This is a genomic window from Pseudomonas putida, assembly GCF_001941965.1.
GTDB classification, from domain to species: domain Bacteria; phylum Pseudomonadota; class Gammaproteobacteria; order Pseudomonadales; family Pseudomonadaceae; genus Aquipseudomonas; species Aquipseudomonas putida_L.
This window is the reverse complement of the sequence record NZ_MKZO01000021.1, coordinates 56816-101768: the sequence shown is the minus strand read 5'-3', so window position 1 is coordinate 101768 and position 44953 is coordinate 56816. Positions and strand designations below refer to the sequence as shown.

The 44953-nt window shown below is 63.0% G+C and carries 49 protein-coding genes and 1 tRNA gene (1 of these 50 only partly in view); 16 read left to right on the top strand and 34 right to left on the bottom strand.

Annotation, left to right across the window (positions count from 1 at the left end; genetic code table 11):
- Positions 1–497 precede the first annotated feature (497 nt).
- Both PSEMO_RS13045 and PSEMO_RS13040 read right to left on the bottom strand, forming a co-directional pair.
- Positions 498–1298, bottom strand: coding sequence for a CSS-motif domain-containing protein (locus PSEMO_RS13045; RefSeq protein WP_075803484.1), 801 nt, complete (start codon positions 1296–1298; stop codon positions 498–500).
- A 124-nt stretch (positions 1299–1422) separates the two neighbouring features.
- Positions 1423–2136: a type 1 glutamine amidotransferase domain-containing protein gene (locus PSEMO_RS13040; protein WP_075803483.1), complete on the bottom strand. Its 714-nt coding sequence runs from the start codon at positions 2134–2136 to the stop codon at positions 1423–1425.
- 140 nt (positions 2137–2276) lie between these two features.
- Here PSEMO_RS13040 and PSEMO_RS13035 point away from each other — a divergent pair, with 140 nt between their 5' ends.
- Both PSEMO_RS13035 and PSEMO_RS13030 read left to right on the top strand, forming a co-directional pair.
- A complete protein-coding gene (locus PSEMO_RS13035) occupies positions 2277–2744 on the top strand; it encodes a nucleoside deaminase (RefSeq protein ID WP_075803482.1) in 468 nt (155 codons plus the stop codon).
- Between the two features lie 22 nt (positions 2745–2766).
- Positions 2767–4827, top strand: coding sequence for a hybrid sensor histidine kinase/response regulator (locus PSEMO_RS13030; protein ID WP_081430249.1), 2061 nt, complete (start codon positions 2767–2769; stop codon positions 4825–4827).
- Here PSEMO_RS13030 and PSEMO_RS13025 read toward each other — a convergent pair.
- From PSEMO_RS13025 to PSEMO_RS12990, 8 genes are all read right to left on the bottom strand, one after another.
- A complete protein-coding gene (locus PSEMO_RS13025; RefSeq protein ID WP_075803481.1) occupies positions 4791–5744 on the bottom strand; it encodes a lysylphosphatidylglycerol synthase domain-containing protein in 954 nt (317 codons plus the stop codon). The two genes, PSEMO_RS13030 and PSEMO_RS13025, sit on opposite strands and share 37 nt — an antisense overlap.
- Positions 5741–6955: a cardiolipin synthase ClsB gene (clsB, locus tag PSEMO_RS13020; RefSeq protein ID WP_075803480.1), complete on the bottom strand. Its 1215-nt coding sequence runs from the start codon at positions 6953–6955 to the stop codon at positions 5741–5743. Before clsB ends, PSEMO_RS13025 begins: the two co-directional genes overlap by 4 nt.
- Positions 6952–7734, bottom strand: a complete 783-nt coding sequence (locus PSEMO_RS13015; RefSeq protein ID WP_075803479.1) for an endonuclease/exonuclease/phosphatase family protein — start codon at positions 7732–7734, stop codon at positions 6952–6954. Before PSEMO_RS13015 ends, clsB begins: the two co-directional genes overlap by 4 nt.
- Positions 7731–9362: an ATP-binding protein gene (locus PSEMO_RS13010; protein WP_372239118.1), complete on the bottom strand. Its 1632-nt coding sequence runs from the start codon at positions 9360–9362 to the stop codon at positions 7731–7733. Before PSEMO_RS13010 ends, PSEMO_RS13015 begins: the two co-directional genes overlap by 4 nt.
- Before the next feature lie 116 nt (positions 9363–9478).
- Complete coding sequence (locus PSEMO_RS13005) at positions 9479–10534, bottom strand: tetratricopeptide repeat protein (RefSeq protein WP_075803478.1); 1056 nt, start codon at positions 10532–10534, stop codon at positions 9479–9481.
- A gap of 162 nt (positions 10535–10696) precedes the next feature.
- Positions 10697–11110, bottom strand: coding sequence for a glycine zipper domain-containing protein (locus PSEMO_RS13000; protein ID WP_075803477.1), 414 nt, complete (start codon positions 11108–11110; stop codon positions 10697–10699).
- A gap of 46 nt (positions 11111–11156) precedes the next feature.
- On the bottom strand, positions 11157–11360 hold the full coding sequence (locus PSEMO_RS12995) for a hypothetical protein (protein WP_372239117.1): 204 nt from the start codon (positions 11358–11360) through the stop codon (positions 11157–11159).
- Between the two features lie 136 nt (positions 11361–11496).
- Positions 11497–11582, bottom strand: a tRNA-Leu gene (locus PSEMO_RS12990).
- A gap of 208 nt (positions 11583–11790) precedes the next feature.
- Between PSEMO_RS12990 and PSEMO_RS12985 the strand changes: the two genes are divergently transcribed.
- Positions 11791–12789 carry a bile acid:sodium symporter family protein gene (locus tag PSEMO_RS12985; protein WP_075803476.1) on the top strand — a complete coding sequence of 333 codons (999 nt, stop codon included), beginning with the start codon at positions 11791–11793 and terminating at the stop codon, positions 12787–12789.
- Between the two features lie 18 nt (positions 12790–12807).
- Here PSEMO_RS12985 and PSEMO_RS12980 read toward each other — a convergent pair whose 3' ends face one another.
- Both PSEMO_RS12980 and PSEMO_RS12975 read right to left on the bottom strand, forming a co-directional pair.
- Entirely contained in the window at positions 12808–13512 is a 705-nt protein-coding gene (locus PSEMO_RS12980) for a YoaK family protein (protein WP_075803475.1), read from the bottom strand.
- 7 nt (positions 13513–13519) lie between these two features.
- Complete coding sequence (locus PSEMO_RS12975; RefSeq protein WP_075803489.1) at positions 13520–13717, bottom strand: hypothetical protein; 198 nt, start codon at positions 13715–13717, stop codon at positions 13520–13522.
- A 272-nt stretch (positions 13718–13989) separates the two neighbouring features.
- Here PSEMO_RS12975 and PSEMO_RS12970 point away from each other — a divergent pair, with 272 nt between their 5' ends.
- Genes PSEMO_RS12970 through PSEMO_RS12960 form a run of 3 tightly spaced genes read left to right on the top strand, consistent with a single transcriptional unit; the run spans position 13990 to position 16997 of the window.
- Positions 13990–15162: a two-component system sensor histidine kinase NtrB gene (locus PSEMO_RS12970; RefSeq protein ID WP_075803474.1), complete on the top strand. Its 1173-nt coding sequence runs from the start codon at positions 13990–13992 to the stop codon at positions 15160–15162.
- A complete protein-coding gene (locus tag PSEMO_RS12965) occupies positions 15141–16583 on the top strand; it encodes an ATPase domain-containing protein (protein WP_075803473.1) in 1443 nt (480 codons plus the stop codon). Before PSEMO_RS12970 ends, PSEMO_RS12965 begins: the two co-directional genes overlap by 22 nt.
- A gap of 18 nt (positions 16584–16601) precedes the next feature.
- Positions 16602–16997, top strand: a complete 396-nt coding sequence (locus tag PSEMO_RS12960) for a response regulator (protein WP_075803472.1) — start codon at positions 16602–16604, stop codon at positions 16995–16997.
- 73 nt (positions 16998–17070) lie between these two features.
- Here the strand turns inward: PSEMO_RS12960 and csrA are convergent, their stop codons facing one another.
- From csrA to PSEMO_RS12930, 7 genes are all read right to left on the bottom strand, one after another.
- Complete coding sequence (gene csrA / locus PSEMO_RS12955) at positions 17071–17268, bottom strand: carbon storage regulator CsrA (protein ID WP_064304133.1); 198 nt, start codon at positions 17266–17268, stop codon at positions 17071–17073.
- Positions 17269–17717: 449 nt separating this feature from the next.
- On the bottom strand, positions 17718–18815 hold the full coding sequence (gene modC, locus PSEMO_RS12950; protein ID WP_075803471.1) for a molybdenum ABC transporter ATP-binding protein: 1098 nt from the start codon (positions 18813–18815) through the stop codon (positions 17718–17720).
- Positions 18812–19498, bottom strand: a complete 687-nt coding sequence (modB, locus tag PSEMO_RS12945) for a molybdate ABC transporter permease subunit (protein ID WP_075803470.1) — start codon at positions 19496–19498, stop codon at positions 18812–18814. Before modB ends, modC begins: the two co-directional genes overlap by 4 nt.
- Positions 19498–20256, bottom strand: coding sequence for a molybdate ABC transporter substrate-binding protein (modA, locus tag PSEMO_RS12940; RefSeq protein ID WP_075803469.1), 759 nt, complete (start codon positions 20254–20256; stop codon positions 19498–19500). Before modA ends, modB begins: the two co-directional genes overlap by 1 nt.
- An 82-nt stretch (positions 20257–20338) precedes the next feature.
- A complete protein-coding gene (locus tag PSEMO_RS12935) occupies positions 20339–21412 on the bottom strand; it encodes an NAD(P)H-dependent flavin oxidoreductase (RefSeq protein WP_075803468.1) in 1074 nt (357 codons plus the stop codon).
- A 33-nt stretch (positions 21413–21445) separates the two neighbouring features.
- Positions 21446–21616 carry a hypothetical protein gene (locus PSEMO_RS33490; protein WP_086937224.1) on the bottom strand — a complete coding sequence of 57 codons (171 nt, stop codon included), beginning with the start codon at positions 21614–21616 and terminating at the stop codon, positions 21446–21448.
- A 7-nt stretch (positions 21617–21623) separates the two neighbouring features.
- The gene (locus PSEMO_RS12930; RefSeq protein ID WP_042124691.1) at positions 21624–21926 is read right to left on the bottom strand and encodes a DUF1883 domain-containing protein; all 303 of its coding nucleotides are present in this window, start codon (positions 21924–21926) and stop codon (positions 21624–21626) included.
- Positions 21927–22092: 166 nt separating this feature from the next.
- Here PSEMO_RS12930 and PSEMO_RS12925 point away from each other — a divergent pair, with 166 nt between their 5' ends.
- From PSEMO_RS12925 to galU, 4 genes are all read left to right on the top strand, one after another.
- Positions 22093–22446 carry a hypothetical protein gene (locus PSEMO_RS12925; protein ID WP_075803467.1) on the top strand — a complete coding sequence of 118 codons (354 nt, stop codon included), beginning with the start codon at positions 22093–22095 and terminating at the stop codon, positions 22444–22446.
- A 296-nt stretch (positions 22447–22742) separates the two neighbouring features.
- A complete protein-coding gene (locus tag PSEMO_RS12920; RefSeq protein ID WP_075803466.1) occupies positions 22743–23387 on the top strand; it encodes a c-type cytochrome in 645 nt (214 codons plus the stop codon).
- Positions 23384–24298 (top strand): c-type cytochrome, encoded by a 915-nt coding sequence (locus tag PSEMO_RS12915; protein WP_075803465.1) that lies wholly within the window; start codon positions 23384–23386, stop codon positions 24296–24298. The genes PSEMO_RS12920 and PSEMO_RS12915 overlap by 4 nt, the downstream gene beginning before the upstream one ends.
- A 232-nt stretch (positions 24299–24530) precedes the next feature.
- Positions 24531–25370, top strand: a complete 840-nt coding sequence (gene galU / locus PSEMO_RS12910) for a UTP--glucose-1-phosphate uridylyltransferase GalU (RefSeq protein ID WP_009407129.1) — start codon at positions 24531–24533, stop codon at positions 25368–25370.
- 58 nt (positions 25371–25428) lie between these two features.
- On the opposite strand, the gene PSEMO_RS33485 is transcribed toward galU, so the two are convergent.
- Complete coding sequence (locus PSEMO_RS33485) at positions 25429–25596, bottom strand: hypothetical protein (RefSeq protein WP_178391994.1); 168 nt, start codon at positions 25594–25596, stop codon at positions 25429–25431.
- Positions 25597–25762: 166 nt separating this feature from the next.
- On the opposite strand from PSEMO_RS33485, the gene gorA reads away from it, so the two are divergent.
- Entirely contained in the window at positions 25763–27118 is a 1356-nt protein-coding gene (gene gorA, locus PSEMO_RS12905; RefSeq protein WP_075803464.1) for a glutathione-disulfide reductase, read from the top strand.
- 3 nt (positions 27119–27121) lie between these two features.
- Here the strand turns inward: gorA and PSEMO_RS32900 are convergent, their stop codons facing one another.
- Positions 27122–27343, bottom strand: coding sequence for a hypothetical protein (locus PSEMO_RS32900; protein WP_178391993.1), 222 nt, complete (start codon positions 27341–27343; stop codon positions 27122–27124).
- Between PSEMO_RS32900 and ahpC the strand changes: the two genes are divergently transcribed.
- Positions 27333–27896, top strand: a complete 564-nt coding sequence (ahpC, locus tag PSEMO_RS12900; protein ID WP_075803463.1) for an alkyl hydroperoxide reductase subunit C — start codon at positions 27333–27335, stop codon at positions 27894–27896. The genes PSEMO_RS32900 and ahpC overlap by 11 nt on opposite strands.
- 124 nt (positions 27897–28020) lie before the next feature.
- Positions 28021–29583: an alkyl hydroperoxide reductase subunit F gene (ahpF, locus tag PSEMO_RS12895; protein ID WP_075803462.1), complete on the top strand. Its 1563-nt coding sequence runs from the start codon at positions 28021–28023 to the stop codon at positions 29581–29583.
- 138 nt (positions 29584–29721) lie between these two features.
- Here the strand turns inward: ahpF and PSEMO_RS12890 are convergent, their stop codons facing one another.
- From PSEMO_RS12890 to ribBA, 5 genes are all read right to left on the bottom strand, one after another.
- A complete protein-coding gene (locus tag PSEMO_RS12890) occupies positions 29722–30870 on the bottom strand; it encodes an ABC transporter ATP-binding protein (RefSeq protein ID WP_075803461.1) in 1149 nt (382 codons plus the stop codon).
- A 17-nt stretch (positions 30871–30887) separates the two neighbouring features.
- Complete coding sequence (locus tag PSEMO_RS12885; protein WP_075803460.1) at positions 30888–31697, bottom strand: ABC transporter permease; 810 nt, start codon at positions 31695–31697, stop codon at positions 30888–30890.
- A gap of 6 nt (positions 31698–31703) precedes the next feature.
- Positions 31704–32621 carry an ABC transporter permease gene (locus PSEMO_RS12880; RefSeq protein WP_075803459.1) on the bottom strand — a complete coding sequence of 306 codons (918 nt, stop codon included), beginning with the start codon at positions 32619–32621 and terminating at the stop codon, positions 31704–31706.
- Entirely contained in the window at positions 32618–33643 is a 1026-nt protein-coding gene (locus tag PSEMO_RS12875; protein WP_075803458.1) for an ABC transporter substrate-binding protein, read from the bottom strand. Before PSEMO_RS12875 ends, PSEMO_RS12880 begins: the two co-directional genes overlap by 4 nt.
- A gap of 347 nt (positions 33644–33990) precedes the next feature.
- Positions 33991–35112: a bifunctional 3,4-dihydroxy-2-butanone-4-phosphate synthase/GTP cyclohydrolase II gene (gene ribBA / locus PSEMO_RS12870; protein ID WP_075803457.1), complete on the bottom strand. Its 1122-nt coding sequence runs from the start codon at positions 35110–35112 to the stop codon at positions 33991–33993.
- Positions 35113–35193: 81 nt separating this feature from the next.
- On the opposite strand from ribBA, the gene PSEMO_RS12865 reads away from it, so the two are divergent.
- Positions 35194–35487 (top strand): DUF1330 domain-containing protein, encoded by a 294-nt coding sequence (locus PSEMO_RS12865; protein ID WP_009407104.1) that lies wholly within the window; start codon positions 35194–35196, stop codon positions 35485–35487.
- Positions 35488–35576: 89 nt separating this feature from the next.
- Here the strand turns inward: PSEMO_RS12865 and PSEMO_RS12860 are convergent, their stop codons facing one another.
- A complete protein-coding gene (locus PSEMO_RS12860; protein WP_075803456.1) occupies positions 35577–36296 on the bottom strand; it encodes a pirin family protein in 720 nt (239 codons plus the stop codon).
- Between the two features lie 207 nt (positions 36297–36503).
- Here PSEMO_RS12860 and PSEMO_RS12855 point away from each other — a divergent pair, with 207 nt between their 5' ends.
- Positions 36504–37454 carry a GlxA family transcriptional regulator gene (locus PSEMO_RS12855; protein WP_075803455.1) on the top strand — a complete coding sequence of 317 codons (951 nt, stop codon included), beginning with the start codon at positions 36504–36506 and terminating at the stop codon, positions 37452–37454.
- Between the two features lie 173 nt (positions 37455–37627).
- Here PSEMO_RS12855 and PSEMO_RS12850 read toward each other — a convergent pair whose 3' ends face one another.
- From PSEMO_RS12850 to PSEMO_RS12820, 6 genes are all read right to left on the bottom strand, one after another.
- Positions 37628–38863, bottom strand: a complete 1236-nt coding sequence (locus tag PSEMO_RS12850) for a saccharopine dehydrogenase family protein (RefSeq protein ID WP_075803454.1) — start codon at positions 38861–38863, stop codon at positions 37628–37630.
- A gap of 26 nt (positions 38864–38889) precedes the next feature.
- On the bottom strand, positions 38890–39987 hold the full coding sequence (locus tag PSEMO_RS12845; protein WP_075803453.1) for a carboxynorspermidine decarboxylase: 1098 nt from the start codon (positions 39985–39987) through the stop codon (positions 38890–38892).
- 296 nt (positions 39988–40283) lie between these two features.
- Positions 40284–41789, bottom strand: coding sequence for an amino acid permease (locus tag PSEMO_RS12840; protein WP_075803452.1), 1506 nt, complete (start codon positions 41787–41789; stop codon positions 40284–40286).
- A 664-nt stretch (positions 41790–42453) separates the two neighbouring features.
- On the bottom strand, positions 42454–42876 hold the full coding sequence (locus tag PSEMO_RS12830; protein ID WP_075803451.1) for a hypothetical protein: 423 nt from the start codon (positions 42874–42876) through the stop codon (positions 42454–42456).
- A complete protein-coding gene (locus PSEMO_RS12825; protein WP_256721120.1) occupies positions 42873–43361 on the bottom strand; it encodes a DUF6402 family protein in 489 nt (162 codons plus the stop codon). Before PSEMO_RS12825 ends, PSEMO_RS12830 begins: the two co-directional genes overlap by 4 nt.
- A gap of 41 nt (positions 43362–43402) precedes the next feature.
- Positions 43403–43585 (bottom strand): PAAR domain-containing protein, encoded by a 183-nt coding sequence (locus tag PSEMO_RS12820; RefSeq protein WP_075803449.1) that lies wholly within the window; start codon positions 43583–43585, stop codon positions 43403–43405.
- A 291-nt stretch (positions 43586–43876) separates the two neighbouring features.
- On the opposite strand from PSEMO_RS12820, the gene PSEMO_RS12815 reads away from it, so the two are divergent.
- The gene (locus PSEMO_RS12815; protein WP_075803448.1) at positions 43877–44131 is read left to right on the top strand and encodes a hypothetical protein; all 255 of its coding nucleotides are present in this window, start codon (positions 43877–43879) and stop codon (positions 44129–44131) included.
- A gap of 112 nt (positions 44132–44243) precedes the next feature.
- On the opposite strand, the gene PSEMO_RS12810 is transcribed toward PSEMO_RS12815, so the two are convergent.
- A protein-coding gene (locus PSEMO_RS12810) for an amidase (RefSeq protein ID WP_075803447.1) crosses the window boundary here: on the bottom strand, positions 44244–44953 show its 3' end. 991 nt of this gene lie beyond the right edge of the window; only the last 710 of its 1701 coding nucleotides appear in the window; the start codon falls outside the window, past its right edge — the gene reads right to left on this strand; it ends in the stop codon at positions 44244–44246.

Genomic DNA, 44953 nt, shown 5'->3' with positions numbered 1-44953 from the left:
GTTATCTTCGGCCCAATCATCCTTGGGAGGATCGATGAAAGAGATGCCATTGATGGCTATGTGACACTTCAAGTGTTACCTATGTGAGTGCACTTTTTTGTAACCCATGTGGGTGATCCGTACACCGGCCCGCATCCGGCCCTACGCTTCGCTCCGGGTCCCTTCCTTCCGCACTGATTCCGGGGGCCGCGCCATACGGGCTCCTGCCCTATGGCGCTTTCCGGCCCATCCATGGGCCTCCACCCCCTCCATCAGCGCTCCACTCAGCCTCCTGAAGGCCGGGACAATCAAGATCAAGATCAAGATCAAGATCAAGATCAAGATCAAGAGCCAGAGCCAGAGCCAGAGCCAGAGCCAGAGCCAGAGCCAGAGCAACAGCAACAGCAACAGCAAAAGCACTCAGTATGGGACTGAGAGATGTATAGATACCCATGCAGCCATAGGGCCCGTGAGAACACCATCAAGCAAAAAGCCAGCTCACGCTGGCTTTTTCATTGCTACATCGCCCGGCGCATTCCGCGCCGCCGACGATACATCGCCCAGTAACTCCCCGCCGCCGTCATGATCCCCACCAGTAGCAGCGAAGGCACGACCACGAGGCTGTTGTCCAGCAGTTGCCGAACGGCATGCCCCGGTGGATGAAGGATGTGGAGGGTGTAGCCGTACATCGGCGATACCTGGCTCATGTCGGGCTCGCTGGACAGGGCTTCCAGGCTGTCCTCGACCTCGCCCAGCGCGCCGATCAGCGTCGGCCCGAACTGCAACTTCACGCTCTCCGGCAGGCGGGTGCCACGCAGCACCCTTTGCAGGATCTCACCGTCCGCCACCGCCAGCACGCCGTAGGGATACTCCTGCAGACGGTAATAGAGAATCGCCGAATCCGGCGTGTTGTCGTTGCCCGCTTCCAGGCGCAGGCGGTGGTTGAAGTAGTCGCCGGGATCGACCAGCAAGCCGGACTCCCCACGCAAGGTGCTGCAATAGGCCCGGTTTTCCCGCACCAGGGTCAGCGAGCGCAGTTGCGGGTTGCCCACGACTTCGCTGTGCAGGGCAGGCAAGGCCTTGTCGCAGGCGTATTCGGCAAGATTGAGCACCTTGTTGCTGGCGCCGTGCAGCGAGTCGAGCAGGCTGTCGACACCCAGCCGGGCGTCACGCAGGGCCAGCACGGCGGACTCGTCGAGCTGCTTGTTGACCTGCCAGGCCATGACCAGCAGGCCGAAGGCGACCGGGGCCAGGCCAATCAGCAGCAAGGTCAGCAGGGTAAGCAGCGCGTGTCCGGGGTGGGAAGTACGAGGGGGCATGGTTCACCTGTAGGCAGAAGGCAAGGGTCCGGATGGGGCCGGACCGAAGCCGATCAGCATAAGTGAGCGCTATACCCGCTTCCTGTACGAGCAGCTGACAGCAGCTGTCGGATTCTTCGTTTCGTCACAGACCCGGGCTGTTCTGCGCACTGTCCAGTGCCCTGAGCACCAGGCGCCCGACCGCAGCACCGGAGGCCGGATTCTGCCCGGTGACCAGGCGACCTTCCTTCTGGTCGGCGATGGCGAAGGCGGCCCACGGGTCCTCGGCCTTGCGGTAGAGACCGCCGCGGGCGGCCAGTTCGGTTTCGGTCAGGAATGGAACCACCTTGTCCAGTTCTGCCAGCTGTTCTTCAATATTGGAGAAACCGGTCACTTCGCGGTCGCGCAGCAGCAACGAGTTGTCGCTGAGCTTGATGTTCAGCAGGCCCACCGCGCCATGGCAGATCGACGCCACCACACCGCCGTTTTCCCAGATTTGCCGGGCGATGTCCTGCAGTCCCTGATGGTCGGGGAAATCCCACAGCACACCATGCCCGCCGGCATAGTAGATCGCCCGGTAGTCGCGGGCGCGCACCTGGCCGGGGGCCAGGGTGGTGCCGAGGCGGTTCATGAACGCCTTGTCGTTGTACCACTGCCAGTCGATATCCTGGGCCAGGTTCAGGCTGTGGGGATCGATGGGCACATAGCCGCCCGCCGGGCTGAGGTAGTCGACCTGGTAGCCGGCCTGTTGCAGGACATCGACAAAATGCACGGCTTCACCCAGCCACAGGCCGGTCGCGCGTTTCAGGGTCGGATATTTGGCCGTATTGGTCAGCACCACGAGAACTTTCTGGCTCATTGCGGCGGTCCTCGGCAGAGGTCAGGGTCGGAGGGGAATTTCGAACCTGTACAGCATAGTCCTCCGGGAAAAGCCCGCCACGGGCTATGGCTATGTGCTAGCGTTCTGAAATGGTGTCCGCAATCGCACAGGAGAACGATATGGTCGATGCCCAGCAGCAGTCGCAGTTCATGCAGGCCGCCATCGACGAGGCCCGCCTGGGCCTGGAAGAGGGCGGCATTCCCATCGGTTCGGTGATCGTTCATGCGGGGCGAATCATCGGCCGCGGGCACAACCGCCGGGTCCAGCAGGGCAGTGTGGTCCTGCACGGGGAAATGGATGCGTTCGAGAATGCCGGACGCCAGGATGCGCGGATCTACGCCGAGGCCACGCTTTACACCACCCTGTCGCCCTGCGCCATGTGCAGCGGGGCGATCCTGTTGTACGGGATCCGCGAGGTGGTGGTCGGTGAAAACCGCACCTTCATGGGCGAAGAGACACTGCTGCGCGAACGCGGCGTGCAGGTCAGGGTGTTGCAGGACGAGCAGTGCATCGACCTGATGACCCGCTTTATCCGCGAGCGTCCGGCACTGTGGAACGAAGATATTGGACAGGAGTCCGACCGCTGACAGCGGTCAAGGAAGCACGGCGATGCACATCATTCATCTCGCACCTCGCCCGGTGCAAGCCCAGGGCATGAGCGAAGCGCTGCGCTGCTTCGACTGGAGCACGACGTCCCTCGGGCCTTTGCACCGCTGGCCCAATTCGCTGCGTATCGCCGTCGACCTGATGCTCGCCTCGCGCTTCCCCAGTTGCCTGGTCTGGGGCAGCGACATGGTCACCCTGTACAACGATGCCTTCGTGCCCATCCTTGGCACCAAGCCCAGTCCGCTGGGACGGCCTTTCCCCGAGGTGTGGAGTGACATCTGGGACGAGGTGGGCGGGCTGGTGTTCCGAGTCATGGACGGAGAGGCGGTGTTTCTCGAAAACTTCCCCCTGGTGACCAACCGCAATGGCGTGCTCGAACAGGTCTGGTTCACCTTTTCCGTCAGTCCGGTGCGCGATGAGAGCGGCAAGGTCGCCGGCTTTCTCGACACCGTGCTGGAAACCACCAGCAGCGTCGAGTCGGAGCGGCAATGGCGCGAGCTGGCCAGCTCCTTCGAACGCCAGGTGCAGGAGCGCACCGTCGACCACAACCACATGTGGGAGCTGTCCAGCGACCTGATGGTGGTGGTCCGGGATGACCTGCGCCTGCGTACCTTCAACCCGGCCAGCCGGCAGTTGCTCGGCTGGGATGACGATTTGCACGGCAAGTCGCTGCTGGAGGTGCTGCACCCGGACGACCACGACGAAGTCCGGCGCATCCTGCAGGGGGCCCAGCCTGCCGGCGAAGGGCGCCTGCGCCATGTCGAGGGCCATTACCGGCGCTTCAGCCTGAGTGCCATGCCTGGATCGGACTTCACCACCCTGCTGGGCCATGACATCAGCCAGGATCGCGAACGCGCGGAGGCCCTGCACCAGGCCGAGGAACTGCTGCGCCACGGCCAGAAGATGGAAGCGGTCGGCCAGTTGACCGCTGGTGTGGCCCACGATTTCAACAACCTGCTGGCCGGGATCGGCACCAACCTGGAAATGCTCGAACGACGCCTGGCCCAGGGACGTCTCGAGAACCTCGGGAAATACGTGCATGCCGCGCGCCAGGCGGCCGACCGCGCTTCCGAGCTGACCCAGCGCATGCTTGCGTTCTCGCGCCGCCAGCCGTTATCGCCGCGCCCTGCGGACCTCAATGACCTGCTGGCCGGGATCGAGCCCTTGATCCATCAGGCCATCGGTCCGGATGTCGAACTGCGGTGGCAGGTGGACCCGCGCCCGTGGTTGATCGAGGTGGATATCAGCCAGATGGAAAACGCCCTGATCAACCTCTGCGCCAACGCTCGCGACGCCATGCGCCAGCGTGGCTGGCTGAAGATCAGCACCTGCAACGAGCGGCATTACAGCGAATTGCCCGGAATCGACCTGCCGCCGGGCGATTACTGCTGTCTGCGGATCGAGGACAACGGCTGCGGCATGTCGAAGGCAGTCGTGGCGCGGGCCTTCGATCCGTTTTTCAGCACCCGGCCGGCGAGCGAGCGCAGCGGTTTGGGCCTGTCCATGGTCTACGGCTTCGTGCGCCAGTCCGGCGGCAGCATTCGCATCCTTTCCGAAGAGGGCAAGGGCACCTGCGTCGAACTGCTCCTGCCGCGTTTCATCGGCCCGGCGCTGCCGTTGCCGCAGCCGCTGGCGGAGCCGGAAGTTGCGCCGCTGATAGCGCCGACCGGCAGCCAGCGCATCCTGCTCATCGACGACGAGCCGGTGCTGCGCATGGTGATCCGCGAGTGCCTGCAGGAACAGGGCCTGGAGGTGCTGGAGGCGGGCGACGCCAGCAGTGGCCTGGCCTTGTACGAAAGCGCCGGGCCGATCGACCTGGTGGTGTCGGATATCGGTCTGCCGGGCGGTCTCAGTGGCATCGAGGTGGCCAAGGCTGTGCGTGCCCGCACGCCGGAGCAGAAGATTCTGTTCATCACCGGGTTCACCCAGGAGTCCATCAGTACCAGCGGCCTGCACGACCAGGGGCTGGAGCTGCTGATCAAGCCATTCGGCCTCGAGGCGCTGCTGCGCAAGGTCGGCAGCATGCTTCAGTCCACGGCAGACGCCGGGGCACGGGAGCGCTGACGGGCAGCCACGCGCTCCAGCACCAGGTAGGTCACGCAGGCGATCAGCAGCGGCAGCAGGAAGTACACCGCGCGATAGCCGATCAGCGCCGCCAGCAGCGTGCCCTGGCTGTATTGCCCCTGCAGCAGGGTGATGAACACGCTCTCCAGCACCCCCAGTCCGGCCGGGATATGGGTGATGACCCCGGCGATGCTGCTGACCATGAGGATTGCCAGGAGGGTCGGGTAGCCGGCCTTGTCCGGCAGCAGCGTATAGATCACCAGGCCCATCAGGCACCAGTTGCCGGCGCCCATCAGCGCTTGCAGGGCGGCCAGGCGCCACGACGGCAGGGTGAGCGAGTGGTCGCGGATCGTCCATTCGCGGCGCCGGGCGAAGCGGCAGGCCAGCAGATAACCGATGGCCACCGCCAGCATGCCGATGCCGATCACCCGCAGCCCGCTGCTGCCGATCTCCAGGCCCGCGGGGAGCTTGGGAAAACCGAGGACGAACAGGCTGCCGGCCACCAGCAGATAGCCCAGCCAGTTGGTCACCAGGCCGCAGCCGAGAATACGGGTGATGGTCGCGGTCTCCAGGCCCAGCCGCGAGTACAGGCGAAAGCGCAGGGCGACGCCGCCGACCCAGGCGCTGAGGTTGAGGTTGAACGCATAGCAGACGAAGGCCAGCGGCAACACCTGGCGCGCCGGCAACTGATGCCCGGTGTAGCGCCGGCCGAGCAGATCGTAGCTGCTGAACAGGGCGAAGCTGCACGCCACGACGCCCACGGCGGCGAGCAGTACCTGCGGCCGGTACGAGGTCAGGGCCTGCCAGACCTCGCCCCAGTCCTGGTTGCGCAGAAGCATGAACAGCAGCACCGGGACCAGGATGAAGAACAGCACGGTCAGCGCCTGGCGCGCGCGTTTCCACAGGGTCTTGTTCACGAGAGGCGCTCCTGCACGGTTTCCACTTCCCGATACAGCGGCTTGAGCCGCGGCTTGTGCGCCGGCAGCCCGGCGAACAGCGCGGGGAAATAGCGGGTGAAGTGGAAGGTCAGGAAGATCAGCGGCGCCCGCCACCAGTAACCGCGCAGCACCCGTTGCAGGGTCACGCGCTTGCAGCGTTTGTCGCGCAGTTCGTCGAGGTGTTCGTACAGGCGTTGGTTGAAGGCTTCGTCGCGGATCACCAGGTTGGCTTCAAGGTTCAGCGACAGGCTCAGCGGGTCGAGGTTGCTCGAACCGACGGTGCTCCACTGCCGGTCCACCAGGGCTACCTTGCCGTGCAGCGGGCGTTCGCAATATTCGTGGATCTTCACCCCGTCACGCAGCAGGTAGTTGTAGAGCAGGCGCGAGCACAGGCGCACCCAGGGCATGTCGGGCATGCCCTGGAGGATCAGGGTGACGTCCACGCCACGTCGCGCGGCATTGCGCAGGGCGCGCAGCAGGCGGTAGCCGGGGAAGAAATAGGCATTGGCGATGATGATGCGCTCGTGGGCACTGACGATGGCGCGCAGGTACTGTTGCTCGATATCGGTGGGGTGCTGATTGTTGTCGCGGATGAACAGGCGCATCCGCGCCTGCTCGCTGTCCGCCTCCAGCACCGGCGCCCGGCGCCACCAGGCGCGGTGGCGACGAGCGACCCGGGCATGGCTGTCAAGCAGGGTGAGGGTGGCCTTGCGCAGGTCATCGACGATCGGCCCGCGCACCTGCACCGCGTAATCCTGCTTGGCCAGCGGCCCGAAATCGCCAAGGTGGTCGGCGCAATAGTTGATCCCGCCGATAAAACCCAGCGTGCCATCGATTACCAGGATCTTGCGGTGCAAGCGACGGAACAGGTTGGTGCGCACGCCAAGGCGCATCGGGCTGGGGTCGAAGGCTTGCAGGTCGACCCCGGCATCGAACAGCGCCTGCAGGTACTCGCGGCTCAGCTCGGCGGTGCCGTAGCCGTCCACCAGCAACTGCACGCGCACGCCGCGGCGGGCGGCCTCGATCAGCACCTGCTGCAGCTCCAGGCCGACCTTGTCCTCGTAGATGATGAAGGTTTCCAGCAGTACTTCTTCCCGGGCCTGGCGAATGGCCTCGAACGCGGCAGGGTAATACTCCTCGCCGTTGATCAGCAGTTGCACGTGGTTTTCTGCGCGCCATTCGGTGTTCATAACAGGACCTCGACACAGAGTGGCAGGTGGTCGGACAGATGCGACCAGGGTTTGCGCGACATCACCCGCGGCTCACGGGCCCGGGCATTGCGCAGGTAGATGCGGTCCAGGCGCAGCAGCGGCCAGCGGGCCGGGAAGCTGCGCGCCGGGGCGCCGAACTCGTGGGTGAACACCTCGAACAGCCCGCGGCTGGCCAGCATCACATCGGCGCGCTGGCGCCAGTCGTTGAAGTCGCCGGCGATCACCACCGGCGCGGCCTCCGGCAGGGTGTCGAGCAGGCCGCAGAGCAGCTTCAGTTGCTGGGTGCGCTGGCGTTCGTCGAGGCCCAGGTGCACGCAGATGGTGTGCACCCGGCGTTCGCCGGGCAGCGCCAGCACCGAATGCAACAGGCCGCGCTGCTCGCTGCCATCGACGCTGACATCGAAGTTGTGGTGCTCGAGAATGGGAAACTTCGACAGCAGGGCATTGCCGTGCTCGCCCTCCGGATACACCGCGTTGCGTCCATAGGCGAACATCGGCCACAGGCTGTCGGCGAGAAATTCGTATTGCGGCAGCGGCGACCAGCCCGGGTAACGCCCGGCATGCCGGCTGTGGCTGCCCAATACCTCCTGGAGAAACACCACATCGGCATGATGGGCGCGCACCGCCTCGCGCAACTCCGGCAGCACATAGCGCCGGTTCAGTGGGCTGAAGCCCTTGTGCACGTTGACCGTCAAGACCCGCAAGGCGTTGACCGGGGCGACATCGCTGAGTTTCAGGGGGCGTTGCGCCTGGGTCATGGGCGGCCCTCGCTGGCCAGCATGTGCGCGACCTTGTCTTTCAGGGTGGCGAAGCTGAAGGGCTTGTTCAGCACTTGCATGCCCGGGGCCAGGCGCCCCAGGTGGGCGGAGGCGTTCTCCGCATAGCCGGTGATGAACAGCACCCGCAGGCCGCCGCGCAACTTGCGCGCGATCTCCGCCAACTGCAGGCCGCTCATGCCTGGCAGGCCGATGTTGCAGATCAGCAGGTCGTAGTGCCGCTCGCTGCGCAGCAGGCTCAGGGCCTGGTCGGCGTCGGCGACGTCCTGGCACGGGTAGCCCTGTTCCGTGAGGTGGTCGCGCACCAGATGGCGCACCGTGCTGTCCGACTCGACGATCAGGATTCGTTGCTCATGCCCGGCCTGGGCCTCGTTGCCGCAAGCCACCGGCGCGGCAGGATCTTGTGGATGATGACGCGGCAGCAGCAACTCCACCTCGGTGCCCTGGCCGAGCCGGCTGTGCAGGCTGACATGGCCGTGGGACTGGCGACTGAAGCCATAGACCATGGATAGCCCGAGACCGGTGCCCTGGCCAATGCCCTTGGTGGTGAAAAACGGATCGAAGGCCCGGTCCAGGGTGCTTTGCGCCATGCCGCAGCCGTTGTCGCTGACGCTGATGCGCACGAAGTCGGTGCCGCTCAGCGGATGGGCTTCCGGCAGCGGACGGGGCAGATGGCGGTTGCTCACCTCGATGCGCACCTCGCCACCCTCGGGCAGGGCGTCCCTGGCGTTGACCAGCAGGTTGTCGAGGGCTTCCTGCAACTGGCGGGCATCGGCCTTGGCCGGCCACAGTTTGTCGTCGATGCGGACCTGCAGGCGCACGCCCGGGCCCAGCACTTCGTTCAGGCGCTTGCGCTCCAGCAAGGCCGCCAGTTGCACCGGACGGTCGTCCAGCGACTGGCGGCTGGAAAAAGCCAGCAGCCGGTGGGTGATGCTGGCGGCGCGCTGCACTGCATTGAGGCCCATTTCCACCAGCCTGGGGATTTCTTCCGGGCGCTGCTGGGTGTGGCGCTGGCGGATCAATTCGAGGCTGCCGCCGATACCGGTGAGCAGGTTGTTGAAATCATGGGCCACGCCGCCGGCGAGCTGGCCGATCGCTTCCATCTTCTGATCCTGGTGCAGGCGTTGTTCTTCCTCGCGCAGATGGCGCACCCGCTCTTCGGTCTGGCGTTGCAGGCTGGCCAGTTCCAGGCCTTGCTGGCAACTGTAGTACTGGCGACGCCGGGCGCGCAGCGAGGAGTGGGCCAGGTCGAGCAGAGCCTGTTCGGCGAACGGGCAAGGCAGAATGAACAGATTGCCCAGGGCCAGGCACAGGTCGGGGCTGTGGCTGATCGACTGCGCACCGTCGCCGAGCAGCAGCACCGGCAGGTCGGACCACAGCGGCTGGCTGCCCAGGTACTGCTTGAGCTGCGAGGACTCGAAGCCATCCAGGCTGGTGTGGGCGATGATTGCCAGCCCGGCGCCCTGGTCAAGGGTTCCGGCCAGTTCTTCCAGACTGCGCATGACCAGGGCTTGCAGCCCGGCCTGATCGAGCAGGTTCAGGGCCTGCCCGCTGATCGGCGGTGGCGCCAGGATCAGCGCACGCTCGCTGTTGGCTGACGAATGATTCACGGTCGATCTCCTTGGAAGGCGCCCCATGCAGCGTTGCGCCTGCATGGGATGCATTCTCTCTGGACTCGCCGTGAAAGCGGGGGTTCAAACCGATTGCGCTGACCGCGCGAGGTGACTCAGAGACCCTGCTGGACCAGCGGATCGTCGGGGTTCTGCTGCTCCAGCTGGGCCAGCAGGATCTGCACGTTTTGCAGTTGGCCGCTTTCTTTCCAGTACTCGATCAGCAGGACCCGCGCCTTGCGGTTGGCAGGCTGGCGGGTGAGCAGGGTTTCCAGCTGCTTTTGCGCGACCTGGAGCTGGTCAAGGCTGTGCAGGCTGACCGCCAGGGTATAGCGATAGTCGCTGTTGTCCGGTTCCAGCTCCAGTGCGCGGGAGAAGGCCAGCAAGGCGTATTCCTCCTGCTGATGACGCAGCAGCCACTGGCCCAGTTCGAACTGCAGGAAGGCGGAATCGGGATGGCGCTGCAGGGCTTCGGCCAGCACTGCCCGGGATCCGTCGGTCTGGCCCTGGGCGTCGAGCAGGCGGACCCGGGTGGCGAGGGCGTCGAGGTTGCCGGGTTCCAGCTTCAGGGCCTGCTCCAGCGCGCCGGTGGCCGAAGCGAAGTCGCGCTCCTGCAAATACAGGTTGGCCAGGTGTACCTGGTCGCGGACATCGTCGCCCCGGGTTTGCAAGGCCAGTTGGTACTGGTCGAGCACGCTCTGCAGCGGGGCGAAATACAGGCCCACGTCATCCGGGCTCAGGCCCATCAGCGCGTCCACTGCGGCAAAGCGCACGTTGTCGTCTTCATCGTCGAGCAACGGGCCGAGCAGCAGGCTGCGCTGGTTGGCCGGCACCATGGCGGCGATCGCTTCGAGCGCGGCGCGACGTACCAGGGGATCGTCGTGCTGCAGATCCTTGCTGGCCAGTTTCAGGGCCACGGGGGAAGGATAATTGGGCAGTTCGGCGTACAGGCTGGCGCGGCGAATGGCCGAAAGGTCATGGCGGCCCAGTTGCTGGTACAGCACTCGCGCCGCACCTGGCAGACCATTGTGTGCCTGGGCCAGGGCCCTGACGTAGGAATGCTGCAGGGCCGGATCGGGCGCCGGAGGATCCTTGTGCAGCAACAGGCTGCCCACCCCCAGAAGCGATAGCAGGGCAAGGCCGGCGAACAGGTAGAGGCGCGGTCTGGGCATGCGGGGTCCGGGTCCATGGCCTACAGAAAAGGACCAAGCTTGGGTCAGACGAATGGTTGAGTCAATGTGCGAGGTCGTGACGAGGCCTCTGGGGGAGCGGCTTCCCCCGCGAAGGTGGCGGTAGTGGAACCGCCGCCACGATCGCGGGTAAGCCCGGAAGGATCAATGTCCGCGATGGCGACGTTTGTGCTTGTACTTGCGCTTGCCCGAATCATGCCGGTTGTCATCGGCCAGATGGTTGCCCAATGCGCCCCCTGCGGCACCGCCAAGTCCGGCACCGATGGTCGAACCGGTCGAGCCGCCGACCTTGCCACCCAGTACCGATCCGCCGGCCGAGCCCAGGCCGCCGCCGATTGCCGCTTCGGTGCGGTTGCCTTTCTTCGCACCCACCGCGCTACCGGCAGCACCACCCAGTCCGGCACCAATGGCCGCACCGGTGCTGCCACCGATCTGCTGTCCAACCACGTTGCCCAGCGCGCCGCCGAGACCGCCGCCAATGGCGGTGGTGCCGTCACCGGCCAGCGCGGCCTGGGAGATCAGGAAACCTAGAGCGAGGGTAGGCAATATGAGACGCATGGGAGAAACCTCGGGGTTGTTGAAGCGATCAGGTAGTCAGGGGAAATCAATCGTCATCGCGGTAGCGGCGATCGTCACGACGGTAGTCATGGCGGTCGTCGTAACGGCGTTGGTCCTGGCCGTGCCAGCGTCGCTGATCACGGTCGCGGTCGCGCCAACCGTCGTCACGGTCATGATGATGGTGATGGGCACAGCCGGCGGACAGCAGGATCGCGGCGAGCAAGGAGAACTGGGTCAGGCGGGTCAGCACGTGGATTTCCTCGAATCGACTCGGGAGGGTCGATGGCGAGGTTATGACCGCATATTTGCGGTTTGGTTTCCGTGATCACCGGTAACCGATTGGCAGATATGAAAAAAGCGCCTCGAAGGGCGCTTTTTCAGAAGAGTGGTGCCCCGGGCCGGACTCGAACCGGCACGCCTGCAAGGCGGCGCATTTTAAGTGCGATGTGTCTACCAATTTCACCACCAGGGCAGTGGGAACGGCCGATTAGACACCAAAAGCACGTCAGAATCAACGATTTAGGTGCTGCGAAAGCGCTTGCGGGTGACTTGATGGAGCAGGGCACTGGCGGACCGGAGATTGTCCGTTTAACGCTATTTACTGCCCTTGTCGCGTTAGTCGGAAGAGCGCGAGCGCGTTAAGGTAGCCAGGCACTTCCGATAACAACAGGATTTTCCTCATGGCCCGTTCGCGTTTCCTGCCGGACAACTTCACCCTCACCCTGGTTGCGGTGGTCGCCGCCGCAACCTTTCTACCGGCACATGGCCAGGTCGCCGTCGCGTTCGACTGGATCACCGACATCGCCATTGGCCTGTTGTTCTTCCTTCATGGCGCCAAGCTGTCGCGCCAGGCCATCGTTGCCGGCGCGGGCCACTGGCGCCTGCATTTCCTCGTATTCCTGTGTACCTTCGTGCTCTTCCCGCTGCTTGGCCTGGCACTGAAACCGGTGCTGCTGCCCTTGGTGGGCGGCGAGTTGTACATGGGCTTCCTGTACCTCTGTGCCTTGCCGGCGACGGTGCAGTCGGCGATCGCCTTCACCTCGCTGGCCAGGGGCAACATTCCCGCGGCGATCTGCAGTGCTGCGGCCTCGAGCCTGATCGGCATTTTCATCACCCCGGTTCTGGTGGCGCTGCTGATGGGGGTTCACGGGGATGGCGGTTCCACCCTCGAAGCCATCAGGAAAATCAGCATGCAGTTGCTCGTGCCATTCGTGGCTGGCCAGATCGCTCGGCGCTGGATCGGCGACTGGGTGGGGCGCAACAAGGCCTGGCTCAAGTTCGTTGACCAGGGTTCGATCCTGCTGGTGGTGTATTCGGCTTTCAGCGCGGCGGTGATTGGCGGCTTGTGGCAGCAGGTTCCTCCGGTGGTGCTCGGATCCATCGTCCTGGGCTGCTGCCTGCTCCTGGCCCTGGCCCTGGGAATCACTTCGTTGCTGGGCAGGTGGCTCGGCTTCAGTCTTGAAGACCGCATTACCATCCTGTTCTGCGGCTCCAAGAAAAGCCTGGCCACTGGCGTGCCCATGGCCCAGGTCCTGTTCGCCGGCAGCAGCATCGGCGTGCTGATCCTGCCGTTGATGCTGTTCCACCAGATCCAGCTGATGGTCTGCGCCTCGCTGGCCCAGCGCTATGCGCGCCGGCCGGAAGCGCCGGTGGTCGAAGCGAGTGCCTGCCCACGATAGGTGCTGGGTTCACACGCGTCAGCGCGCCATATACCGCTGCACCCAGCGCCGCGGAATCAACAGCGACGCCAGGCCGAGCAATGCCGCCAGCACGCTGCTGAACAGCAGGGCGGCAAAGCCCAGGTGATGTTCCAGCCAGCCGCCGAGCACCGCGCCGAGCAGCATGCCGCCCCACGGCACCAGTTGCATGCGCCAGCCAGCCCGGCGCTCGCCCATCAGCCAGCGTCCCAGGCCGCGACCGAAGCGGGACAGCGCGCCGGTGACGTAGGTCAGGCCGATGGGCAGGCCGTTCACTTCTTCCACCGCAGCATTGAGCATGCCCATGGCCAGGATCGCCGCGAGCAGGGCGAGCAGTTCCAGGTAGCTGCCGCACAGGGCTGCGCTGAGCAGCAGCAGGGAGGTCAGGGCCAGCAACGGCCAGGCCCGCTTGCGGCTGGAGCGGGCGATCATTACGCCGAGGGCGTTGCCGACAACGAACATGATGACCAGCAGGGCCAGGCGCAGCACCAGTTCGAAATGCCCTTCGCTGACCGCTACTGCCAGGCGCGTGGTATTGCCGCTCATGAAGGAGACGAAGTCACCGCTGGCGAGAAAGCCGATGGCATCGGTCATGCCGGCCAGCACCGAAAGTCCGCCGACGAAGAACAGCCCGACCTGGCCACGCCTCTGGTACAGGCGCTGGGCATGAGGCCTGCGCAATCCGCCGGGATGTTCGGGCAGCATGCGCGACCTAGCGGGGTTCGATGCTGCTGGCCACGGCACGCAGCTCGTTGACCGAGTCGGTCAGGCCGCTGACCCGGGCATTGACCTCGACAGCGTCCTCGGCATGCACCGAGTTCTGCAGGTAGACGGCGTGCCCGGCCAGGCCGCGGGCGAGTTGCTCCATGCCGTCGGCGGTGTGTTCCAGATCGTCGTGGATACGTTTCATGCGTGTGTCGATGACCAATCCCTTTCCCTCAACCACTTGTCTGTCGGTGCCACCGGGCGCGGCAACTATAGCAACTTGCCTGCATTCCCGCAGGCGCGGCGCCGACAATCGCGCTATACCTTGATCCAGCGCAATGGTTGTGGGGCTTATCTATGGTCAGCGCCGGATTATTCCTTCGGGTATTGGAACTTCGGCGCAGGAGAAGGCGTCTTTTCGTGTCGTCCTCAGCGTATGCTGTAGCTACACTCCAACAATAGTCAACGGACTCCGAAATGGATGCATCCGAACGCGTCGATCCGCATGGCATGAACGCCGGCCTGTACGAGCAACTCGTGCAGACCGTGGTGGACTACGCCATCTACATGCTGGACCTCGAAGGTAATATCGTCTCCTGGAACGCCGGTGCCGAACGCATCAAGGGCTATCGGGCAGAGGAAGTCATCGGCCAGCATTTCTCGCTGTTTTTCACTGAACAGGACAGCGCCGATGGGCGCCCCGGTTTCCTCGTCAGCCAGGCCCTGAGCAAGGGCCGGGCCCAGGATGAGGGCTGGCGGGTGCGCAAGGACGGTACGCGTTTCTGGGCCCTGGTGGTGCTGGATGTGGTGCGTTCGCGCGAAGGCCAGGTGATCGGCCTGGCCAAGATCACCCGGGACATCACCGACCGCCGCGAGGCCGCGTTGCAACTCGACGCCATGCGCGCCCAGCTGTTCCAGTCGCAGAAGCTCGAAGCCCTTGGCCAGTTGACCGGGGGCATGGCCCACGACTTCAACAACCTGCTGACCATCATCCTCAGTTCGGCCAAGCTGGCGATCAACAGCAGCGATGCGCAGCGCACCCGGCGCCTGCTCGAGCATATCCTCGATGCCGGCCAGCGCGGCAGCCAGATGACCCAGCAGTTGCTCAGCTTTGCCCGGCGCAAGGAACTCAACGTGGTGCGGGTCAACCTCGCCGAGGTGATCGAGTCGATCCACGCGTTGCTGTATCAGGCGCTGCCAAAGAACATCGAGCTGCATGTGCTGTGCGATGACGATCTGGCGCCGGTGGAAGTGGACGCCGGGCAGTTGCAGATGGTCCTGCTCAACCTGGTGCTCAATGCCCGCGATGCCATGGAGGCGGGCGGCGAAATCCGCATCCGCGCCGGCAATCGCACCTTGCTCGGCGAGCGTGATGGACTGGTTGGCGACTTTGCCGTGATCAGTGTCGTCGATACCGGCAAGGGCATCGATACCGAGGTGCTGCCGCGGATCTTCGAGCCGTTCTTCACCACCAAGGGTTTCGGCAAGGGCACCGGTCTGGGCCTGAGCCAGGTATATGGGTTCGCCAAGCAAAGCAATGGCGGGATCTGGGTCGACAGCGAGCCGGGGCAAGGCACCTGCATGACCCTGTGCATTCCGCTGCTGGTCAACGGGGAGGAAAAACAACCGTGGAACAACTCCAGCGTCTAGTGACGGGAATCGGAGGGCTCGACGAGCTGCTCAAGGGCGGGCTGGTCGCCGGCTCCGCGTATATCGTCCAGGGCCGTCCCGGCTCGGGCAAGACGGTGCTGGCCAACCAGCTGGCGTTCAATCATGTCGAGCGCGGCGGGCGGGTGCTGGTGGCGACCTTGCTCAGCGAGTCCCACGAGCGCCTGTTCCAGTTTCTGTCGACCTTGTCGTTCTATGATCCGGCGAAGATCGGTGACCAGATTCGCTTCCTCAGTGCCTTCGACACCCTTGAACAGGAAGGGCTGGAGGCGGTGGTGCGCCTGTTGCGCGGCGAGATCGCCCGTCAGGGCGCTTCGCTGCTGATCGTCGATGGCCTGCTCAACGCCCGCTCGCGTGCGGAAACCGTGCTCGACACCAAGAAGTTCATCTCCGAGCTGCAAGCCCACGCGGCCTTTGCCGGCTGTACGCTGGTGCTGCTGACCAGCATTCATCTGGACGAGGACGGCCCCGAGCACACCATGGTCGATGGCGTGATCGAACTGGGCGAGGACCTGCACGGTGCCCGTGCGGTGCGCCGCATCCAGTTGCGCAAGACCCGCGGCAGTGCGGCGCTGTCCGGGTTGCACGAGTGTGAAATCACCGATGATGGCATGCAGGTCTATCCGCGGCTCGAAGCGTTGTACGGGCATCCTTCCGGGGCCGGCAGCGACACCTTCGCCCGGGTCGGCAGCGGCGTACCCTGTCTTGACACTCTGCTGCAGGGCGGGCTGGCAGAAGGTTCGGTGACCTTGGTGATGGGGCCTTCGGGCAGTGGCAAGACGTCCCTCGGCCTGAGTTTCCTCGGGGCGGCGACGCCCGAGGCGCCGGGGCTACATTTCGGCTTCTACGAACCCGCCTCGCGCCTGCGCATCAAGGCCTCGAGCCTCGGGCTCGACTACCCGGCGATGGAGCGCGAAGGCGCGCTGCACATCAGTTGGCAACCGACCACCGAGGGCTTGCTCGACGATGTCGGCGCGCGCTTGCTGCGGCAGGTCGCCGAGCACGGGATCAAGCGCGTGGTGATCGACAACCTCGGCGCCTTCACCCGCCTGGCGACCCGTCCCGAGCGGCTCAACGAATTCTTCCGCGCGTTGATGGGCGAACTGCGTGCCCGCGACGTGACGGTGCTGGCGACCTGGGAAATGCGCGACCTGTTCGGCTCCGAGATCATTGCCCCGGCACCGGAGCTGTCGAGCATCGTCGACAATCTGCTGCTGATGCGTTTCGTCGAATTGAACTCGCAACTCAAGCGCGTTTTGTCGATTCTCAAGGTACGCGACAGCCGCTACGACCCGGCGCTGCTGGAGGTGTGTTTCAGCGAGAAGGGGATGGAATTGCACAAGGCTTTCAACGAGGCCGCCGCGGTGTTGTCCGGCACGGCGAAACCACTGGAGCGGTCCTGAGGGCCGCGGTCTGACGATATGAGCACAGTCCTGGTAGTCGACGATGAATACGTGATCTGCGACATCCTGGGGTTTGCCCTGGAAGATGCGGGGTATCGGGTGGAAAAGGCCAGCAATGGCGAGAAAGCCCTGGAAACCCTGACAGCGGGGCTTGCGGCGCAACCGCCTGGGGACGCGAGGATCGAGTTGTTGATTACCGACTACATGATGCCCGTGATGAATGGTGAAGAGCTTGCCAGGGCGCTTCGCGCCGAACCCAGCTTGCAGGCCTTGCCGATCATTCTCATGAGTGGCGCGCAGGCCAGCATTGGCCGGGAGAATCCCGGGCTGTTCGATGGGGTGCTGGACAAGCCTTTCGATACCGAACTGCTGATTGCCATGGTCCAGCAGCTGTTGCCACTGCCCGGGGAGTGAAGCCCGGCATCGCCATCAGGTGTATTTCGGCAGGGGACAGGCGCATCCGTGCGACTGCAATCATGCCAGCGGCTTAATGATTGCCTTCTCCTTTCTCCGGCGCCGGGCTGCCGGCCTGAATGCGTTTGTAGATCTCCTCGCGGTGCACCTGGACATCTTTCGGTGCATCGATGCCAATCCTCACTTGCATCCCTTTGACGCCCAGAATGGTGACCTTGATGTCATCGTCGATGACGATGCTTTCGCCGACTTTACGGGTGAGTATCAGCATGTATTTCTCCTTGGTAACTTGAAATGCCTCGCGGGCCTTTTCCCCACTGAGGATGGGGGCGCCGGAAGCGCTTCCCTCTTTCCCTTCATTAAAGACGCATTCGTTGAAAATTAATTCCCCGAGCAAAATATTTGCTGATGCCTTTTTCTGGATTGGGAGTCGACGGGCAGGTAATCATTTCGCTTGGCGGGATTCGCCACCCCGCAAGCATAGGGGGCTTGAACGCATATGGGAAATTTCTCTTGCGAAAAGAGAAACTTTCGATAGTTAACTTTTTTTATGTGGATTTAGCGCTGCTGGCTAAATGAGTTTCATTATTGACTGTGTGTCAGGCGGACGCGGACTCTGTGGGAGCGGGTTCACCCGCGATTGCGGTGGTGCATTCACCGACGTAATCGCGGGTGAAGCCGCTCCCACAGGGTCCGCGTGGCCTCAAGAAACCCGTTGTTTCAAGCGCCATGGCCGAGCAGTGCCACACCCTTGATCTGCGCCCACAATTGCTGCCCCGGCTGCAGCCCGAGCTGGTCGCTGGAATAACGCGTGACCCGCGCCAGCAGCGGATGCCCGGCGGCCTCGAGGCTGACCAGCATCTGCGCCGGATTACCCTGTTCGGACAGCGCCCGCAGGGTCACCGGCAGCCGATTGATGATGCTCGAACGATTATCTTCGGTCAGGCTCAGGCTGATATCCCGGGCCTGAATGCGGATGCGCAGGGTCGAGCCCGGCGGTAGCGGCGCATGGGGAATGCGCAGACGCAACTCGCTGCCCGGCAGGTGCAGGTCGAGGAGCTGGTAGGTCTCGTCGTAGTGGCCGGTACGGCCCTCGATCACCACGCCAGCTTCCTCGTCCTGGGCCAGGGGCAGGTCGAGACGGGCCAACGTCTGGTTCAGCGGGCCGCTGGCGAGGACCTTGCCTTGCTCCAGCAGCACCAGGTGATCGGCCAGCCGCGCGACCTCTTCCTGGGCGTGACTGACGTACACCAGGGGGATTTGCAGCTCATCGTGCAGGCGTTCCAGGTACGGCAGGATCTCGCGCTTGCGCGGTGCATCCAGGGCCGCCAGCGGCTCGTCCATCAGCAGCAGGCTGGGGCTGGTGAGCAGGGCCCGGGCAATGCCGACGCGCTGGCGCTCGCCGCCGGACAGAGTATCGGCCTTGCGTTCCAGCAGATGGTCGATGCCCAGCAGTTCGCAGGCCTGCGGCAGGTTGATGCGGCGGATGGCCGGATCGATACGCTTGCAGCCGAACTCCAGGTTGCCGCGCACCGAGAGGTGGCTGAACAGGCTGGCTTCCTGGAACACATAGCCGATCGGGCGCTGGTGCGGCGGCACGAAGATGCCCTTGGCCGAGTCTTGCCAGACCGTTCCGGCGACTTCGATATAGGCATCACCCGCCCGCTCAAGGCCGGCCAGGCAGCGCAGGCAGGTGGTCTTGCCGGAGCCGGAGGCGCCGAACAGGGCGCTGACGCCCTGGCCGGGCAGGACCAGGTCGACATCCAGGGTGAAGTCGTCCCGGGCCATCTTCAGCCGGGCATGGATGCGCGAGGTCATGCAGAACTCCAGGCCGATTTGCCACGGCGGCTGCCATACAGCGCCAGCAGCACCAGAAACGAGAACACCAGCATCGAACCGGCCAGCCAGTGCGCCTGGGCGTACTCCATGGCCTCGACGTGGTCGAAGATCTGCACCGAGACCACCCGGGTCTTGTCGGGGATATTGCCGCCGATCATCAGCACCACGCCGAATTCGCCCACGGTATGGGCGAAACCGAGGATGCTGGCGGTGATGAAACCGGGCCTGGCCAGGGGCAGGACCACGCTGAAGAAGGTGTCCCACGGACTGGCGCGCAGGGTCGCGGCCACCTCCAGCGGGCGGTCGCCGATCGCGGTGAAGGCGTTCTGCAACGGCTGCACCACGAAGGGCATGGAATACACCACCGAGCCGATCACCAGCCCGGTGAAGCTGAACACCACGGTGCCCAGCCCCAACGCTTCGGTGGTTTTACCGATAAAGCCATGGGGTCCGAGGGCCAGCAGCAGGTAGAAACCGATCACCGTCGGCGGCAGCACCAGGGGCAGCGCTACCACCGCACCGACCGGGCCGCGCAACCAGGAACGGGTGCGCGCCAGCCACCAGGCGATCGGCGTGCCGACCAGCAACAGCAGCAAGGTGGTCAGCGACGCCAGCTTGAAGGTCAGCCAGATTGCGCCGAAATCGCTGGCGTCGAGCGGCATCAGAGTTCGTAGCCGTAGGACTTGATCACGGCAGCGGCCTTGGGACCTTTCAGGTATTCGACCAGGGCCTTGGCGGCAGGGTTGTCCTTGCCTTTTTCCAGGATCACCGCGTCCTGGCGGATCGGGTCATGCAGCTCGGCCGGCACGATCCACGCGGAACCGCTGGTGACCTTGCCGTCCTGGAAGATCTGCGACAGGGCGACGAAGCCCAGCTCGGCATTGCCGGTGGAAACGAACTGGAAGGCCTGGGTGATGTTCTGGCCTTCGACGATCTTGCCCTTGGTGGCGTCGGTCAGCTTCAGCTTGTCCAGCACCTGGGTGGCGGCCAGGCCGTAGGGCGCGGCTTTCGGGTTGGCGATGGAGAGGTGCTTGAACGCGTTCTTCTTCAGCACTTCGCCCTTGCTGTCGACGTAGCCCGGCGTGGCCGACCACAGGGCCAGGGTGCCCACGGCGTAGGTGAAGCGCGAGCCTTTGACGGTAGCGCCTTCGCTTTCCAGCTTGGCCGGGGTGCTGTCGTCGGCGGCGAGGAACACTTCGAACGGCGCGCCGTTCTTGATCTGCGCGTAGAACTGGCCGGTGGCACCGAAGGCGGCGACCAGCTTGTGGCCGGTGTCCTTCTCGAAGTCCTTGGCGATAGCCTGGATCGGTGCGGTGAAGTTGGCGGCGACGGCCACCTGGACATCATCGGCCCAGGCGCTGTTGAAGGCGAACAGGGTGAACAGGCTGGTCAGGGCAAGGCGAGGTGCGGAAATACGCATGAAACGGCTCCGTGGTTGAGTGAGGGCCAATCGCTATATAGTTGAATATATAGCGATTGCCTTGCAAACGGAAAGCTTTGTTTCAGCGACGAATAAGCGCGAGGGTTTCTTCGGCAAGTGTGCGGGTAAGTTCGGCGGCGGGGCGGTCGATACCCAGGCGCAATGCCTGGCCGGACCAGAGATTGCTGAAATCGCTGTTGCTCTCGGGCTCGCTGATCGCACGGATCGGCATCAGCGCCCCGCCGGCCAGAGGGAAGGCCGGGGCCAGGTCGCTGACCGGGCCCAGCTCGCGCATGATCCGGTTGTAGATGCCCCGCGCCGGTCGCCCGGTAAACAGGTTGGTCAGCGCCGTGTCGCTTTCCCGTGCGGTATGCAGGGCGCGGCGGTGCATGGCCGAAACCTTGGCCTCCGGGCAGAACAGGTAGGCGGTACCCAGTTGCACGGCCGAGGCGCCGAGCATGAAGGCCGCAGCGATACCGCGCCCGTCGCCGATCCCGCCGGCGGCGATCACCGGCACACGCACGGCGTCGGCGATCTGCGGCACCAGGGCCATGGTGCCGACCTGGCTGTTCAGGTCATCGCTGAGGAACATGCCGCGATGGCCGCCCGCCTCATAGCCCATGGCGATGATCGCGTCGCAGCCGTGCTGTTCCAGCCACAGGGCTTCGGTGACGGTGGTGGCGCTGGAAATGACTTTGGCGCCGGTCGCCTTCACCCGGGCCAGCAGGCGCGGCTCGGGCAGGCCGAAGTGGAAACTGACCACCTCGGGCTTGTACTCCTCGACCAGGGCGCAGGCGTTGTCATCGAAGGGCGCGCGGCTGGACACTGGCGTCGGCGCTTCGTAATCGGCACCGACCTCTTCGTAATACGGCCTGAGCGCTTCTTTCCAGCGGGCGATCCGGGCCGGATCGTCGGCCGGCGGGGTGTGGCAGAAGAAGTTCACGTTGAGCGGGCCGTTGCTGGCCTGGCGGAAGGTTTCCAGCTCCTGGCGAATCTGTTCGGCGCCGAGCATGGCGCAGGGCAGGGCGCCCAGCCCGCCGGCCTGGCTCACGGCGATCGCCATGGCCGAGCCGGTAGCGCCGGCCATCGGTGCCTGGAGGATCGGCAGGTCGATGCCGAACAGATCGAGGATGCGTGAATCCGGCCAGTGGCTCATACCCGTGAACTCCTTCTACGGCGGCCAGCGGCGTCAGAGCGCCTTGCTGACCTGGATATCGGTGATCTTGTCGGCGTCGTCGCCGTGGATCTTGCGCAGCGCTTCCTGGGCCTGCTCCAGGGAGTTGTCCGGCAGCACGGCGAAGTCCCAGCGGCGTTCGCCGTCGAGCTTGTACTTGATGACGTATTTGATAGTGGTGCTCATAAGGCTCTTATCTCAACTGCGACGACGAACGACGGATGATCTTGATCTTGTGGCTGAAGGTCGGCTTGCGGGTCACCGAGATCGGCCGCGGGGTCACGGTGTCGATGGTTATGTTCCAGAACCCGGTGCTCGGCACGGTGATCTTCGCCGGGAAGCGATCGAAGGCGCCGCCATGGTAAGTGTGGCGGCCGCCGTTCTTGAAACTGCGGAAGTTGGCGTCGTTCATCAGGCGGATATTGCAGCGCTGGGAGCACTCGATCACGACGATATCGTCTTCGTTGAGGTGCTCGCGCTGGTGTACGAATTTCATGTAGCGGCTCCGCAAGGGGATATTTCGGCAAAGCGGCACGATAACAGATGCGTGGGAAAGGAATGTAGGACTCATCACATTCCTTGCGATAAATCTGACAATCCAGGGAGCAAATTGGCCTAATAGCGGTCTTAGGATTTTTGAATGAATATGGGAGAGGGTCTCGATGAAATGGTTTGTATCTGCCTTGGCGTTGGCGCTGACCGGTTGTGCCAGTGTGGCCGAGCTGGAACAGAGCCCTGAAACCCTGAACGTGATGTCCGGCAAGTCACCGGAGCAGTACCTGACCTGTGTGCAGGAAAAACTCAAAGACAGCCGCGACCCTTTGCAGGTGACCCGTGGCGAGAAGAATTCGATCCGGGTGATCGTGCCGCAGAAGCTCTCCGAGGCACCTGCGGCGGTGATGGATATCAGCGAGCGTTCCGCTGGCAGCTCGATCAAACTGCATGAACGCCTGAACAACTTCCCGCTGCGGCTTTCCGACGTGAACAACGCCGCGACCCAGTGCATTTCGGGCTGATTCGAGCTCTAGAGAACACTGCACGACCCTGTGGGAGCTGGCTTGCCAGCGATTTGGCCAGACCTGACAACCTCTTCGTCAGTGCCGGCCTCATCGCTGGCAAGCCAGCTCCCACAGGGTTTTTGTGCAGTCTGGAAATTTCCTCTCATTAATCGATTCACCGATCCAAATGCCCCTTTCTGGTGCTTTCCGCCGTTGTAGTGGCGGAGGGATAGCCCTACTATCCATAGGCTTATATTTTTTGAGTCTAAGCATATAACCATAAGAAAAAGCCAGAAGAAAAAGGGAGCTCCGTGATGATCACACTGGATCGAATCCTGATCAGTAGCCTGTTTTTGTTTTCCCTGCCGATAGCCCACGCCGACCAGGGCCAGAACGTCTTCACCCAGGGTGGGGCCAACCCTGCGGCCATGGCCTGCCAGGGCTGCCACGGGCCGGATGGCCTGGGCATGGCCGCTGCCGGCTTTCCGCGACTTGCCGGTCTCCCGGTGGGTTACCTGAGCAAGCAGTTGCGCGATTTCCGCGACGGCACGCGCAAGAACCCGATCATGGAGCCACTGGCCAAGGCCCTCGGTGATGAGGAGATCGCCGCCGTCAGTAAAACCCTCGCGGCCATGCCGGCGCCTGCGGCGCCGACTACCCGCCGTCAGCAGATGGCCAGCAATGCGACCGAACAACTGGCGTTGTACGGCGACTGGAGCCGGCAGATTCCCGGTTGCGTGCAGTGCCATGGCCCGGGTGGCGCGGGTGTCGGCGAGCACTTCCCGCCGCTGGCCCACCAGCCGGCGACCTACCTGACCGCGCAACTCAACGCCTGGCGCGATGGCAGCCGGCACAACGACCCTAACCAGTTGATGGTGGGCGTGGCCAAGGCCATGACCGACGAAGAGGTCAAGAGCATCGCCGAGTACTTCGCCGCAGGACAGGAGGCCAAGCCATGAAAGCATTCGTTTTTTCCGCACTGGCCTTCACGCTGGGTTCGGCGCATGCCGCGCAGGTTGCCATGGAAGACCAGTCGCAGCTGAAAGTGCCGCCGGCCAGCCAGACACCGTTCTTCGTGCCTCCGGCACAAAGCGAATTACCTGACAACGCCTTCGGCAAGATGGTCCGCGACGGCTATGCGCTGTTCGTCGACACCAAGCGCATGGCCCCGGACTACGTCGGCAACGGCATGAAATGCAGCAACTGCCACCTCGACCAGGGGCGCCTGGCCCACTCCGCGCCGCTGTGGGGCGCTTACCCGATGTACCCGGCCTACCGCAAGAAGAACGACAAGGTGAACACCTACGCCGAGCGTATCCAGGGCTGCTTCCAGTTCAGCATGAACGGCAAGGCACCGGCGGCCGACAGCCCGGAGATCACCGCGTTGTCGGTGTATTCCTACTGGCTGGCGAGCAAGGCCCAGATCGGCGTTGAGCCGCCTGGCCGTGGCTACCCGGACGTCGCCCAGCCTGCGGGCGGCTACGACATCGCCCGTGGCGCGCAGGTCTACCAGCAGCAGTGCGCGATCTGTCACGGTGACACGGGGCAGGGGCAGAAGGTCGGCGACGACTACGTGATGCCGCCACTGTGGGGCAAGGACTCCTACAACTGGGGCGCCGGCATGCACCGGATCAATACGGCGGCGTCCTTCATCAAGTACAACATGCCCCTTAGCAAGCCCGGCAGCCTCAGCGACCAGCAGGCCTGGGACGTGGCAGCGTACATCAACAAGCACGAGCGCCCGCAGGACCCGCGGCTGGTGGAAGGCTCGGTGGAGAAAACCCGCCTGAAGTTCCACGCCAACGATGGCGTCAACCTGTACGGCCAGACCGTCGACGGGGTGTTGATCGGGCAGGGCACTGGCAAGTAGCCATAGTCGTCTGGACCATGCTGGCCAGGGCGCCGTTTTTCTTGTGGGAAACGGCGCCTTTTTGTCGCCGGAGTAATGGCACAAAGCCAATATTTTCAACGGCTGGGAACTATCCCGCCGGTAATTTCTCTATGATGGCAACGGTTGCGTCCGGGCGCCCCATTGTAAGCTTCACGCCGCCTGATTAGACTGCGCCGAATTTCGTACACGCAGCCCTTCGTTAAGGACTTTTATGATCAAGAAATGCTTGTTCCCGGCAGCCGGCTACGGCACTCGTTTCCTGCCAGCCACCAAAGCCATGCCCAAGGAAATGCTGCCGGTGGTCAACAAGCCACTGATCCAGTACGGCGTTGAAGAAGCCCTCGAAGCCGGCCTGACCGAAATCTCCATTGTTACCGGCCGCGGCAAGCGCGCGCTGGAAGACCACTTCGACATCAGCTACGAGCTGGAAACCCAGATCAAGGGCACCGACAAGGAAAAATACCTGGTCGGCATCCGTCGTCTGCTGGACGAATGCTCCTTCTCCTACACCCGTCAGACCGAGATGAAGGGCCTGGGCCACGCGATCCTCACTGGCCGCCCGCTGATCGGTGACGAGCCGTTCGCCGTGGTCCTGGCGGACGACCTGTGCGTCAACCTCGACGACGACGGCGTACTGACCCAGATGGTCAAGCTGTACAAGCAGTTCCGCTGCTCGATCGTCGCCATCCAGGAAGTCGATCCGCAGGAAACCAACAAGTACGGTGTGATCGCCGGCGAGATGATCCGCGACGACATCTACCGCGTACACAGCATGGTCGAGAAGCCGAAGCCGGAAGACGCGCCATCGAACCTGGCGATCATCGGCCGCTACATCCTGACCCCGGACATCTTCGACCTGATCGAACAGACCGAGCCAGGCAAGGGTGGTGAAATCCAGATCACCGACGCCCTGATGAAGCAGGCGCAGAACGGCTGCGTCATGGCCTACAAGTTCAAGGGCAAGCGTTTCGACTGCGGTGGCGCCGAAGGCTACATCGAGGCGACCAACTTCTGCTTCGAGAACTTCTACAAGACTGGCAAGGCTTACTGAGTCGGTACGGTTTCAGACAAAACGCCCGGTGCCTGCACCGGGCGTTTTGCTTTGCGGCTCAAACGCGCACCGCCCGATTCTTGCGTGGCGTACGGCCGATGCAGCAGACCCAGCGGTGATTGCGGCGGTAGGGCGCGCGGATGAAATTGATCTCGGCCAGCAGGCGCATGCCGCGCTTCTTCAGGGCTTCGGTCAGTTGTACGAGTGTCTCTGCTTCGATAGTCATCGCTGTTACCTCGTCAGATTACTGCGTTCATCAGTGTTGACCGGGCGGGTTTGCCGCAGATTCATTTTTTTGACTTGGGCGACAGCTTTTCGCCCGCAAGCCTTGCAAGCCCTTTTGTTTATGGCCTGGACTGGCGCTATGCTGGCGGCCTGCCGAGGAGAGTGAAATGGCCTACGATTTTGACCTGTTTGTAATTGGCGCCGGTTCCGGCGGTGTGCGTGCCTCGCGATTCGCCGCAGGCTTCGGGGCTAAGGTGGCGGTAGCGGAAAGCCGCTACCTGGGCGGGACCTGCGTCAATGTCGGCTGCGTGCCGAAGAAGCTGCTGGTGTACGGCGCCCATTATTCCGACGAATTCGAGCAAGCCTCGGGCTTTGGCTGGTCGCTGGAAGATGCGCAGTTTGACTGGGGGCAACTGATCGCCAACAAGAACCGCGAGATCCAGCGCCTCAACGGCATCTACCGCAACCTGCTGGTCAACAGTGGCGTGACCCTGCTGGAAGGCCATGCGCGGATCACCGCACCCCATGAGGTGGAGGTCGAGGGCAAGCGCTACTCGGCCAGGCACATCCTCATCGCTACCGGCGGCTGGCCGCAGATCCCGGAGATTCCCGGGCGCGAGCTGGCGATCAGCTCCAACGAGGCCTTCTATCTCAAGACCCTGCCCAAGCGCGTGCTGGTGGTGGGTGGCGGCTATATCGCCGTCGAGTTCGCCGGGATCTTCCAGGGCCTGGGCGCCGACACCACCTTGCTCTATCGCGGCGACCTGTTCCTGCGTGGTTTCGACGGCTCGGTGCGCACCCACCTGAAGGAAGAACTGGAGAAGCGCGGCCTGGACCTGCAGTTCAACGCCGATATCGCCCGTATCGACCAGCAGGCCGACGGCAGCCTCAAGGCCACCCTCAAGGATGGCCGCGAGCTGCTCACCGACTGCGTGTTCTATGCCACCGGGCGCCGGCCGATGCTGGACAACCTGGGTCTGGAGAACACCGAGGTGCAACTGGACAAGCGTGGCTTCGTCCAGGTCAACGACGAGTTCCAGACCGATGAACCGTCGATCCTCGCCATCGGCGATGTGATCGGCCGGGTGCAACTGACCCCGGTGGCCCTGGCCGAAGGCATGGCGGTGGCACGGCGCCTGTTCAAGCCGGAAGACTATCGTCCGGTGGACTACGCCAACATTCCTACGGCGGTCTTCAGCCAGCCACCGATCGGCACCGTTGGCCTGACCGAGGAGCAGGCGCTGGAGGCCGGGCACGCGGTGAAGATCTTCGAAAGCCGTTTCCGCCCGATGAAGCTGACCCTCACCGAGGTCCAGGAAAAGACCTTGATGAAGCTGGTGGTGGATGCCGACAGCGACCGCGTGCTCGGCTGCCATATGGTCGGCCCGGAGGCGGGCGAGATCATCCAGGGCCTGGGCATCGCGCTGAAGGCCGGGGCGACCAAGCAGCAGTTCGATGACACCATCGGTGTGCATCCGACGGCGGCGGAAGAGTTCGTCACCATGCGCACCGTCACTCGCTAAGCCTCAAGCTGCAAGCTTCAAGCGGCAAGAAAGAGCAGTCAGCGGCGCTGCGGCTTTCTCTTGTCGTTTGGGGCTTATGGCTTGCAGCTCGCAAGCCGACGATTTCTTATAGCCAAAACCAATCACCAACATCATTTTTGCCAATGAGCATTGATCGGCTCTATTGGCTAGGATTTCTCCATCAAGTTTTTCCAACCCTGAAGGAGCGATACCGATGCCAATCATCAACAGCCAGGTCAAACCGTTCAACGCAACCGCTTACCACAACGGCAACTTCGTTCAGGTCTCCGATGCCGATCTGAAAGGCAAGTGGTCCGTGGTGTTCTTCTACCCAGCCGACTTCACCTTCGTGTGCCCGACCGAGCTGGGCGACCTGGCCGACAACTACGCCGAGTTCCAGAAACTGGGCGTGGAAATCTACGGCGTGTCCACCGACACCCACTTCACCCACAAAGCCTGGCACGACACTTCCGACACCATCGGCAAGATCCAGTACCCACTGATCGGCGACCCGACCCACGTCATTTCGCGCAACTTCGACGTGCTGATCGAAGAAGCCGGCCTCGCTGACCGCGGCACCTTCGTGATCAACCCGGAAGGCCAGATCAAGATCGTCGAGCTGAACGACGGCGGTGTCGGCCGTGACGCCAGCGAGCTGCTGCGCAAGGTCAAGGCTGCCCAGTACGTCGCTGCCCACCCAGGCGAAGTCTGCCCGGCCAAGTGGAAAGAAGGCGAAGCCACCCTGGCGCCATCGCTGGACCTGGTCGGCAAGATCTAAGCCGGTCATGACGAAGTCGAGGGCGGTCATCCGCACCTGATTGCAGTACCCGCCCCGCACAAACGCCCGGGCGCTTTCGCCCGGGCGTTTGCATTTATAGAGATTGAAAAAAGGAATCGCCCGTATGTTGGACGCCACGCTTAAAACTCAGTTGAAAGCCTACCTGGAACGGGTCACTCAGCCGATCGAGATCGTCGCCTCCCTCGATGACGGCGCGAAGTCCCGCGAACTCCACGACCTGCTGCGCGAAATCGCCAGCCTGTCGAGCCTCATTACCTTGCGCGAGGATGGCACCGACGCCCGTGTCCCGTCGTTCTCGCTCAATCGCCCGAATGGTGAAATCAGCCTGCGCTTTGCCGGCATCCCCATGGGCCACGAATTCACCTCCCTGGTCCTGGCCCTGCTGCAGGTCGGCGGGCACCCGTCCAAGGCCAGCGCCGAACTGATCGAACAGATCGCCGGGCTGGAAGGGGAATTCAATTTTGAAACCTACTTCTCGCTGTCCTGCCAGAACTGCCCGGACGTGGTCCAGGCGCTGAACCTGATGGCGGTGCTCAACCCCAACGTGCGCCATGTGGCCATCGATGGTGCGCTGTTCCAGGCCGAGGTCGAGTCGCGCCAGGTCATGGCGGTGCCGAGCGTGTACCTCAATGGTGAGGTCTTCGGCCAGGGCCGCATGGGCCTGGAAGAGATCGTCGCCAAGCTGGACACTGGCTCCAGTGCCCGTCAGGCCGACAAGCTGAACGCCAAGGACGCCTTCGACGTGCTGGTGATCGGTGGCGGTCCTGCCGGCGCCGCCGCGGCGATCTACGCAGCGCGCAAAGGCATCCGCACCGGTGTCGCGGCCGAGCGTTTCGGCGGCCAGGTGCTGGACACCATGGCCATCGAGAACTTCATCTCGGTGCAGGAAACCGAAGGCCCGAAACTGGCCACGGCGCTGGAAGAGCACGTCAAGCAATACGACGTCGACATCATGAACCTGCAGCGTGCCGACGCCCTGGTGCCGGCCACCGATGGCGGTCTGCACCAGGTGCGGATGAACAGCGGCGCGACACTCAAGGCCAGGACCGTGATCCTCGCCACCGGTGCCCGCTGGCGCGAAATGAATGTTCCGGGCGAGAAGGAATACCGCAGCCGTGGCGTGGCTTACTGCCCGCACTGCGACGGTCCGCTGTTCAAGGGCAAGCGCGTGGCAGTGATCGGCGGGGGCAACTCCGGCGTGGAAGCGGCCATCGACCTGGCCGGCATCGTCGCCCAGGTGACCCTGATCGAGTTCGACAGCCAGTTGCGCGCCGATGCCGTGCTGCAACGCAAGCTGCACAGCCTGCCGAACGTCAAGGTCATCACCAGCGCGCTGACCACCGAGGTGCTGGGTGACGGGCAGAAGGTCAACGGCCTGCGCTACAAGGACCGCACCACCGATGCCGAGCATGAGCTGGCGCTGGAAGGGATCTTCGTGCAGATCGGCTTGCTGCCGAATACCGACTGGCTGAAGGGTACCGTCGAGCTGACCCCGCGTGGCGAGATCATCGTCGATGCCAAGGGCCAGACCAATATCCCGGGGGTGTTCGCCGCAGGAGACGTGACCACCGTGCCGTACAAGCAGATCGTGATTGCGGTGGGTGAGGGGGCCAAGGCTTCGTTGGCGGCGTTCGATCACCTGATCCGCACCAGCGCACCAGCCTGAAGGGCCTCATCGCTGGCAAGCCAGCTCCCACAGGGATCGCGTACACCGCGGACCTGTGGGAGCTGGCTTGCCAGCGATGATCTCCCAGACAATAGAAATCCCGGCCAATGGACCGGGATTTTTCATTCTCCGCCGCCTTTAATGTGCCCCGGCAGCCTTGTTCAGATCACTCTCCTGCCACTCGGTATACACACAGGCATCCGCCACCGCCCAGCGCACTTTCACCTCATCGCCCGGCTTCATCGACATGCCGGCCGCCGATAGCGCCTTCACGGTCATCTGCGTACCGCCAGCCGTTACCACGGAGCAGGTCTGGCTCTCACCCAGGAACAGCACCTCGCCGACCTTCGCCGTCACTTCGTTCCAGCCCGCTGGCAGTGCTTCCTGGGCAGCTTGCTCACGACTCAAGGCCAGCGCTTTCTCCGGCCGAACCATCAGCAACACTTCCTGCCCGTCGCTCACACCCGAGGTCAGACGCATCGCCACCGGCTGCCCTTCGAAGCTGGCCGCGCCATTGCCGTGGGCCTTCACCCGCAGGAAGTTCGAGTTCCCCAGGAACGACGCCACGAAGGCATTCGGCGGATTCTGGTACAGGTCATACCCGGTCCCCAGGCCGACGATCTTGCCGTGGCTGAAGATCGCGATGCGCTGCGACAGGCGCATGGCTTCTTCCTGGTCGTGGGTCACGTAGACGATGGTGATGCCCAGCCGGCGATGCAGCTGGCGCAGTTCATCCTGCAGGTCTTCGCGCAGCTTCTTGTCCAGCGCGCCCAGGGGTTCGTCCATCAGCAAAATGCGTGGCTCGTAGACCAGCGCCCGTGCGATCGCCACGCGCTGTTGCTGGCCACCGGACAATTGCGCCGGGCGCCGATGGGCGAACTTGTCCAGTTGCACCAGCTTGAGCATCGCATCCACCTGCTTGTCGCGCTCGGCGGCGCTGCGCTTGCGGATGGCCAGGGGGAAGGCGATGTTGTCGCGTACCGACAGGTGCGGGAACAGCGAGTAACGCTGGAACACCATGCCGATATCACGCTTGTGCGGCGGTACGTTGACCAGCGATTGCCCGCTGACCAGGATCTCGCCGCTGCTCGGCGTTTCGAAGCCGGCCAGCATCGACAGGGTGGTACTTTTGCCCGAGCCGCTGGAGCCGAGGAAGGTCAGGAACTCTCCGTCCTGGATCTCCAGGTTGATGTTGTCCACCGCGGCGAAGTCGCCGTAGTGCTTGTTCAGGTTGCGCAGGCTGACGAGGGTCTTGGCCTGGGCGGCATCTTTGATCACTGCACTCATTATTGTTCTCCGGGCGCTCAGGCGCTGACTTCGTTGCGCCGGCGCAGAGCGGCGGCGATCACCATGACCAAAACCGACAGGCCGATCAGCAGCGTCGAGGCGACGGCGATCACCGGTGTCAGGTCCTGACGCAGGGTGGTCCACATTTTCACGGGGAGGGTCTGCAGGTTGGGGCTGGCCATCATCACGCTCAGCACCACTTCATCCCAGGAGACCAGGAAGGCGAACAGCGCGCCGGCGATCATCCCCGGGCGGATCGCCGGGAAGGTCACCTTGAACACCGCCTGCAGACGCGAGGCGCCGCAGATCACCGCGGCATCCTCGATCGACTGGTCGAACAGCTTCAGCGAGTTGATGATCGAGATGATGGTGAAGGGCAGGGCGACGATCACGTGGCTGACCACGAAGGAAAACAGCGTGCCGGTCCAGCCCAGCTTGAGGAACAGCGCGTACACCGCCACGGCGATGATCACCAGCGGCACGATCATCGGCAGGGTGAACAGGCCGTAGAGCATTTCACGGCCTGGGAAGCGCCCGCGCACCAGGGCGAAGGCGGTGGGCAGGCCCAGGGCCACGGCGCAGATCGTGGTCAGGACCGCGACCTTGAGGCTGGCCAGGGCCGCGTCCATCCACTCGGCATTGGAGAAGAACTGGCCGTACCACTTCAGGGTCCAGCCCGGTGGCGGGAACACCAGCCACTGGGACGAACCGAACGACAGCAACACGATGAACACGATCGGCAACAGCAGGAACAGCGCGATCAGCCCGGTGGTGGTGTAGAGCCCGAAACGCATGCGCCGGCTCATGGCATTGGGGGTCAGGAGCATGGTCGCTTACCTCGCGTTGCCAACCGGGGATTCCGGTTGCAGCTTCAGATAGAAGTAGAACAGCACCAGGGTGATCATGATCAGCAACGCCGCGGCGGCGCTGGCCAGGCCCCAGTTGAGGAACGACTGCACCTGCTGGACGATGAATTCCGGCAACATCATGTTCTGCGCGCCGCCGAGCAGGGCCGGGGTCACGTAGTAGCCGAGGGACATCACGAAGACCATAAGGGCCCCCGAGAACAGGCCCGAGCGGCACAGCGGCAGGAACACCTTGAAGAAGTTGGTCCAGGGGCTGGCGCCGCAGATGGAACCGGCCTGCAGGACCATCGGGTCGATGGCCTGCATGGTCGCCTGCAGCGGCAGGACGATGAACGGAATCATGATGTAGCTCATGCCGATCACCACGCCGGTGAGGTTATGTACCATCTCCAGCGGGGCATCGATGATACCCATGGCCATCAACGCCTTGTTGATCACACCGGACGCCTGCAGCAGCACCAGCCAGGAGTAGGTCCGCGCCAGCAGGCTGGTCCACATCGACAGCAGCACGATGTTCAGCAGCCAGCGGCCCCAGCCGCGGGGCACCAGGGTGATCGCCCAGGCCAGCGGGAAGCCGAGCAGCACGCTGATCAGGGTGACCAGGCCGGCCACCGAGAAGGTGTTGAACAGCACCCGGGCATAGGCCGAGTTGGCGAACAGTTGCTCGTAGTTGCCCAGCCCCGGCACCGGTTCCAGCACGCCGCGCAGCAGCAGGCCGATCAGTGGCGCGAAGAAGAACAACCCGAGGAACAGCAGGGCCGGCAGCAGGTTGCGGCTGCCGCGCCAGCGCTGGCGCAGGGTGGGCGAATGGCTCATGGCCGCTCCCTGGGCGCCGGTACCGCTGGCACCGGTCGCCGATTGCAAGGCGTTGATGGCGACTTTCATTTGACCAGCCACTCATTCCAGCGGGTAGCGATTGCCGGACCGTTCTTCGCCCAGTAGGCGAAGTCCAGGGTGACCTGTTCCTGAGCGTAGGCGGTAGGCAGGTTCGGTGCGAGTTCAGGCTTGAGCAGGCTGACCGAATCCAGGTTCACCGGGGCGTAGGCGGTCTGGTTGGCGAACTCGGCCTGGCCCTGGGCGCTGGCGGCGTTGGCCAGGAACTTCATGGCCGCGTCCTTGTTCTTCGCGCCTTTCGGTACCACAAGGAAGTCGGCCATGACCAGGTTCTGCTTCCAGCTCACGCCGACCGGTGCGCCGTCCTGTTGCAGGGCGTAGACCCGGCCGTTCCAGAACTGTCCGAGGGTTGCCTCGCCGGAGGCCAGCAGTTGCTGGGACTGGGCGCCGCCGCCCCACCAGACGATGTCTTTCTTGATGGTGTCGAGTTTCTTGAAGGCGCGGTCCAGGTCCAGCGGGTAGAGCTTGTCGGCCGGGACGCCGTCGGCCAGCAGGGCCAGTTCCAGCACGCCGGGGCTAGGCCATTTGTACAGGGCGCGTTTGCCCGGGTAGGTCTTGGTGTCGAACAGCGCGGACCAGTCCTGGGGCTTGTTGCCGCCCAGCTTGCCTTCGTTGAAGCCGAGGACGAAGGAGAAGAAGAACGAACCTACGCCGTGGTCGGAAACGAAGCGGGGGTCGATGCGGTCGCGCTTGATGGTGTTGAAATCGAGGGGTTCGAGCAGGCCTTCGGCGGCGGCACGCAGGGCGAAGTCGGCTTCGACGTCGACCACGTCCCACTGCACGTTGCCGCTCTCGACCATGGCCTTGAGTTTGCCGTAGTCGGTAGGGCCGTCCTGGACGACCTTGATATTGGTGCTCTTGGAGAAGGGCTCGGCCCACGCGGCTTTCTGCGCGTCCTGGGTCGTACCGCCCCAGCTGACGAAGTTGAGGCTGTCGGCGGCGTGAACAGCCTGACATGCCAGGGTCAGCAGGCTGGCGGACAGCACTGCGGTTACACGTTTGCTCAATTGCATGGTTACGCCCTCGTTGCTTTTGTTATTCGAGGCGGGCTTTCTGGTGCCCGCCAATCTAGTTCGGGGAGCAGCTTTTACAAAGTGTGGTGGCCGTTTGTGATTGTAGGTGCCGGCCTGCAGTTTTTAAGGTCTACGGGATATCATATTATGGTATTCCAAACTTTTGGCAAGAGGGATGGGGCGACCGGCCATCACTCGGGGGCTGTTTTCTGGTTTGGGGTCTTGTGGTGGAGCTGAGGGCCTCATCGCTGGCAAGCCAGCTCCCACAGGTATTGTGTGCGCCGCTGAACCTGTGGGAGCTGGCTTGCCAGCGATGAGGCCGGTACAGGCAATGAAGACGTCGAGCCTTAGCCCAGCATTCCTTCTTCAAAAGGAATGCTCTGCACCACCTCCAGGTCATACCCGGTCAACCCGGCATATTTCAGCGGCGGGCCTAGATGGCGCAGCTTGCCCACGCCCAGGTCCTGGAGGATCTGGGCGCCGGTCCCGACCTCGGAGTAGGTCCTGGTGGTCCCACGCTGATACGGCCGTGGCGGCTGGGTCAGGTGCGGTACCCGCTCCAGCAGGGCCTGCGACGATTCATGGTTGGCCAGAATCACCACCACCCCGGCACCCTCGGCCGCGACCTTCTGCAAGGCCGCCCACAGGGTCCAGTTCGCCGGCCCGGCATATTCGGCGCCAACCAGGTCACGCAGCGGATCGATCACATGCACCCGCACCAGGGTCGGCTGCTCGCGGCGGATATCGCCCATGACCATGGCCATGTGCACGCCACCCTCGATACGGTCTTCATAGGTCACCAGGCGGAAGGTCCCGTGCACCGTCGGCAGTTCCCGCTCGCCGATGCGCTTGACCGTCTGCTCGGTGCTCAGGCGGTAGTGGATCAGGTCGGCGATGGTGCCGATCTTGATGCCGTGCCTGGCGGCGAAGATCTCCAGGTCCGGACGCCGGGCCATGGTGCCGTCATCGTTCAGTACCTCGACGATCACCGAAGCCGGGGAGAAGCCCGCCAGTCGGGCCAGGTCGCAACCGGCCTCGGTATGCCCGGCGCGGGTCAGCACGCCGCCTTCGCGGGCACGCAGGGGGAAGATGTGTCCCGGCTGGACCAGGTCTTCCGCCCTGGCATCCGGTGCCACCGCGGCGGCCACGGTGCAGGCGCGGTCGGCGGCGGAAATCCCGGTGGTCACCCCGCGCGCCGCTTCGATGGACACGGTAAACGCCGTGCTGAAGGCGCTGCCATTGGCCGGCACCATCTGCTCCAGGCCCAGGCGCTGGCAGTGATCGTCGGTCAAGGTCAGGCAGATCAGGCCACGGGCCTCGCGGGCCATGAAGCTGATGGCGGCGGCGTCGCAACGCTCGGCGGCGATCAGCAGGTCGCCTTCGTTCTCGCGGTCTTCGTCGTCCACCAGCAGGACCATCTTGCCCTGGCGATAGTCTTCGAGGATTTCTTCGATGGTGTTGAAAGCCATGCTGCGCGCTCACTATCTATGGTTCGATAAAAATTATGGTATACCATAATACGAATTAACCCGGTAAGAGGAGCTTGACCCATGAAGGCCTACTGGATTGCCCATGTCGATGTGACCGATCCGCAGCAATATCAGCAGTACACCCAGCGCGCACCGGCGGCCTTCGCGGCATTCGGTGGCAAGTTGCTGGCCCGGGGCGGGCGCAGCGAGGCGATGGAAGGCCGAGCGACACCACAACGCAGTGTAGTGATCGAATTCGACTCGTATGAGCAGGCCGTCGCGTGCTATCGCTCGGCGCAGTATCAGGAAGCCTGCAGCCACCGGCAGGGGGTGGCCAAGGCTGAGGTGATCATTGTCGAAGGTTACGAGCCCTGAGCTTCAAGCTTTAAGCGGCAAGCTGTAAGTAATCGTGTTGGCAACGCGATCTGCTTTTGCTTGCCGCTTCTAGCTTGGAGCTTGCAGCTTCAGAAACCGGGCAGTTCGTGGGGGCGCAGGTCGAACACCAGCACTTCGGCGTCCTCGCCCTTGGCCAGTTCGATGATCTGCTCCTGACGCAGGCGCACGCCGTCACCTTCGTTCAGTTGCAGGCCGTTGAGCTCGACGCTACCACGGGCCACGTGGACGTAGGCATTACGCTCGGCCGGCAGTTTCAGCACGGCGCTTTCCTCACCATCGAACAGCCCGGCAAACACCCGTGCGTCCTGGCGGATCTGCAACGAGCCGTCGGCGCCGTCCGGCGAGATGATCAGCTTCAGCCGACCGCGTTTTTCCTCGCTGCTGTAGTTCGCCTGCTGGTAACGCGGCTCGGCACCGACCTCCGCCGGGACGATCCAGATCTGCAGGAAGTGCACCGGCTCGTCATGGGAGTGGTTGAACTCGCTGTGGGTCACGCCACGGCCCGCACTCATCAGTTGCACGTCGCCCGGGCGGATCACCGAGCCGGTGCCCATGCTGTCCTTGTGCTCCAGCGCGCCTTCCAGCACGTAGGAGAAGATCTCCATGTCGCGGTGCGGGTGCTGGCCAAAGCCCTTGCCCTCGTCGACCCGGTCATCGTTGATCACCAGCAGGTCGGAAAAGCCTTGCTCGGCCGGGTTGCGGTAGTGAGCGAAGGAAAAGGTGTGGAACGACTTCAGCCAGCCATGGTTGGCCAGGCCACGATCGGACGCTTTGCGCAGGGTCAGCATGATGTATCTCCTTGTCAGGTCGGGGTTGCGAAAGGGCAACCGCGTTTCTATGGGGGTAGATTACTGTTTACCGGGCAAGGCAATAAGTAGATGGCAATGGAATGACTGTCCCTTTCAAGTGGACAATGTCAGCGGGCTTTCCGCTTCGCTTGCAGGAAGGGTCATAATGCGTCGCACTGTTTTCCTCAATTGCGGTGATTCCCTTCGATGAAAAGCGTGGCCATGGTGCTGTTCCCGGATTTTCTCCTGCTCGACATGGCGGGGCCGCTGGAGGTGTTCTCCATTGCCAATCGCTACCTCAGGCCCGAGGAGCATTACCGGCTGACCACCCTGGGCGCGGTGCCGGGGGCGATTCGGGCGTCGAATGGGGTGAACGTGCTGCCGGACGCGGTCATCGATCCCGAGACGGGGCGCTGGGACCTGCTGCTGGTGCCGGGCGGGCCGGGGGCCTACAACGAGATCTGTCCGCCGTTGAGCCTGTGGCTGAAGGATGTCGCCGAGCGTGCCGTCTGCTACGGCTCGATCTGCACCGGTGCCTTTATTCTCGGCCACGCTGGACTGCTCGACGGTTATCGCTCGACCACCCACTGGCACTACACCGAGCGCTTGATCAAGGCGTTCCCGAAGACCCAGGTGGAGACCGACCAGATTTTTGTCCGTGATCGCCAACTGATCACCTCCGGCGGCGTGACGGCGGGCATCGACCTGGCCCTGGCGGTGGTTGCCGAGGATCACGGCAAGAAGGTTGCCCAGGACGTGGCCAAGGTGCTGCTGGTGGTGATGAAGCGCCAGGGCGGCCAGGCGCGGTTCAGTCCGCTGGCGGGGGAGGTGGCCAAGGAAGAGACGCCGATTACCCGAGTGCAGAACCATGTGCTGGAGCACCTTGATGAGTCATGGGGGATCGAGCGCATGGCGGCGCTGGCGGCCATGAGCCCGCGGCATTTTTCCCGGGTGTTCTTGCGCGAGGTGAACATGACGCCGATGGCGTTTTTGCAGAACGCGCGGATCGACCGGGCGCGGGCGTTGCTGGAGAGCGAGGACCTCCCGTTGAAGACGGTGGCCTGGCGTAGCGGGTTTGGCAGTGTGCGGTATATGCGGCAGGTGTTCAGTGAAAGGCTGGGGGTCACCCCCAGCGAATACCGCGAACAATTCGGCTAGGAGCAGTATCAAGAGCCGATCGCGGCCCCTGTGGGAGCTGGCTTGCCAGCGATAGCTGTAGTGAATTCACCATCGCAATCGCTGGCAAGCCAGCTCCCACAGGGTCCGCGGTCGGCCCTAACGAAAGAGGGGCGCCTTCTCAGGCGCCCCTCTTTTTCACGCAGCGGACTGTATCAAGCCCACGGACGATCACCGTTCTCGTCCTTGATCCGGGTCGGCAGACCCATCACGTCAAGGGCGTGCAGGAACGGCTCGGCCGGCAGTTCCTCTACGTTGACCATGCGCGCGACATCCCACTGGCCACGGGCGACCAGCAGGGCCGCAGCCACGGGCGGTACACCGGCGGTGTAGGAGATGCCCTGGCTGTCGGTCTCGGCGTAGGCTTCTTCGTGGTCGGCCACGTTGTAGATGAAGACTTCGCGCGGCTGGCCATCCTTGGTGCCCTTGACCAGGTCACCGATGCAGGTCTTGCCGGTGTAGCCCGGCGCCAGCGAGGACGGATCCGGCAGCACCGCCTTGACCACTTTCAACGGCACCACTTCCAGGCCTTCGGCGGTCTTCACCGGTTGCTCGGAGAGCAGGCCGAGGTTCTTCAGCACGGTGAACACATTGATGTAGTGCTCGCCGAAGCTCATCCAGAAACGCACGTTGGGCACGTCGAGGTTCTTCGACAGCGAGTGCACTTCATCGTGGCCGGTGAGGTAGAGGTTCTGCGAGCCGACCACCGGCAGGTCGTCGGTACGCTTCACTTCGAACATGGTGTTGCTGGTCCACTGGCTGTTCTGCCAGCTCCACACCTGCCCGGTGAATTCACGGAAGTTGATTTCCGGATCGAAGTTGGTGGCGAAGTACTTGCCGTGCGAGCCGGCATTGACGTCGAGGATGTCGATCGAGTCGATGCGGTCGAAGTACTGTTGCTTCGCCAACGCCGCATAGGCGTTGACCACACCCGGGTCGAAGCCGACACCGAGAATGGCGGTAATGTTCTTCTGCTGGCATTCCTCGAGGTGTTTCCACTCGTAGTTGCCATACCAGGGCGGGGTTTCGCAGATCTTGCCCGGTTCTTCGTGGATCGCGGTGTCCAGGTAGGCCACACCGGTATCGATGCAGGCACGCAGCACCGACATGTTGAGGAAGGCGGAACCGACGTTGATGACGATCTGCGATTCGGTCTCGCGGATCAACGCCTTGGTCGCCTCGACATCGAGTGCATTGAGCGAGAAGGCCTGGATGTCGGCGGGTACCTTGAGGCTACCCTTGGCCTTGACGCTGTCGATGATGGCCTGGCATTTGGAGATGTTCCGCGACGCAATTGCAATACGACCGAGTTCGTCGTTGTGCTGCGCGCACTTGTGGGCCACCACCTTGGCGACACCTCCTGCACCAATGATAAGAACGTTCTTCTTCAATTCTCTATCTCTCCTTATCTGCCAGCTCAGGAAAGGCTGGACAGGTAGTCTTCGAAACCGAACTCACGAACCACCTCGACGCTACCGTCGAGTTGTTTCACTACGATGGACGGCATTTTCAGGCCGTTGAACCAGTTTTTCTTGACCATGGTGTAGCCCGCTGCGTCGATGAACGACAGCCGATCGCCGATGGTCAGCGGACGATCGAATTGGTACTCGCCGAAGATGTCGCCGGCCAGGCACGATTTGCCGCAGACCATGTAGGTGTGCTCGCCATCGTTGGGGGCCATCTTGGCGTTGAGACGGTAGATCAGCAGGTCGAGCATGTGCGCTTCGATCGAGCTGTCGACCACGGCCAGGTGCTTGCCGTTGAACAGGGTGTCGAGCACGGTCACTTCCAGCGAGGCGCTGTTGGTGATCGCCGCTTCGCCCGGCTCCAGGTAGACCTGCACGCCATAGGTTTCGGAGAACGACTTCAGGCGTGCGCAGAACGCATCCAGGGCATAGCCTTCGCCGGTGAAGTGGATGCCGCCGCCGAGGCTGACCCATTCGACCTTGTGCAGCAGGTGGCCGAAGCGTTCCTCGATGGTCCCGAGCATCTTGTCGAACAGCGCGAAATCGCCGTTCTCGCAGTTGTTGTGGAACATGAAGCCGGAGATCTGCTCGATCACCGCTTCGACCTTGACCGGGTCCCACTCGCCGAGGCGGCTGAAGGGGCGGGCCGGGTCGGCCAGCAGGTAGTCGGAGCTGCTCACCTGCGGGTTGACCCGCAGACCGCGGACCTTGCCCTCGGACGCCTCGGCGAAGCGCTGCAGCTGGCCGATGGAGTTGAAGATGATCTTGTCGCAGTTGGCGAGCATCTCTTCGATCTCGTCGTCGGCCCAGGCCACGCTGTAGGCGTGGGTCTCGCCCTCGAACTTCTGGCGACCGAGCTTGAGCTCGTAGAGCGAGGACGAAGTGGTGCCGTCCATGTACTGCTGCATCAGGTCAAACACCGACCAGGTGGCGAAGCACTTGAGTGCCAGCAAGGCCTTGGCCCCGGAGTTCTCGCGCACGTAGGCGATCTTTTCCAGGTTGCTCAGCAGCTTGGTTTTGTCGATGAGGTAGTACGGGGTCTGGATCACTTATAAGGCTCCGGGTAGGCCAGCCAAAAAAAGAGCCGCATTGTGCCCGTACTCGATACATATCGAAAGGGCGGGATGCGCTTTTGGCGGTGTCAATGGCTGGGACGCGCACGGCGGTGGCGTTTTGCCGGTTAACGGGTTGCAAAATGTTACGCGAGGTAGGAGGAGGGTGGGGTGACCGTCGGGAAGGTCATCGGGCTCCGTGCTATCTAGCCCGCGATTGTGTGAAAGGCGCAAGCGAGGTGGATGAATATTGGGTTAAGCCACGTCCTTGTGGCTCATTGTCAGCAGTCGGCTCACAGCACTATCCACCCGCCCACCAGACCGGCCAGCGCCACCAGCGCACCCAGTACTACCACGGCAAATACCAGCTTCTCCGCGCCGCTGAAGGCCGCCACGCCCTGTTCGTGCCGGGCCTTGAGATACAGCAGCGTTCCCGGCCCGTAGATCAATGCCGATAGCAGCAGGTACTTCAGCCCGCCCGCCAGCACCATCAGCACGGCATAGGCCGTGGCCAGCAGGGCGATCAGCAGGTCCCGTCCGTGTCCGGCGCCGTTTTCGTAGGTCTCGCCACTGCGCGCCAGTTTCACTGCATAGGCCGCCACCAGCAGGTAGGGGATCAAGGTCAGCGAACTGGTCAGTTCCAGGGCCAGGGTAAACGCTGCCTCGGTGAAGAAGGTCAGGACCAGGAACAACTGCACGAACAGCGTGGTCAGCCACAGCGCGGCGCTGGGCACGCCATGGGCGTTCTCCCGGGTCAGCAGCGCCGGCATGGCCTTGTCGTGGGCGGCGGCATGCAGCACCTCGCAGGCCAGCAGGGTCCAGGAGAGGAAGGCACCCAGCACCGAAATGATCAGGCCGATACTGATGAAGATCGCTCCCCAGCGTCCGACGATCATCTCCAGCACCCCGGCCATGGATGGCTGGCGCAGCGCCGCCAGCTCCGGACGCAGCAGCACGCCGTAGCTGAGCAGGGTGATCAGGATCAGCAGGCACAGCACCCCGACGAAGCCCAGCACCGTGGCCACGCCGACATCCCTGGGATTGCGCGCATAACGGGAATACACACTGGCGCCCTCGATCCCGAGGAACACGAACACCGTCACCAGCATGGTGCTGCGCACCTGCTCGAACAGCGACTCCTGCGGCGCTACCACCAGCTCGGCGGCGGCATGGCCGATGCGCCCGTAGTCGTCCAGGTGGGCCAGGTCCGGATCAGGGGTGATCGCCGCGTGGGTCCCCCAGAAGTTCAGCACGAACAGCTCACGGTCGAAGGCCACGGCCACGAGGATGATGAACACCAGGATCGGGATCATCTTCGCCACCGTGGCGATGGTATTGATCACCGCGGCCTCCTGGACGCCCCGCAGCACCAGCAGGTGAAAGCTCCACAGCAGCAGCGAGGACACGCCGATGGCGATCACTGTATTGCCGTCGCCGAACACCGGAAAGAACGCGCCCAGGGTCGATTTGATCAGGATGAAGTAGGACACGTTGCCGATGCAGGTCCCGGCCCAGAAGCCGAAGGCCGAGGCGAAGCCCAGATAATTGCCGAAACCGGCGCGGGCGTAGGCGTAGATCCCCGAGTCCAGGTCCGGCTTGCGCTGGGCCAGGGTCTGGAACACGAAGGCCAGCATCAGCATCCCGGAGCCGGCGATCAACCAGGCGATGATCGCCCCGAAACCACCGCTGGCGCGGCCGAAGGTGGCGGGCAGGGAGAAGATCCCGGCGCCGATCATCGAGCCCACGACCAGGGCGGTCAGGGCGCCGACGCTGAGTTTTCCATCGGTGGGGGAGCTCATCGAACCTTCCTTGGTGTTGGGGCGGGAGTCGATGAGTGAAGACGGTGAGGGGCGATTGTGCCAGTGGGGAGGGTTGGAGGTGATGAAAGTAAAGCCGGCTGCGTAGGTGCAGCCGGCTTTGCTGGGGTTATCGACTGTGGTTTGTCTCAGGTGTGGCGCTGATGCAGTCTCGGATGCTTGGGCCTATGTAAATCATCCCGGAGTAAACCGCTCCTGACCTGTTCCAACTGATACGGTCACTTGAGAACTCAAGGTCGTATATCTCACTTTCTCCTATCAGTTCGCCGCTATGGTTATCGTACAGTCGATAGAATCCTGGCAGTCCCCAACCGGTAAACCACCGAGGCGAAATGTCCTCGTTGGGATCGGACTTTGGATAAAAAATGTCTGGAAGAATCCAGAATGGCCTGAAACTTCGGATGCTCATGCATCCGTCAGGGCTCGACTCGGCGTATGCAACTTCAGTCGCGAGGCCTTTTTCCCACGATTTAGAAGCAAGCCAGGCTCCAACTATTATTGTGCTGGCCAACAGAGTGCGCTTAACCCACTGGGTGGTCTTGGGCTTGAGGTGGCTGATGTCTCGCAAGCAATATGGTCCGGATGGTGTATTTGAATTCCAACTCCAAGCCGGCCTTTACAGCCGGCTTGGAGCGTTATGGTGAAGTTATTCCGGCAGTGTTTGTTGACGGCCAGTACAATCTCGGATGCTTGGGCCGACGTAGGTCATGCCTACCCATACGCCTCCGGCTCGATCCCAACTCAGCCTTCCTCCAGAGAACGCGAGGTCATAAATTACAGTTTCACCAATCAACTGATTATTGTAGTTGTCGTATAGACGATAGAAACCCGGGACCTCCCAAAAGTGAAACCATCTTGGTTTCGCTGCCTCATGGGGCGCTAGTTCACGATGGAATATATCGGGCAGCAGCCAAAATGGCTTGAAGGTCTGAATGCGAGAGCAGCCATTGGGACTATTTTCGGCGTCGTCGATTGGCGAAGCGAGGCCTTTCTCCCACCACTCGGAAGAAAACCACAGTGCGGAAATCGCAACGCCAAAAATGGCTGCCACCCTCCAAGGGTTTTTCAAGTTATCTCCCCCAAGTCAATGGTTAAATTGGAGTCTCTCCAGAGAATCTCAGAGTAGAGCACGTAATCGCCGCCCATCCCGGTTTTGTTTCTGTAGCTTCTGAAGTCATTATTTGTGACAAGGGCGAATTCATCATTGGCCCATTTGTAGATGGATTGTCCGCTTGGTACGCTGGCTCGCATCATTTCTTTCTTGGTTAGAACTCGATCGCCTGTCCATATTCCCAAGAATTGAGTGCCGTTGAAATCATAATGGTCGCGGATGTAAAAGCCGATACGCTCCACCTGAAAGTAACTGTGTGGTCTTTGTGTTTTTGGATTTTCTTTAGCGAGGGTCTTTCCAATTACCCCAATCTTCAATGTGGCGACTCCCAGAGCGCCGTACATGTCGTCAAGGGGATCTTCCGAGCTTCCGAGAGCGATAAAGTTAACTTGAGATGTTGCATCCATTTCTCGTGCTGAAAATCTGGAAGACCCCAGTGTCACGACACTGCCTTTGTGCCATCCGGCCTTTTCCAATAACTCTTTCAGTCGCTTTTGACAAAGGACACACCTCCCTCGATCTGGTAGGTCAAGCCAGTGACGCCACAGGTGACGCTGTCACCCTCGCGGGAATGTTCGATGCCCATCATCGTCATCAGCTTGTCGGAGCCGGTGACGACACCTCCACAGCTGGTCTTGTCGCCGAGGCGAATGAAATAGCCAACCATCGCGTTGTTTTCCTCTTGGCGGGGTAATCGGGTCGTACCCGAGTACCGGTAATGGCCTGCGCTGCGCTGTCAGATTTCTGAAGGCATGCAGGCCGACTGCCTGAGAATGGGGAGGATGCTTGGTGGGGTATGTAGGACGGATCTGAGTGATATAGAGGAATGCGCCTTATTTTCCTGATATCTCCAGAGTGCTGGCGCTGGGTGCGGAGTGCACAGTGGCCGATCCAGTTGAATCTCCTCGCACGGGCGATGGTCACAGGCACAACGACCATCGCATCGAGAGAGGTAGTCATGAGCAACGATGAACTGGAACGCGAAGTCCTGACCCGCCTGCTGCACGCGCATCCGGAGGGGCTGGGCAAGGAGATTCTCGACAACTACCGCGGCGAGAAAGCCGTGGCCGGGATGCTCAAGACCTTGCAGGAACGCAAGCTCATCCAGGGCCACCCGGTCAAGGTGGAGGAGCATGAACCGAGTGTCGAGTTCCCGATCAAGCTGACCAGTGCGGGGGTGGAGGCGGCGAAGCGGTTGGAGGGGGTGGAGTAAAGATCCAGAGCGCGACGCGTACTCTGTGGGAGCGGGTTCACCCGCGATTAGGGTAGTGAGTTCACCACCGCAATCGCGGGTGAACCCGCTCCCACAGGGTCCGTGTTGGGCTTTAGAGCTTAGGCGTACGCGGCGGAATCATCCGGCGGTTGCCGGTAGCCTCGAACGCCGCCCCCAGCTTCAGCAGGTTCGAATCGTCATAAGCCTTGCCGGCAAAGGTCAGGCCCACCGGCATGCCGATATCGGCCATCACGCCCATCGGTACGGTGACGGTCGGCACGCCCAGGTGACGGATCGCCAGGTTGCCGTTGGCCACCCAGATGCCGTTGCTCCAGGCGATATCCGCCGACTCCGGGTTGACGTCGGCATCCGCCTGGCCAACATCGGCCACGGTCGGGAACAGCACCGCGTCCAGACCCTGCGCGTCCATCCAGTCTTCGAGGTCCAGCTTGCGGGTCGCTTCCAGGCCGCGCAGGCCGTCCGGCACGGTGGAGATCTCGTTCCACGGGGTGATGCCGCGTTCGGCCATCTTCACGTATTCGTCCATGCCCGCAGCCAGATCACCTTCACGGTTGGGCAGGGTGCCCGGGTCGTGGGGGAAGATCTTCGGTCCATCGACATCCACCAGGCGGTTCAGCTGCGGATCGCCATTGGCCTGCAGGAAGTCGTCGAAGGCCCAGGCGGTCAGGTCCCAGAGTTCGTGGTGGAGGAACTCCTTGGAAACGATGCCGCGATTGAACACGGTCGGCGCACCCGGGCGATCACCCTCGCAGTTGGATACCAGCGGGAAGTCCACCTCGATCACTTCCGCACCGGCCGCTT

Bases quoted from the DNA above. Each gene is read 5' to 3' on its own strand.
- PSEMO_RS13045 (WP_075803484.1), bottom strand. From the start codon at position 1,298: ATGCCCCCTCGTACTTCCCACCCCGGACACGCGCTGCTTACCCTGCTG.
- PSEMO_RS13040 (WP_075803483.1), bottom strand. From the start codon at position 2,136: ATGAGCCAGAAAGTTCTCGTGGTGCTGACCAATACGGCCAAATATCCG.
- PSEMO_RS13035 (WP_075803482.1), top strand. From the start codon at position 2,277: ATGGTCGATGCCCAGCAGCAGTCGCAGTTCATGCAGGCCGCCATCGAC.
- PSEMO_RS13030 (WP_081430249.1), top strand. From the start codon at position 2,767: ATGCACATCATTCATCTCGCACCTCGCCCGGTGCAAGCCCAGGGCATG.
- clsB (WP_075803480.1), bottom strand. From the start codon at position 6,955: ATGAACACCGAATGGCGCGCAGAAAACCACGTGCAACTGCTGATCAAC.
- PSEMO_RS13015 (WP_075803479.1), bottom strand. From the start codon at position 7,734: ATGACCCAGGCGCAACGCCCCCTGAAACTCAGCGATGTCGCCCCGGTC.
- PSEMO_RS13005 (WP_075803478.1), bottom strand. From the start codon at position 10,534: ATGCCCAGACCGCGCCTCTACCTGTTCGCCGGCCTTGCCCTGCTATCG.
- PSEMO_RS13000 (WP_075803477.1), bottom strand. From the start codon at position 11,110: ATGCGTCTCATATTGCCTACCCTCGCTCTAGGTTTCCTGATCTCCCAG.
- PSEMO_RS12985 (WP_075803476.1), top strand. From the start codon at position 11,791: ATGGCCCGTTCGCGTTTCCTGCCGGACAACTTCACCCTCACCCTGGTT.
- PSEMO_RS12980 (WP_075803475.1), bottom strand. From the start codon at position 13,512: ATGCTGCCCGAACATCCCGGCGGATTGCGCAGGCCTCATGCCCAGCGC.
- PSEMO_RS12975 (WP_075803489.1), bottom strand. From the start codon at position 13,717: ATGAAACGTATCCACGACGATCTGGAACACACCGCCGACGGCATGGAG.
- PSEMO_RS12970 (WP_075803474.1), top strand. From the start codon at position 13,990: ATGGATGCATCCGAACGCGTCGATCCGCATGGCATGAACGCCGGCCTG.
- PSEMO_RS12960 (WP_075803472.1), top strand. From the start codon at position 16,602: ATGAGCACAGTCCTGGTAGTCGACGATGAATACGTGATCTGCGACATC.
- csrA (WP_064304133.1), bottom strand. From the start codon at position 17,268: ATGCTGATACTCACCCGTAAAGTCGGCGAAAGCATCGTCATCGACGAT.
- modC (WP_075803471.1), bottom strand. From the start codon at position 18,815: ATGACCTCGCGCATCCATGCCCGGCTGAAGATGGCCCGGGACGACTTC.
- modB (WP_075803470.1), bottom strand. From the start codon at position 19,498: ATGCCGCTCGACGCCAGCGATTTCGGCGCAATCTGGCTGACCTTCAAG.
- modA (WP_075803469.1), bottom strand. From the start codon at position 20,256: ATGCGTATTTCCGCACCTCGCCTTGCCCTGACCAGCCTGTTCACCCTG.
- PSEMO_RS12935 (WP_075803468.1), bottom strand. From the start codon at position 21,412: ATGAGCCACTGGCCGGATTCACGCATCCTCGATCTGTTCGGCATCGAC.
- PSEMO_RS33490 (WP_086937224.1), bottom strand. From the start codon at position 21,616: ATGAGCACCACTATCAAATACGTCATCAAGTACAAGCTCGACGGCGAA.
- PSEMO_RS12930 (WP_042124691.1), bottom strand. From the start codon at position 21,926: ATGAAATTCGTACACCAGCGCGAGCACCTCAACGAAGACGATATCGTC.
- PSEMO_RS12925 (WP_075803467.1), top strand. From the start codon at position 22,093: ATGAAATGGTTTGTATCTGCCTTGGCGTTGGCGCTGACCGGTTGTGCC.
- PSEMO_RS12920 (WP_075803466.1), top strand. From the start codon at position 22,743: ATGATCACACTGGATCGAATCCTGATCAGTAGCCTGTTTTTGTTTTCC.
- PSEMO_RS12915 (WP_075803465.1), top strand. From the start codon at position 23,384: ATGAAAGCATTCGTTTTTTCCGCACTGGCCTTCACGCTGGGTTCGGCG.
- galU (WP_009407129.1), top strand. From the start codon at position 24,531: ATGATCAAGAAATGCTTGTTCCCGGCAGCCGGCTACGGCACTCGTTTC.
- PSEMO_RS33485 (WP_178391994.1), bottom strand. From the start codon at position 25,596: ATGACTATCGAAGCAGAGACACTCGTACAACTGACCGAAGCCCTGAAG.
- gorA (WP_075803464.1), top strand. From the start codon at position 25,763: ATGGCCTACGATTTTGACCTGTTTGTAATTGGCGCCGGTTCCGGCGGT.
- ahpC (WP_075803463.1), top strand. From the start codon at position 27,333: ATGCCAATCATCAACAGCCAGGTCAAACCGTTCAACGCAACCGCTTAC.
- PSEMO_RS32900 (WP_178391993.1), bottom strand. From the start codon at position 27,343: ATGATTGGCATCGGTATCGCTCCTTCAGGGTTGGAAAAACTTGATGGA.
- ahpF (WP_075803462.1), top strand. From the start codon at position 28,021: ATGTTGGACGCCACGCTTAAAACTCAGTTGAAAGCCTACCTGGAACGG.
- PSEMO_RS12890 (WP_075803461.1), bottom strand. From the start codon at position 30,870: ATGAGTGCAGTGATCAAAGATGCCGCCCAGGCCAAGACCCTCGTCAGC.
- PSEMO_RS12885 (WP_075803460.1), bottom strand. From the start codon at position 31,697: ATGCTCCTGACCCCCAATGCCATGAGCCGGCGCATGCGTTTCGGGCTC.
- PSEMO_RS12880 (WP_075803459.1), bottom strand. From the start codon at position 32,621: ATGAAAGTCGCCATCAACGCCTTGCAATCGGCGACCGGTGCCAGCGGT.
- PSEMO_RS12875 (WP_075803458.1), bottom strand. From the start codon at position 33,643: ATGCAATTGAGCAAACGTGTAACCGCAGTGCTGTCCGCCAGCCTGCTG.
- ribBA (WP_075803457.1), bottom strand. From the start codon at position 35,112: ATGGCTTTCAACACCATCGAAGAAATCCTCGAAGACTATCGCCAGGGC.
- PSEMO_RS12865 (WP_009407104.1), top strand. From the start codon at position 35,194: ATGAAGGCCTACTGGATTGCCCATGTCGATGTGACCGATCCGCAGCAA.
- PSEMO_RS12860 (WP_075803456.1), bottom strand. From the start codon at position 36,296: ATGCTGACCCTGCGCAAAGCGTCCGATCGTGGCCTGGCCAACCATGGC.
- PSEMO_RS12855 (WP_075803455.1), top strand. From the start codon at position 36,504: ATGAAAAGCGTGGCCATGGTGCTGTTCCCGGATTTTCTCCTGCTCGAC.
- PSEMO_RS12840 (WP_075803452.1), bottom strand. From the start codon at position 41,789: ATGAGCTCCCCCACCGATGGAAAACTCAGCGTCGGCGCCCTGACCGCC.
- PSEMO_RS12820 (WP_075803449.1), bottom strand. From the start codon at position 43,585: ATGGTTGGCTATTTCATTCGCCTCGGCGACAAGACCAGCTGTGGAGGT.
- PSEMO_RS12815 (WP_075803448.1), top strand. From the start codon at position 43,877: ATGAGCAACGATGAACTGGAACGCGAAGTCCTGACCCGCCTGCTGCAC.